The sequence below is a fragment of the Pseudomonas sp. E6002 genome (genome assembly GCF_013385565.1).
GTDB lineage: Bacteria > Pseudomonadota > Gammaproteobacteria > Pseudomonadales > Pseudomonadaceae > Aquipseudomonas.
Window position 1 is genome coordinate 106642 of sequence record NZ_JACAPT010000029.1, and the last position, 55763, is coordinate 162404.

At 61.8% G+C, this 55763-nt stretch carries 56 protein-coding genes (2 of these 56 only partly in view); 32 read left to right on the top strand and 24 right to left on the bottom strand.

All coding sequences use genetic code 11. The features are described from left to right. Positions 1 to 320, bottom strand: the 5' portion of a protein-coding gene (locus tag HX815_RS23955; protein WP_177028984.1) for a MaoC family dehydratase. The gene continues 118 nt to the left of window position 1, outside the view; the window shows 320 of its 438 coding nt (coding positions 1-320); the start codon lies at positions 318 to 320; its stop codon lies beyond the left edge, outside the window. 179 nt (positions 321 to 499) lie between these two features. On the opposite strand from HX815_RS23955, the gene HX815_RS23960 reads away from it, so the two are divergent. The 4 genes from HX815_RS23960 to HX815_RS23975 all read left to right on the top strand — a co-directional run bounded on the left by HX815_RS23960 (position 500) and on the right by HX815_RS23975 (position 2506). Continuing rightward, positions 500 to 862: a CidA/LrgA family protein gene (locus HX815_RS23960; protein WP_008436537.1), complete on the top strand. Its 363-nt coding sequence runs from the start codon at positions 500 to 502 to the stop codon at positions 860 to 862. After that, positions 859 to 1575, top strand: a complete 717-nt coding sequence (locus HX815_RS23965) for an LrgB family protein (protein ID WP_003215425.1) — start codon at positions 859 to 861, stop codon at positions 1573 to 1575. The genes HX815_RS23960 and HX815_RS23965 overlap by 4 nt, the downstream gene beginning before the upstream one ends. A gap of 21 nt (positions 1576 to 1596) precedes the next feature. Continuing rightward, positions 1597 to 2187, top strand: coding sequence for an LON peptidase substrate-binding domain-containing protein (locus HX815_RS23970; RefSeq protein ID WP_003215426.1), 591 nt, complete (start codon positions 1597 to 1599; stop codon positions 2185 to 2187). A 112-nt stretch (positions 2188 to 2299) separates the two neighbouring features. After that, positions 2300 to 2506: a hypothetical protein gene (locus tag HX815_RS23975; protein ID WP_003215427.1), complete on the top strand. Its 207-nt coding sequence runs from the start codon at positions 2300 to 2302 to the stop codon at positions 2504 to 2506. Here HX815_RS23975 and HX815_RS23980 read toward each other — a convergent pair. Continuing rightward, on the bottom strand, positions 2503 to 3819 hold the full coding sequence (locus HX815_RS23980) for a bifunctional DedA family/phosphatase PAP2 family protein (protein WP_003215428.1): 1317 nt from the start codon (positions 3817 to 3819) through the stop codon (positions 2503 to 2505). The genes HX815_RS23975 and HX815_RS23980 overlap by 4 nt on opposite strands. 113 nt (positions 3820 to 3932) lie before the next feature. Next, entirely contained in the window at positions 3933 to 4616 is a 684-nt protein-coding gene (locus tag HX815_RS23985) for a DNA-3-methyladenine glycosylase (RefSeq protein WP_102369965.1), read from the bottom strand. Positions 4617 to 4792: 176 nt separating this feature from the next. Between HX815_RS23985 and HX815_RS23990 the strand changes: the two genes are divergently transcribed. The 13 genes from HX815_RS23990 (at position 4793) to HX815_RS24050 (ending at position 17362) form a co-directional block, all read left to right on the top strand. Further along, positions 4793 to 6058, top strand: a complete 1266-nt coding sequence (locus HX815_RS23990) for a glutamate-5-semialdehyde dehydrogenase (RefSeq protein ID WP_003215430.1) — start codon at positions 4793 to 4795, stop codon at positions 6056 to 6058. Then, positions 6058 to 6702 carry a nicotinate-nucleotide adenylyltransferase gene (nadD, locus tag HX815_RS23995; RefSeq protein ID WP_003215431.1) on the top strand — a complete coding sequence of 215 codons (645 nt, stop codon included), beginning with the start codon at positions 6058 to 6060 and terminating at the stop codon, positions 6700 to 6702. Before HX815_RS23990 ends, nadD begins: the two co-directional genes overlap by 1 nt. A 69-nt stretch (positions 6703 to 6771) precedes the next feature. After that, complete coding sequence (gene rsfS, locus HX815_RS24000; protein ID WP_003215432.1) at positions 6772 to 7266, top strand: ribosome silencing factor; 495 nt, start codon at positions 6772 to 6774, stop codon at positions 7264 to 7266. Positions 7267 to 7275: 9 nt separating this feature from the next. Then, a complete protein-coding gene (gene rlmH, locus HX815_RS24005; protein ID WP_003185785.1) occupies positions 7276 to 7743 on the top strand; it encodes a 23S rRNA (pseudouridine(1915)-N(3))-methyltransferase RlmH in 468 nt (155 codons plus the stop codon). Between the two features lie 15 nt (positions 7744 to 7758). After that, positions 7759 to 9657: a penicillin-binding protein 2 gene (gene mrdA / locus HX815_RS24010; RefSeq protein WP_003215433.1), complete on the top strand. Its 1899-nt coding sequence runs from the start codon at positions 7759 to 7761 to the stop codon at positions 9655 to 9657. Between the two features lie 31 nt (positions 9658 to 9688). Beyond that, positions 9689 to 10792, top strand: coding sequence for a rod shape-determining protein RodA (gene rodA, locus HX815_RS24015; RefSeq protein WP_050442794.1), 1104 nt, complete (start codon positions 9689 to 9691; stop codon positions 10790 to 10792). Positions 10793 to 10809: 17 nt separating this feature from the next. Further along, complete coding sequence (gene mltB, locus HX815_RS24020; protein ID WP_063026905.1) at positions 10810 to 11823, top strand: lytic murein transglycosylase B; 1014 nt, start codon at positions 10810 to 10812, stop codon at positions 11821 to 11823. Further along, positions 11823 to 12821, top strand: coding sequence for a septal ring lytic transglycosylase RlpA family protein (locus tag HX815_RS24025; protein ID WP_003215436.1), 999 nt, complete (start codon positions 11823 to 11825; stop codon positions 12819 to 12821). Before mltB ends, HX815_RS24025 begins: the two co-directional genes overlap by 1 nt. Before the next feature lie 185 nt (positions 12822 to 13006). Next, positions 13007 to 14164 (top strand): D-alanyl-D-alanine carboxypeptidase family protein, encoded by a 1158-nt coding sequence (locus HX815_RS24030; RefSeq protein WP_003215437.1) that lies wholly within the window; start codon positions 13007 to 13009, stop codon positions 14162 to 14164. Positions 14165 to 14248: 84 nt separating this feature from the next. Beyond that, complete coding sequence (locus HX815_RS24035) at positions 14249 to 14524, top strand: DUF493 domain-containing protein (RefSeq protein ID WP_003215438.1); 276 nt, start codon at positions 14249 to 14251, stop codon at positions 14522 to 14524. Next, on the top strand, positions 14524 to 15171 hold the full coding sequence (gene lipB / locus HX815_RS24040) for a lipoyl(octanoyl) transferase LipB (RefSeq protein ID WP_003215439.1): 648 nt from the start codon (positions 14524 to 14526) through the stop codon (positions 15169 to 15171). The genes HX815_RS24035 and lipB overlap by 1 nt, the downstream gene beginning before the upstream one ends. A 2-nt stretch (positions 15172 to 15173) precedes the next feature. Continuing rightward, on the top strand, positions 15174 to 16193 hold the full coding sequence (lipA, locus tag HX815_RS24045; protein ID WP_003215441.1) for a lipoyl synthase: 1020 nt from the start codon (positions 15174 to 15176) through the stop codon (positions 16191 to 16193). 233 nt (positions 16194 to 16426) lie between these two features. Beyond that, positions 16427 to 17362: an LD-carboxypeptidase gene (locus HX815_RS24050; RefSeq protein ID WP_177028985.1), complete on the top strand. Its 936-nt coding sequence runs from the start codon at positions 16427 to 16429 to the stop codon at positions 17360 to 17362. Between the two features lie 133 nt (positions 17363 to 17495). Here HX815_RS24050 and HX815_RS24055 read toward each other — a convergent pair whose 3' ends face one another. From HX815_RS24055 to leuS, 5 genes are all read right to left on the bottom strand, one after another. Next, the gene (locus HX815_RS24055) at positions 17496 to 18821 is read right to left on the bottom strand and encodes a lytic murein transglycosylase (protein WP_003215443.1); all 1326 of its coding nucleotides are present in this window, start codon (positions 18819 to 18821) and stop codon (positions 17496 to 17498) included. 61 nt (positions 18822 to 18882) lie between these two features. Beyond that, positions 18883 to 19047, bottom strand: a complete 165-nt coding sequence (gene arfA, locus HX815_RS24060) for an alternative ribosome rescue factor ArfA (RefSeq protein WP_102369962.1) — start codon at positions 19045 to 19047, stop codon at positions 18883 to 18885. Positions 19048 to 19131: 84 nt separating this feature from the next. Continuing rightward, positions 19132 to 20169: a DNA polymerase III subunit delta gene (gene holA / locus HX815_RS24065; RefSeq protein ID WP_008436560.1), complete on the bottom strand. Its 1038-nt coding sequence runs from the start codon at positions 20167 to 20169 to the stop codon at positions 19132 to 19134. Between the two features lie 39 nt (positions 20170 to 20208). Beyond that, positions 20209 to 20814 carry an LPS assembly lipoprotein LptE gene (lptE, locus tag HX815_RS24070; RefSeq protein WP_008436571.1) on the bottom strand — a complete coding sequence of 202 codons (606 nt, stop codon included), beginning with the start codon at positions 20812 to 20814 and terminating at the stop codon, positions 20209 to 20211. Positions 20815 to 20904: 90 nt separating this feature from the next. Continuing rightward, a complete protein-coding gene (gene leuS / locus HX815_RS24075; protein WP_008436573.1) occupies positions 20905 to 23511 on the bottom strand; it encodes a leucine--tRNA ligase in 2607 nt (868 codons plus the stop codon). Positions 23512 to 23772: 261 nt separating this feature from the next. On the opposite strand from leuS, the gene HX815_RS24080 reads away from it, so the two are divergent. After that, the gene (locus HX815_RS24080) at positions 23773 to 24090 is read left to right on the top strand and encodes a hypothetical protein (protein WP_008436575.1); all 318 of its coding nucleotides are present in this window, start codon (positions 23773 to 23775) and stop codon (positions 24088 to 24090) included. 103 nt (positions 24091 to 24193) lie between these two features. Further along, positions 24194 to 24955 carry a YdcF family protein gene (locus HX815_RS24085; protein WP_008436576.1) on the top strand — a complete coding sequence of 254 codons (762 nt, stop codon included), beginning with the start codon at positions 24194 to 24196 and terminating at the stop codon, positions 24953 to 24955. A 123-nt stretch (positions 24956 to 25078) separates the two neighbouring features. On the opposite strand, the gene lnt is transcribed toward HX815_RS24085, so the two are convergent. The 5 genes from lnt to miaB all read right to left on the bottom strand — a co-directional run bounded on the left by lnt (position 25079) and on the right by miaB (position 30489). After that, positions 25079 to 26602, bottom strand: coding sequence for an apolipoprotein N-acyltransferase (gene lnt / locus HX815_RS24090; protein ID WP_008436579.1), 1524 nt, complete (start codon positions 26600 to 26602; stop codon positions 25079 to 25081). A gap of 8 nt (positions 26603 to 26610) precedes the next feature. Then, positions 26611 to 27450: an HlyC/CorC family transporter gene (locus HX815_RS24095; RefSeq protein WP_003215451.1), complete on the bottom strand. Its 840-nt coding sequence runs from the start codon at positions 27448 to 27450 to the stop codon at positions 26611 to 26613. A gap of 27 nt (positions 27451 to 27477) precedes the next feature. Then, positions 27478 to 27951, bottom strand: coding sequence for an rRNA maturation RNase YbeY (gene ybeY, locus HX815_RS24100; protein ID WP_003215452.1), 474 nt, complete (start codon positions 27949 to 27951; stop codon positions 27478 to 27480). Continuing rightward, positions 27944 to 28945: a PhoH family protein gene (locus HX815_RS24105; protein WP_003215453.1), complete on the bottom strand. Its 1002-nt coding sequence runs from the start codon at positions 28943 to 28945 to the stop codon at positions 27944 to 27946. Before HX815_RS24105 ends, ybeY begins: the two co-directional genes overlap by 8 nt. A gap of 218 nt (positions 28946 to 29163) precedes the next feature. Continuing rightward, positions 29164 to 30489, bottom strand: coding sequence for a tRNA (N6-isopentenyl adenosine(37)-C2)-methylthiotransferase MiaB (miaB, locus tag HX815_RS24110; RefSeq protein ID WP_177028986.1), 1326 nt, complete (start codon positions 30487 to 30489; stop codon positions 29164 to 29166). A gap of 132 nt (positions 30490 to 30621) precedes the next feature. Here miaB and HX815_RS24115 point away from each other — a divergent pair, with 132 nt between their 5' ends. Then, positions 30622 to 30948 (top strand): DUF1820 family protein, encoded by a 327-nt coding sequence (locus HX815_RS24115; RefSeq protein ID WP_003215457.1) that lies wholly within the window; start codon positions 30622 to 30624, stop codon positions 30946 to 30948. A gap of 129 nt (positions 30949 to 31077) precedes the next feature. Here HX815_RS24115 and HX815_RS24120 read toward each other — a convergent pair whose 3' ends face one another. The 4 genes from HX815_RS24120 to HX815_RS24135 all read right to left on the bottom strand — a co-directional run bounded on the left by HX815_RS24120 (position 31078) and on the right by HX815_RS24135 (position 34598). Further along, positions 31078 to 31632: a tetratricopeptide repeat protein gene (locus tag HX815_RS24120; RefSeq protein WP_008436585.1), complete on the bottom strand. Its 555-nt coding sequence runs from the start codon at positions 31630 to 31632 to the stop codon at positions 31078 to 31080. A 225-nt stretch (positions 31633 to 31857) separates the two neighbouring features. Beyond that, positions 31858 to 33141 (bottom strand): glutamate-1-semialdehyde 2,1-aminomutase, encoded by a 1284-nt coding sequence (hemL, locus tag HX815_RS24125; protein WP_177028987.1) that lies wholly within the window; start codon positions 33139 to 33141, stop codon positions 31858 to 31860. 17 nt (positions 33142 to 33158) lie between these two features. Continuing rightward, positions 33159 to 33782: a thiamine phosphate synthase gene (thiE, locus tag HX815_RS24130; RefSeq protein ID WP_008436586.1), complete on the bottom strand. Its 624-nt coding sequence runs from the start codon at positions 33780 to 33782 to the stop codon at positions 33159 to 33161. An 18-nt stretch (positions 33783 to 33800) separates the two neighbouring features. Continuing rightward, positions 33801 to 34598 carry a hydroxymethylpyrimidine/phosphomethylpyrimidine kinase gene (locus HX815_RS24135; protein WP_003215474.1) on the bottom strand — a complete coding sequence of 266 codons (798 nt, stop codon included), beginning with the start codon at positions 34596 to 34598 and terminating at the stop codon, positions 33801 to 33803. 286 nt (positions 34599 to 34884) lie between these two features. Here HX815_RS24135 and HX815_RS24140 point away from each other — a divergent pair, with 286 nt between their 5' ends. The 4 genes from HX815_RS24140 to HX815_RS24155 all read left to right on the top strand — a co-directional run bounded on the left by HX815_RS24140 (position 34885) and on the right by HX815_RS24155 (position 41377). After that, a complete protein-coding gene (locus HX815_RS24140) occupies positions 34885 to 37263 on the top strand; it encodes a hybrid sensor histidine kinase/response regulator (protein WP_177028988.1) in 2379 nt (792 codons plus the stop codon). Positions 37264 to 37351: 88 nt separating this feature from the next. Continuing rightward, positions 37352 to 39004 carry an acyl-CoA dehydrogenase family protein gene (locus tag HX815_RS24145; protein WP_177028989.1) on the top strand — a complete coding sequence of 551 codons (1653 nt, stop codon included), beginning with the start codon at positions 37352 to 37354 and terminating at the stop codon, positions 39002 to 39004. A 160-nt stretch (positions 39005 to 39164) separates the two neighbouring features. Then, on the top strand, positions 39165 to 40664 hold the full coding sequence (amn, locus tag HX815_RS24150; protein ID WP_172834544.1) for an AMP nucleosidase: 1500 nt from the start codon (positions 39165 to 39167) through the stop codon (positions 40662 to 40664). Between the two features lie 71 nt (positions 40665 to 40735). Further along, positions 40736 to 41377, top strand: a complete 642-nt coding sequence (locus tag HX815_RS24155) for a pseudouridine synthase (protein ID WP_029616066.1) — start codon at positions 40736 to 40738, stop codon at positions 41375 to 41377. Here the strand turns inward: HX815_RS24155 and HX815_RS24160 are convergent. Together HX815_RS24160 and HX815_RS24165 are read right to left on the bottom strand one after the other, a co-directional pair. Continuing rightward, complete coding sequence (locus HX815_RS24160) at positions 41372 to 41581, bottom strand: DUF2788 domain-containing protein (protein WP_026077819.1); 210 nt, start codon at positions 41579 to 41581, stop codon at positions 41372 to 41374. The genes HX815_RS24155 and HX815_RS24160 overlap by 6 nt on opposite strands. 228 nt (positions 41582 to 41809) lie before the next feature. Then, on the bottom strand, positions 41810 to 42289 hold the full coding sequence (locus tag HX815_RS24165) for an Lrp/AsnC family transcriptional regulator (RefSeq protein WP_003194418.1): 480 nt from the start codon (positions 42287 to 42289) through the stop codon (positions 41810 to 41812). Positions 42290 to 42703: 414 nt separating this feature from the next. Here HX815_RS24165 and HX815_RS24170 point away from each other — a divergent pair, with 414 nt between their 5' ends. After that, complete coding sequence (locus HX815_RS24170) at positions 42704 to 43831, top strand: DUF6515 family protein (protein WP_177028990.1); 1128 nt, start codon at positions 42704 to 42706, stop codon at positions 43829 to 43831. Here HX815_RS24170 and HX815_RS24175 read toward each other — a convergent pair. Together HX815_RS24175 and HX815_RS24180 are read right to left on the bottom strand one after the other, a co-directional pair. Further along, positions 43828 to 44721: a cation diffusion facilitator family transporter gene (locus HX815_RS24175; RefSeq protein ID WP_087693591.1), complete on the bottom strand. Its 894-nt coding sequence runs from the start codon at positions 44719 to 44721 to the stop codon at positions 43828 to 43830. The two genes, HX815_RS24170 and HX815_RS24175, sit on opposite strands and share 4 nt — an antisense overlap. Positions 44722 to 44736: 15 nt before the next feature. Beyond that, complete coding sequence (locus tag HX815_RS24180) at positions 44737 to 45156, bottom strand: hypothetical protein (RefSeq protein WP_003215492.1); 420 nt, start codon at positions 45154 to 45156, stop codon at positions 44737 to 44739. Positions 45157 to 45324: 168 nt separating this feature from the next. On the opposite strand from HX815_RS24180, the gene hrpB reads away from it, so the two are divergent. Beyond that, on the top strand, positions 45325 to 47832 hold the full coding sequence (hrpB, locus tag HX815_RS24185) for an ATP-dependent helicase HrpB (RefSeq protein ID WP_177028991.1): 2508 nt from the start codon (positions 45325 to 45327) through the stop codon (positions 47830 to 47832). A gap of 133 nt (positions 47833 to 47965) precedes the next feature. On the opposite strand, the gene HX815_RS24190 is transcribed toward hrpB, so the two are convergent. Then, positions 47966 to 49054, bottom strand: a complete 1089-nt coding sequence (locus HX815_RS24190; protein WP_134327357.1) for an endonuclease/exonuclease/phosphatase family protein — start codon at positions 49052 to 49054, stop codon at positions 47966 to 47968. Between the two features lie 40 nt (positions 49055 to 49094). Beyond that, a complete protein-coding gene (locus HX815_RS24195; protein ID WP_177028992.1) occupies positions 49095 to 49754 on the bottom strand; it encodes a YciC family protein in 660 nt (219 codons plus the stop codon). Positions 49755 to 49933: 179 nt separating this feature from the next. Here HX815_RS24195 and HX815_RS24200 point away from each other — a divergent pair, with 179 nt between their 5' ends. The 3 genes from HX815_RS24200 (at position 49934) to HX815_RS24210 (ending at position 51946) form a co-directional block, all read left to right on the top strand. After that, a complete protein-coding gene (locus HX815_RS24200) occupies positions 49934 to 50704 on the top strand; it encodes a DUF2076 domain-containing protein (protein ID WP_177028993.1) in 771 nt (256 codons plus the stop codon). Between the two features lie 129 nt (positions 50705 to 50833). Continuing rightward, a complete protein-coding gene (locus HX815_RS24205; protein ID WP_003215502.1) occupies positions 50834 to 51310 on the top strand; it encodes an NYN domain-containing protein in 477 nt (158 codons plus the stop codon). 24 nt (positions 51311 to 51334) lie between these two features. After that, complete coding sequence (locus HX815_RS24210) at positions 51335 to 51946, top strand: PolC-type DNA polymerase III (protein WP_003215504.1); 612 nt, start codon at positions 51335 to 51337, stop codon at positions 51944 to 51946. Between the two features lie 409 nt (positions 51947 to 52355). Here HX815_RS24210 and HX815_RS24215 read toward each other — a convergent pair whose 3' ends face one another. Next, a complete protein-coding gene (locus HX815_RS24215; protein WP_177028994.1) occupies positions 52356 to 52817 on the bottom strand; it encodes an Lrp/AsnC family transcriptional regulator in 462 nt (153 codons plus the stop codon). 160 nt (positions 52818 to 52977) lie between these two features. Between HX815_RS24215 and yedA the strand changes: the two genes are divergently transcribed. The 3 genes from yedA to HX815_RS24230 all read left to right on the top strand — a co-directional run. Then, positions 52978 to 53874 (top strand): drug/metabolite exporter YedA, encoded by an 897-nt coding sequence (yedA, locus tag HX815_RS24220; RefSeq protein WP_008436601.1) that lies wholly within the window; start codon positions 52978 to 52980, stop codon positions 53872 to 53874. A gap of 48 nt (positions 53875 to 53922) precedes the next feature. After that, complete coding sequence (locus HX815_RS24225) at positions 53923 to 55260, top strand: DEAD/DEAH box helicase (RefSeq protein ID WP_177028995.1); 1338 nt, start codon at positions 53923 to 53925, stop codon at positions 55258 to 55260. Between the two features lie 195 nt (positions 55261 to 55455). Then, positions 55456 to 55763, top strand: the 5' portion of a protein-coding gene (locus HX815_RS24230; protein ID WP_238544249.1) for a hypothetical protein. It continues 220 nt past the right edge of the window; only the first 308 of its 528 coding nucleotides appear in the window; its start codon is at positions 55456 to 55458; the stop codon falls past the right edge of the window.

Genomic DNA, 55763 nt, shown 5'->3' on the forward strand with positions numbered 1-55763 from the left:
CGCACCCTGGAGTCGACCTTCACGGGCTGGATGAAGCGCACGCTGTCCAGGCCATAGTTGACCGCCATCTTCAGGCCTTCGGGCATGATCAGGATGTCTTCGATCAGCTTGGGTATCAGCGACAGCGACAGGAAACCGTGGGCAATGGTGCCGCCAAACGGGGTCTGGGCGGCTTTCACCGGGTCGACGTGGATGAACTGAAAATCGCCGGTGGCTTCCGCGAACAGGTTGATACGTTCCTGGTCGATGGTGAGCCATGCAGAACGTCCCAGTTCCTTGCCGACATATTCTTTGAGTTGCGCTACGGGTACTGAGGGCATTGCGACTCTCCTTCTTTGCTCGGTTGGCTTCATCGTTTTTGTAGTTTTGGACAGGTCCAGAGAACCAATGTAGATCATCACGGGCACTTGGCCCGGTCAACCCACCATGCTTTTGGCGAATGCCGCTCCATAGAGGCAGCGTGCTTATAATGCCGACACGCTTTTGGGGGGAAGAACGGATGCTGTTACGCGGTCTGACATGGCTGGTGCTGTTTCAATTGCTCGGCACGGCGATCAATCATTTGTTTGTCCCGGTGTTACCGGGGCCGATTATCGGGCTGCTGCTGATGCTGGCCTTCCTGGTATGGCGCGGCGAAGTCGGTGAGCCCCTGAACCTGGCGGCCAGCAGCCTGCTGCGTTATTTGCCATTGCTGCTGGTGCCGCCTGCGGTCGGCGTTATGGTGTATGCCAAGGACATCGCCGCCGACTTCTGGGCCATCGTCGGCGCGCTGGTGTTGTCGCTGGTGATCGCCATGGGCTTTGTCGGCGTGCTGATGCAGAAACTGGTCAAGCGCCAGGCGCAGCGGGAGGACGGCCAATGACACTGGACTGGCAGGGCGCCTGGGCCGCCGTGATTCATCACCCGTTGTTCGGCATCGGCATCACCCTCGGCGCCTATCAGCTGGTGCTGGCCGGTTTCGAGAAAACCCGCTGGATTTTCCTGCAACCGGTGCTGGTGTCGATGCTGTTGGTGATCGGCGTGTTGCTCGGCTGTGGCCTGACGTACGTCGAGTACCGCAAGAGCACCGAGATCATGAGCATCCTGCTGGGCCCGGCGACGGTAGCCCTGGCGGTGCCGCTTTACCTGAATCTGCGACGAATTCGCCAATTGTTCTGGCCGATTTTTACTACGCTGGTGGTGGGAGGCGTATTGGCCACCGGCCTGTGCGTGCTGTTGGGCTGGTGGTTTGGCGCCGAACACATGATGCTGATGACCATGGCACCCAAGTCCGTGACCTCACCGATTGCGATGCTGGTGGCCGAGCAGATCGGCGGCGTGGCGGCATTGGCGGCGGTGTTCGTGCTGATCACCGGGGTGATCGGCGCGATGATCGGTCCGGCGTATCTGTCACGGCTGGGCGTGCACAGCCCCGAAGCGCGCGGTATGGCGCTGGGCATGACCGCCCACGCCGTAGGTACGTCGGTGGCCTTGCAGGAAAGCGAAGAGACCGGCGCCTTTGCGGCGCTGGCCATGAGTCTGATGGGCGTGGCCACGGCGGTGTTCCTGCCGTTGGCCGTGTCGCTGGTTATTTAAGTCGGGTTTAAGGAAACCTTTATGAGTCTGGCGCTTTTCCCGCTCAATACCGTGCTGTTTCCCGGGTGCACCCTCGACCTGCAGCTGTTCGAGGCGCGTTACCTGGACATGATCAGCCGCTGCATGAAAAAGGGCGAAAGCTTTGGCGTGGTGTGCATCCTCGACGGCAAGGAAGTGGGGCTGGCGCCGGATGGCTATGCGTTGATTGGCTGCGAGGCGCTGATCCGCGACTTCAAGCAGCAGGACAATGGCCTGCTGGGGATTCGGGTCGAGGGTGGCCGGCGTTTCCGCGTGCGTGATGCCGGTGTGCAGAAGGACCAGTTACTGGTGGCCGAGGTGCAATGGCTGCACGAGCATCCCGAGCAACCGCTGGAAGAGGAAGACGCTGACTTGCTGGCGTTGCTTCATGCCCTGGCCGAGCATCCGATGGTGGCGTCCCTGGATATGGGCACCCACGCCGATGGCCAGCAAGCCCTGGGCAATCAGTTGGCCTATCTGCTGCCCTTTACCGAGGCTGACAAGATCGACCTGTTGCAACTCGATGACCCGCAACAGCGCCTGGACGCGATCCAGTTGCTGCTGGATGAGTTGCAGGGCGAGCTGTTCACCTGACCCGCGAGTGTCACTCGGACTTGTCCTTCCCGGTCTTCAGATTTTCCGTGGTTGTCCTGATCCCGTTGCCTGAAATAGTTGGCAGTCACGTAACGATGATCAGGGGGAAAGGATGATTCGGCTTTCGCAATCGGAGCAAGTCGTGTGGGATGCGTTTTTTATGGCCGTCACCACGCAAATTCTTCATATGAACGACGGTCGCGGCGCGGAGTACATCGCCGAACGCGCCGCGGAGATGGCTGACGAAATGCTTCTGGAGCGGCGCGAGCGCAGCGTCGAACGCCGCGCTGCACCCCTGGATTGGCTGGGGCCTGCCTAGTAGGCATACCTCAGCAGCGCGTGGGAAGTGCCGGTAAACGCAATGAACCCGAGCACCGCGCCACACACCGGCAGGATCAGCCACCAGACTCTCGGCGGCATCGGTGGCAACAGGCTGCGGTGCTGGCTTAACGTCAGGCTGAAGGCGCACACCGTCATTGCCAGCAGGGTGCCGGCCAGGATGTCCGTCGGCCAGTGTGCACCCAGGTACACCCGGGAAATCGCGATGGTGGCGGCGGGAATGCAGCCAAGCACCAGCCAGGTCAGGCGCAGTCGTGTCGGTTGACCGCGACCGGCAAGCACTGCCAAGGCCAGGAAGAATGCAAACGAGCCGGACGCATGGCCGCTGGGCATGCTGAAGCTGGTGAGTGGGTCGGTCAGCACTTCGGGGCGCATCCGCGCAAAAAACAGCTTGGTCCCGGTATTGATCAGCGCCGCGCCCAGCAGGGTGGCGCCGACAAAGATTGCCTGGCGCCATTGCCGCGCCACCACCAGCAGGCCGGTCAGCACCGCGCTGGCGACAAACATCTTCTTGAACTCGCCGAGCTGGGTCACCATCACCATTGCCCGGTCGATCGCCGGGCCGCGGTGTTCCTGCACCAGTGCCATCAAGCCCTGGTCAAAGTCGTTGAGGTAGGGATAGCCGATAAACAACGCGATCAACAGTGTGCCGCCAATGCAGCCAATCCATAGGGTGGCGCGCCGATGGCCGCGCAGGCTGCTGTTGAGGCTTACGCCGATCAACACTGCGAGACAGGCGGCGACAATCCCGGCCTCCGGCCAGAAGCCTTCGGGCAATGGCAGGCGGAAGGCCGCGCCGGTGGCCCAACCCGGCAACAGATACGCCACCGACCAACCTGCGCCGGCCAGCAGGCTCACGGCGGCAAAACGTGGGAAGGGCATGTCGCACATGCCCGCAACCATCGGCAACATTGGCCGCAGCGGGCCAATGAAGCGGCCTACCAACAGGCTGGCGATGCCGTACTTCTGGAAGTAGGCCTCGGCGCCGCTCATCCATTCCGGGTGATGCCGCAGGCCGGGAAGGCGCCGGATGTTCTGGTGGAAATGGCGACCGAGGAAGTAGGAAACAACATCGCCCAGCACGCCGCCGAGGAAGCCCAGCAACAGGGTTTCTCCCAGTGACAGTGCGCCGCTGCCGGCCAGGGCGGCGATGGCAAACAGCAATACCGTGCCAGGTACGATCAGGCCGGCAATGGCCAGGCACTCCACGCACGCCACGATAAACACCGCCACGGCCAGCCATTGCGGGTTCAGGGTCAGCCAGCCGGTAATGCTATCGAGCCATGGGCCCATACAATCAACTCCCTTTTGTAGATCGTCCTTGTGGGAGCCCGGCTTGCCGGCGATGGCGTCCTTGAGTCCGCTATCGCCGGGCAAGCCGGGCTCCTACAGGTTTATGTATGTTTTCAAATCAAAAAATAGTCGCGGCCTTCGACCTGGCCCCGGCGCAGCGGGTTCCGTGTGCAATACGGCGCATAACCGGCATCGACGAAGCGGTACATCAGGTGTTCATCGCGCCCACCGGGAATGCCCAGGCGGGTGGTCTGGATGATCTGCGCTGGCGCCAGCCCTACGTCTTCCACGTAGAGCAGTTCCTGGTCAAAGCGCTTGGCGTCCCACATCGGCACCTTCAAACCCAGCGCCTTGCACAGCAAGGTCTGGCCGGCGCACAGCTTTTGCGAGGGTCGTGGCCTGCCGCTGGCGTCCGGGTTATTCAGCAGCATCTGCGCCAGGCTGGCCGGGCCGGAGACTTCGTCGACCCACGGATAGGCTGATTTGATCAGCACCGCATTGCCCGGACCGTGGGCGCTGAAGTTCAGCGAATCACCGCCGCGGGCGTAGTACATATAGATGTGCCCGCCATCCAGAAACAAAGCCTTACGCTTTTCTGTGTAGCCCAAGGACGCGTGGCTGCCTTTTTCGGCGAGGTAATACGCTTCGGTTTCGATAATTCGTGCCGACAGCCACAAATCACCAACACGATGGCGAATGACTTTTCCGAGCAATTCGCGCGCGAGCAGTTGCGCGTCACGGTCGAAAAAGCCGTCGGGCAGGGCGTTGGCGGGGATCAGCGGCGAGAAACTGGACATGGCGATCAAAGGTAATACGGCTAAATGTGACAGGATGATAACAACTCCAGCCTTAATTCCCGCTGAACGTCGGGTTTTTACAGTTCATTTCGACCATCCGCCCCTCACCGCTGTCCGTAGGACGGCGTCACAGCTATAATCTGCCGCTTTCCTCTTTGCCAAGACCCCACCAGACCATGACTGAGTCCGTTCTTGACTACATGACCCGCCTGGGTCGCGCTGCCCGTCAGGCCTCGCGGTTGATCGCCCGTGCGAGTACTGCGCAGAAGAACCGCGCCTTGCTGGCGGCCGCCGACGCTCTGGATGCTTCGCGCTCCGAGCTGAGCGCCGCCAATGAACAGGATTTGGCCAACGGTCGCGCCAATGGCCTGGAGCCTGCATTGCTGGATCGCCTGGCGCTGACGCCGGCGCGGATCGACGACATGATCGAAGGCTTGCGTCAGGTGGCCAAGCTGCCTGACCCCATCGGTGAAATCCGCGACATGCGCTACCTGCCCTCCGGCATTCAAGTCGGCAAGATGCGCGTACCCCTGGGCGTGATCGGCATCATCTATGAGTCACGCCCGAACGTGACCATCGACGCCGCGAGCCTGTGCCTCAAGTCGGGCAACGCCACCATCCTGCGGGGCGGTTCCGAGGCCATCAATTCCAACCGTGCCATCGCCGCGTGCATTCAGCAGGGCCTGGCCGTGGCTGAACTGCCGGCCGAAGTGGTGCAAGTGGTCGAGACCACTGACCGCGCTGCCGTTGGTGCGCTTATCACCATGCCTGAGTTCGTCGACGTGATCGTGCCACGGGGTGGCAAGAGCCTGATCGAACGCGTGAGCCGTGATGCCAAGGTGCCAGTTATCAAGCACCTGGACGGCGTCTGCCACGTGTTCATCGACATCGCCGCCGACCTCGACAAGGCGATCCGCATTGCCGACAACGCCAAGACTCACCGCTACGCCCCGTGCAACACCATGGAAACCCTGCTGGTGCACGTCGGCATTGCCGATCGCGTGCTGCCGCCGCTGGCTGCCATCTACCGCGACAAGGGCGTTGAACTGCGTGGTTGCGAGCGTACCCGGGCGATCCTCGGCAGCGACGTGATCGAGGCCACCGAGCAGGACTGGTACACCGAATACACGGCGCCGATCCTGTCGATCCGCATCGTCGACGACCTGGACCAGGCCATCGAACACATCAATCAATACGGCTCCAAGCACACCGACGCCATTGTCACCGAGCATTTCAGTGATGCCCGGCGTTTCCTCAACGAAGTGGATTCCGCTTCGGTGATGGTCAACGCCTCGACGCGCTTTGCCGACGGCTTCGAGTACGGCCTGGGGGCGGAGATCGGTATCTCCACCGACAAGCTCCACGCACGCGGCCCGGTTGGCCTGGAAGGGCTGACCAGCGAGAAGTACGTGGTGTTCGGTGACGGTCATGTGCGCACTTGATGGGTAAACGCATCGGGCTGCTCGGCGGCACCTTCGACCCCGTGCACATCGGCCATTTGCGCAGTGCACTGGAAGTCGCGGACGCCCTCGGGCTGGATGAACTGCGCTTGGCACCGAATGCCCGGCCGCCGCATCGCGATACGCCGCAGGTGTCTGCGCAGCAGCGCCTGGAGATGGTCCGCCTTGCGGTGGCCGGCATTGCACCGCTGGTGGTGGACGACCGCGAACTCAAGCGCGACAAACCGTCCTACACTGTCGACACCCTGGAACTGATGCGGGCCGAGTTGGCCGCGGATGACCAGTTATTTCTACTTTTGGGCTGGGACGCGTTTTGCGGCCTGCCCACTTGGCATCGCTGGGAAGAGTTGCTCCAGCATTGCCACATCCTGGTGCTGCAACGCCCGGATGCCGACGCAGAATCGCCGGATGCCTTGCGCAACCTGCTGGCGGCGCGGTCGGTAAGTGACCCTTTGGCCCTGACCGGGCCGAGCGGGAATATTGCATTCGTCTGGCAAACCCCGCTTGCGGTGTCTGCCACCCAGATCCGTCAACTGCTGGCCAGCGGGAAGTCGGTACGTTTCCTGGTGCCTGACGCGGTCCTGGCCTACATCGATGCGCACGGGCTTTACCGTGCGTCGAACTGAAAAGGCGCGCTTGAACGCACGAACAGTCGTGCAGCGAGCGCCCGAACATACGAGCAAAACGAGTTTTATATGACGAACAAAGACGTAAGCAAAGTTAAGCGCAAAGGCACGTTCAAGAGCGCTCCTCTGCCAGTAGAAGCCCACACTGGCCCTGAGCTGGCCGGCGAAGAGCTGGTGAAGGTTGCCGTGGCTGCCCTGGAAGACGTGAAGGCCCAGGACATCCAGGTCCTGGACGTGCGCGACAAGCAGAGCATCACCGACTTCATGATCATCGCCACCGGTACCTCCAACCGCCAGATCGGCGCGATGCTGGACAAGGTTCGCGAAGCGGTCAAAGCCCAGGGCGTCAAGCCATTGGGTGAAGAAGGCAAGGGCGACAGCGACTGGGTACTGCTGGACATGGACGACGTGATCGTTCACATGATGACCAGCAACGCCCGTCAGTTCTACGACCTGGAGCGTCTGTGGAAAGGCGCCGAGCAGAGCCGTGCCGCCGATGGCAAGCACCACAGCCCTGAAGTCGGCCACGCGCACTTCGACAAGCTCAACAAAGACCAGGAATAAGGAACGGCTGTGCGCCTGCGTCTGATCGCTGTCGGTTCACGCATGCCCAAGTGGGTGGAAGAAGGCTGGCATGAATATGCCAAGCGCCTGCCATCCGAATTGGCGCTGGAACTGGTGGAAATACCGCTCAATACCCGGGGCAAGAACGCCGACGTGGCCCGCTTTATCCGTCAGGAAGGCGAAGCCATGCTGGCCAAGGTCGGGCCCAACGAGCGGATCGTGACCCTCGAAGTGCACGGCAAGCCCTGGAGCACCGAGCAGTTGGCGGTGGAACTGGATCGCTGGCGCCTGGATTCGCGCACGGTCAACTTCATGGTCGGCGGCCCCGAGGGGCTGGCGCCGGAAGTGTGCGCGCGGGCGGACCAGCGCTGGTCGCTGTCGCCCCTGACACTGCCGCACCCGCTGGTAAGAATTCTGATCGGTGAACAGCTGTATCGCGCCTGGACAGTTCTGTCCGGGCACCCTTACCACAAATAATCTGCGCCCTGCCTGATGACCCAGCCGATCCGCATCAAGGACCACGAGAAAGACGCACGTCTTGTACGCGCGCGGGTGGTGTTTGGCGCGATTTTGGTGGTGGCATTGCTGGGGGTGCTGATTGCGCGCCTGTATTTCCTGCAGGTGATCCAGTACGACTATCACTCCACATTGTCGGAAAACAACCGGGTGCACGTGCAGCCGATTCCGCCGACCCGTGGGCTGATTTTCGACCGCAATGGCGTGGTGGTCGCGGATAACCGGCCCAGCTTCAGCCTGAGCATGACTCGCGAACGTTCCGGCGACTGGCAGCAGATCCTTGATGTGATCGTCGAGGTGCTGCAACTGACGCCGGAAGACCGGGTGATCTTCGAGAAACGCATGAAGCAGGGGCGCCGGCCGTTTGAGCCGGTGCCGATCCTGTTCGAGCTGACCGAAGAGCAGATCGCCCGGATCGCGGTGAACCAGTTCCGTCTACCGGGTGTGGAAGTGGTGGCGCAGTTGGTGCGGCACTACCCGCAAGGGGCGCACTTTGCGCATTCGGTCGGCTACATGGGCCGGATCAACGAGAAAGAGCTCAAGACCCTCGACCCGGTCAACTACAGCGGCACCCACCATATCGGCAAGACCGGCATCGAGCGTTTCTACGAGCCGGAACTGCACGGCCAGGTGGGTTACGAGGAAGTCGAGACCAACGCCCGTGGCCGCGTGCTGCGGGTGCTCAAGCGTACCGACCCGGTGCCCGGCAAGGACATCGTGCTGAGCCTGGACATCAAGTTGCAGGAAGCGGCGGAGATGGCCCTGGGCGGGCGTCGGGGTGCCGTGGTGGCACTGGATCCGAGCACTGGCGAAGTGCTGGCGATGGTCAGCCAGCCAAGTTTTGACCCGAACCTGTTTGTCACCGGGATCAGCTTCAAGGCCTACGCCGAGCTGCGTGATTCCATCGACCGGCCGCTGTTCAACCGCGTATTGCGCGGCCTGTATCCGCCGGGCTCGACCATCAAGCCGGCGGTAGCGATTGCCGGCCTGGACTCGGGCGTGGTCACGGCATCGAGCCGGGTGTTCGACCCCGGCTACTACATGCTGCCCAACTACGATCACAAATACCGTAACTGGAACCGCACCGGCGACGGTTATGTGGACCTGGATACGGCGATCATGCGTTCCAACGACACCTACTTCTATGACCTGGCCCACAAGCTGGGGATTGATCGGCTGTCGGCCTACATGGGCAAGTTCGGCCTTGGTCAGAAAGTCTCCCTGGACATGTTCGAAGAATCCCCGGGCCTGATGCCGTCCCGCGAGTGGAAGCGTGCGACCCGGCGCCAGGCGTGGTTCCCGGGCGAAACCCTGATCCTGGGGATCGGCCAGGGCTACATGCAGGCCACGCCGCTGCAACTGGCTCAGGCCACCGCGCTGGTGGCCAACAAGGGAGTGTGGAACCGTCCGCACCTGGCCAAGACCATCGAGGGCGAACGCCCGGTGGACGAAAACCCGATTCCCGACATTGTGCTGCGCGACCCGTCCGACTGGACCAAGGTCAACCACGGCATGCAGCAAGTGATGCACGGCGCCCGGGGTACCGCTCGTAAAGCGGCAGCCGGCGCGCAATACCGGATTGCCGGCAAGAGCGGTACGGCCCAGGTAGTCGCGATCAAGCAGGGCGAGAAGTACGACCGCTCCAAGGTTCAGGAACGCCACCGTGACCACGCCTTGTTCGTCGGCTTTGCTCCGGCCGACAACCCGAAGATCGTCGTGGCGGTGATGGTCGAGAACGGTGAATCCGGTTCCGGCGTAGCAGCGCCCGTGGTGCGTCAGATCATGGATGCCTGGCTGTTGACCGAAGACGGCAAGCTCAAGCCCGAATATGGCGGCACCCCATCCAGTGTGGAGGCTACGGCCCTTGAAGAGTAATTTTGACCGCATCCTCTCCAGCGAGGATGTGATGCGCCGCCGCGCCACTTTGCTGCAGCGCATGCACATTGATGGCCCGTTGCTGATCCTGCTGCTGACCCTGGCCGCCGGCAGCCTGTTCGTGTTGTATTCGGCCAGTGGCAAGAACTGGGACTTGCTGATCAAACAGGCGTCGTCGTTTGGCCTGGGTCTGTTGTCGATGGTGGTGATCGCCCAGCTGGAGCCGCGCTTCATGGCGCGCTGGGTACCGCTGGGTTACGTCGCCGGGGTGTTGCTGCTGGTGGTGGTGGATGTCATGGGCCACAACGCCATGGGTGCGACACGCTGGATCAACATCCCGGGGGTGATTCGCTTCCAGCCGTCGGAATTCATGAAGATTTTGATGCCGGCGACCATCGCCTGGTACCTGTCAAAACGCACACTGCCGCCCCAGCTCAAGCACGTGGGCATCAGCCTGATATTGATCGGCGTGCCGTTTATCCTGATCGTGCGCCAGCCCGACCTCGGCACCTCGCTGCTGATCCTGGCGGGCGGCGCGTTCGTGCTGTTCATGGGTGGGCTGCGCTGGCGCTGGATCCTCAGCGTGCTGGCCGCCGCCGTGCCGGTGGCCGTGGCCATGTGGTTCTTCTTTATGCACGACTACCAGAAGCAGCGAATCCTCACGTTCCTCGACCCGGAGAGCGATCCGCTGGGCACCGGCTGGAACATCATCCAGTCCAAGGCGGCCATCGGTTCCGGCGGCGTATTCGGCAAGGGCTGGCTGCTGGGCACCCAGTCGCACCTGGACTTTTTGCCGGAAAGCCACACCGACTTCATTATCGCGGTGATGGGCGAGGAGTTCGGCCTGGTGGGCATCTGCGCACTGTTGCTGATTTACTTGCTGCTGATCGGGCGCGGCCTGGTGATTACTGCCCAGGCGCAAACCCTGTTTGGTAAATTGCTCGCCGGCAGCCTCACCATGACGTTTTTTGTTTACGTTTTCGTCAACATCGGTATGGTCAGTGGCCTGTTGCCGGTGGTTGGGGTGCCGTTGCCGTTCATTAGCTACGGCGGAACTTCGCTGGTGACATTGCTGTCAGCGTTTGGGGTTTTGATGTCGATCCATACCCATCGTAAGTGGATCGCACAGGTTTGAATAAGGTGAAGATGTCAATGCAAGTAATGCGCGGCTGGGCTGCCCGGCACGTGTCCTGGATGGGCCTGTTGGGCCTGCTGGGAGCCGCTGTGCAGGAAGCGCAGGCCGGCGACTACGACGGTTCGCCCCAGGTCGCCGAGTTTGTCGGTGAGATGACCCGTGACTATGGTTTCGCCGGTGAACAGCTGATGGGCGTGTTCCGCGAGGCCCAGCGCAAGCAGGCGATCCTCGACGCCATCTCCCGGCCCGCCGAGCGCGTGAAGCAGTGGAAGGAATATCGCCCGATGTTCCTGACCGACGCCCGCGTGGCGCGGGGCGTGGACTTCTGGCGCCAGCACGAAGCGGTGCTGGCCCGCGCCGAGCAGGAATACGGCGTACCGGCCCAGGTGATCGTGGCAATCATCGGCATCGAAACCTTCTACGGCCGCAACACCGGCAGCTACCGGGTGATCGACGCCTTGTCGACCCTGGGCTTTGACTACCCGCCACGCGCCGAATTCTTCCGCAAAGAGCTGCGCGAGTTCCTGTTGTTGGCCCGTGAAGAACAGGTCGACCCGTTGACCCTAAAGGGCTCCTACGCCGGGGCCATGGGCTTGCCGCAGTTCATGCCGAGCAGCTTTCGCGCCTACGCCGTGGATTTCGACGGTGACGGCCATATCAATATCTGGAGCAACCCCGATGACGCCATCGGCAGCGTCGCCAGCTACTTCAAGCGTCACGGTTGGGTAGCCGGCGAGCCGGTGGTGATTCGCGCCGATGTGACCGGTGACCGCGCCGACGAAGGCCTGACCCAGGGTATCGAGCCCGTCAAGACAGTGGGGGAGTTGCGGGCGCTGGGCTGGTCGAGTCAGAATGCGCCACGCGATGATATGCCGGTGACGGCGTTCCGCCTCGAAGGCGAAAATGGCCCCGAATACTGGATGGGCCTGAAGAATTTCTACGCAATCACGCGTTATAACCGCAGTGTGATGTACGCCATGGCCGTGCATCAACTGTCAGACATGCTGGTCCAAGCACGGGGCGTCAAGTAATGCCGGTATCACCGATGTACAAACCCCTGAAGCTGTTGGCGTACGCCGCATTGTCGTTATTGGTGGTCAGTTGCTCCACCAGTCGTGCACCGGTGCAAAAAACCGCTGGCACGGCGATCCGCTCCCAGCCGGGGCTGGATATCAACCGCGCCCACAAAGACGGCGCGCCGTGGTGGGATGTGGATGTTTCGAAGATCCCGGATGCCACGCCGACCCTGCACACCGGCCCTTACAAGGCCAACCCCTATACCGTGCTGGGCAAAAACTACTTCCCGCTGCAAGACTCCAAGACCTACGTGCAATCAGGTACGGCGTCCTGGTACGGGACCAAGTTCCACGGCCAGAACACCGCCAACGGCGAAGTCTATGACCTGTACGGCATGAGCGCGGCGCACAAGACCCTGCCGCTGCCCAGCTATGTACGCGTGACCAACCTGGACAACAACCGCTCGGTAATCCTGCGGGTCAATGATCGTGGGCCGTTCTATTCGGACCGGATCATCGACTTGTCCTACGCCGCCGCCAAGAAACTCGGGTATGCCGAAATCGGCACCGCCCGGGTGAAGGTCGAAGGTATCGACCCGGCCCAGTACTGGGCCCAGCGCGGCAAGCCGGCGCCGTTGATGCTCAACGAACCGCAAACCCCGCAACCGCAAGTCACGGCCTCGGCCGGCAAGATCGAACAGTGGACCCCGCCGCCGGCGCAGCACGCCCCGGACACGGTCGTCATTCCGCATGCAGCACCGGGAGCCTCTACCGTGGGCGGCCAGTACCTGCAAGTCGGCGCTTTCGCCAACCCGGACGCGGCAGAGCTGCTAAGGTCCAAGCTCAGCGGGATGGTCAGCGCGCCAGTCTTTATCAGCTCTATTGTGCGTAACCAGCAGACCCTGCACCGTGTGCGCATGGGGCCGATCGGCTCGCCGAGTGAAGTTGCGCAAGTGCAGAACAGCGTGCGCCTGGCCAACCTGGGGCAACCCAGCGTGGTCACCGCCGAGTAAGCAGTACAAAGGATTGATGGCTCAGGCTCGCATGCGGGTTTGAGCCCTGGTTGTTGGCTCGTTGAACAATAAAAACCCAGGGGCAAGGGGTGGGCATGCAACCGAACACGCGACAGTCTGGCGACGGGCTGTCTGAATAGTTTTGCCCGCGAGGGCAAGTTTCCATAAGCAATTTCGAGAGACGGATGAACATCACCACCTTAGCCAAACGCACGTGCCTGCTTCTTTCGCTGATCATCACCCCGGCCGCCTGGGCGGTTGAAATGGTGCCAGCTTCCCCGCAACTGGCTGCCAAGGCCTGGGTCCTGATGGACGCCGCCAGCGGCAACGTGCTGGTGGAGAACAACGGTGACCAGCGCCTGCCCCCAGCCAGCCTGACCAAGCTGATGACCGCCTACATCGCGACCCTGGAAATCCGTCGCGGCCAGATCGGCGAAAACGATCCGGTGACCGTCAGCGAAAACGCCTGGCGCACCGGCGGTTCGCGGATGTTCATCAAGGTCGGCTCGCAAGTGACCGTCAGCGACCTGCTGCACGGCATCATCATCCAGTCGGGTAACGACGCCAGCGTAGCCCTGTCCGAGCACATCGCCGGCAGCGAAGATGCGTTCGCCGACATGATGAACAAAACCGTGGCCGACCTGGGCATGACCAACAGCCACTTCATGAACCCGACCGGCCTGCCGAACCCTGAGCACTACTCGTCGGCTCACGACATGGCGATCCTGGCTCGCGCGATCATTCGTGTCGACCCGGTGCACTACGCGATCTACTCCCAGAAAGAGTTCTTCTGGAACAACATCAAGCAGCCTAACCGCAACCTGTTGCTGTGGCGTGACAAGACCGTCGATGGCCTGAAAACCGGCCACACCGAAGAAGCCGGCTACTGCATGGTGTCGTCCGCTGTCCGTGACGGCCAGCGCCTGATTGCCGTGGTATTCGGTACCAACAGCGAGCAGGCCCGTGCGGCCGAGACGCAAAAGCTGCTGACCTATGGCTTCCGTTTCTTCGAAACCCAGACCTTCTACCAGAAAGGCACCGAGCTGGCTCAAGCCCCTGTGTGGAAAGGCGCGACCCATCAAGTCAAGGCTGGCCTGGCTGAAGACCTGACCCTGACCATGCCTAAAGGCCAGCTCAAGAAGCTGGTGGCCAGCATGACCATGAACCCGCAACTGGTCGCACCGATCGCCAAGGGCGACGTGATTGGTAAAGTCGAAGTGAAGCTGGACGACAAGGTGGTGCACAGCGCCGATCTGATCGCTCTGGACGCCGTCGACGAAGGTGGTATCTTCCGACGCGTGTGGGATAGCATCCGTCTATTCTTCTACAGCTTGTTCAACTGATAGTGTGCACCTGCATGACCCCGCGCTGATCCGGCGCGGGGTTATGCCCGTCGCCACGGCTTACGCTTACGAGGCCGTTACGCCATGACCGATACCGAAGTAAAGGCGCCAAAGATCGAATTCCCAAACGTGGACTATCCCGTCAAGGTGATCAGCGATACGGGCGTGGGCAACAAGGATAAGATCATCGAGATCGTCAAGAAACACGCAACGATCAACCATGACCGTGTGGATGAGCGTCAAAGCACCAACGGCAAGTACACCACTATTCAGTTGCACATCGTGGCGACTGATCAGGACCAGCTCTACAACATCAACAGCGAACTGCGGGCTACCGGCTTCGTGCACATGGTGTTGTGATGTCACAGACCCTGGGCTTTCGCGAGCTCGGCCAAATGGCTTACGAACCGGTGTGGCACGCCATGCAGCGGTTCACCAACGAGCGCGGCACTGAAGCCCCGGATGAAATCTGGCTGGTGGAGCACCCGCCGGTTTTCACCCAGGGCCAGGCCGGCAAGGCCGAGCATTTGCTGCTGCCGGGAGAAATCCCGGTGGTGCAGGTCGACCGCGGCGGGCAGGTGACTTACCATGGCCCAGGTCAATTGGTGGCTTATCTGTTGCTGGACGTGCGCAGGCTGGGTTTTGGCGTACGTGAGCTGGTCAGTCGCATGGAGTCATGCCTGATCGAGCTGCTGGCCAGCTACGGTGTGACCGCCGCGGCCAAGCCGGATGCACCGGGGGTTTATGTTGATGGCGCGAAAATCGCCTCCCTGGGCTTGCGGATTCGCCACGGTTGTTCCTTTCATGGCCTGGCCTTGAATGTGGACATGGACCTGGCGCCGTTTCGACGGATCAATCCCTGCGGCTACGCCGGTTTGGCGATGACCCAGTTGAGCGATCACGCAACACCACTAGAATTTGCCGAGGTAAGTGCCCGGCTGCGCGCGCAGCTCGTCAAACACCTCGACTATGCTGAGCAGACGACCCTAACGGGCGGAATCGACTGATTATGACTACTGATGCAGTGCAAACCATGATCCCGACGCTGGATGTTACCGAGCGTCCGGCCCCGCGTGCCAAGGTAGAAGCCGGCGTCAAGCTGCGCGGCGCCGAGAAGGTTGCACGCATCCCGGTGAAGATCATTCCGACCACCGAACTGCCGAAAAAGCCTGACTGGATTCGCGTGCGTATCCCGGTTTCGCCGGAAGTCGACCGCATCAAGGCCCTGCTGCGCAAACACAAGCTGCACAGCGTGTGCGAAGAAGCGTCCTGCCCGAACCTGGGCGAGTGCTTCTCCGGTGGCACCGCGACCTTCATGATCATGGGTGACATCTGCACCCGTCGTTGCCCGTTCTGCGACGTTGGCCACGGCCGGCCGAAGCCACTGGACGTCAACGAGCCGGAAAGCCTGGCCATCGCCATCGCCGACCTGAAACTCAAGTATGTCGTGATTACCTCTGTAGACCGCGACGACCTGCGTGACGGCGGTGCCCAGCACTTTGCCGACTGCATCCGCGAGATCCGCAAGCTGTCGCCGAACGTGATGCTCGAGACCCTGGTGCCGGACTACCGTGGCCGTATGGACGTGGCGCTGGAAATCACCGCCGCCGAGCCGCCTGACGTGTTCAACCACAACCTGGAAACCGTACCGCGCCTGTACAAGGCTGCGCGTCCGGGTTCGGACTACCAGTGGTCGCTGACCCTGCTGCAGAAATTCAAGCAGATGATGCCGCACATTCCGACCAAATCCGGCCTGATGCTGGGCCTGGGCGAAACCGACGAAGAAGTCATCGAAGTCATGAAGCGCATGCGCGAACACGACATCGACATGCTGACCCTCGGCCAGTACCTGCAGCCGTCCCGCAGCCACTTGCCGGTACAGCGCTTCGTGCACCCGGATGTGTTCGCCTGGTTTGCCGAAGAAGGCTATAAGATGGGCTTCAAGAACGTCGCTTCCGGCCCGCTGGTACGTTCCTCGTACCACGCCGACGAGCAGGCGAAACTGGTCAAGGCCAGCCTGGTGTCCTGATACGCGGAACGCCGGACACTGCAGGACCCATGTGGGAGCCGGCTTGAGTGGGAGCGGGCTTGTTCGCGAATGCGTTGGATCAGTTGACCTGTCCGGTGACTGACTGACCGTCTTCGCGAGCAAGCCCGCTCCCACCCAGGCCCGCTCCCACATTTGCTACTGACTCTTCCTCTTCTGTTTGCAACCATTGCTGTTTAGAGTGCCTTGGGCAATCCACACGAGGAGAACCATGGATGACGACTCAATTGACCACTTGTGCGGTACCTGCGCTGCGCGCCGAAGGCGTGATCGGGCTGATTGCCCCTGCCGGGCCGGCCGAGCTGGATATCGACACGGCCACGCAATGGATGCGCGCCCGGGGCTACACACTGCGGATCTTTCCGGGCGTGAGCCAGCGTGATGGCTATCTGGCCGGCAGTGATGAGGTACGCCTTGATGACCTGCACGCGGCGTTCGCCGATTCGACCATCGACGCAATTTTCTGCCTGCGCGGCGGCTACGGCACGCCACGCCTGCTGGACCGCCTGGACTTTGACCTGCTCCGGGCCAACCCCAAGCCATTCGTAGGCTACAGCGATATCACCGCCCTGCACCTGGCGATCAACCGGTATGCCGGTTTCGTCACCTTCCATGGTCCGATGTTCAACGCTGACCTGTTAGGTGAAAAGCAACAGCCTACCGAGTCGTCGCTGTTCAGCATGCTGCGTGGGCAAGTGAAGGCCGGCAGCCAGCTGGTTCACCCTGTGGCCTACCCGCTGACCACCGTCGAGCCAGGCATCGCCTGTGGGCGGCTGCTGGGCGGCAATCTATCGATGATCGCAGCAGTGATGGGCACGGCTTACGAGATTGATGCCGAGGGCATCATTCTGTTTATCGAAGATGTGAACGAGCCGTTGTACCGCATTGACCGGTTGCTCACCCATTTGCGCCTGGCGGGCAAGCTGGCCCAGGTGGCGGGCGTGGTGGTGGGGGATGTGGCTGGGGTTGATAGCCTTGCGCTTGAGCGCTTGCTGAAGCAGACCTTCGAGCCGTTGTGCATTCCTGTGCTGTCCGGCTGGCGCAGCGGGCACTGCAACCCGAACCTGACCTTGCCGTTGGGCGCCAGGGTGCGGTTGGATGCGGGGGAGAGGCGGTTGGTGTTGGAACAGGATGTGGTGTTCAAGGCCTGAACTTTGTAGCGCCGATAAAGGCCTCTTCGCGAGCAAGCCCGCTCCCACATTTCGATCGCGTTCCTTCAGGAAGTGCACGGTCAAAATGTGGGAGCGGGCTTGCTCGCGAATGCGGTAGCAGCCATACGCCGATCTATCGGCTTTGCAGCGACTCCAGCAACTTCACCGTCGGATACCCATCCGCCGGCCAGCCCAGGGACTGCTGCGCGGCACGAATCGCCTTGCGGGTATTCGCACCGATGATCCCGTCCGGGTTGCCTGCGTCGTAACCATTGGCACTGAGCACCGTCTGCAAGTCAATTCGCTGCGAGCGAGTCAACGGCAGCTCATCTTTCGGCCAGCTCCCACGAATCAAGCCACCGCCCCCGAAGCGTTCCGACAACAAGCCAACTGCCAACGCGTAGGACGACGAGTTGTTGTACTTGAGGATCGCGCGGAAGTTATCCAGCACCAGGAACGCCGGGCCACGATAGCCGGCCGGCAGCAACAGGGCGGCGGAAAGCTGGTCGACGTTGGCCGGGACACTGGCGCCCGGCGGCACCTGGATTCCCAGTTTCAGCCACTCGCCAACGGTCTTGCGTACGCTGCCATCGGCCAGGGCGTAATCAAAATTCAACGGCAGTTGCTGCACCTCGAAGCCCCAGGGCTGGCCTTTCTGCCAGCCGGAGCTTTGCAGGTAGTGCGCGGTGGAGGCGAGGGCGTCGGCCGGGCTGTTCCAGATATCGCGGCGGCCGTCACCGTCGAAGTCTACGGCGTGGGTGTTATAGGTGGTCGGGATGAACTGGGTCTGGCCCATGGCCCCGGCCCAGGAGCCTTTCATCTGGTCGGCGGCGATATCGCCATGCTGGATGATTTGCAGCGCCGCCAGCAGCTGCGCCTGGGCGAAGGCCGGGCGACGGCCTTCATAGGCCAGGGTCGCCAGTGAGCGGATCACCGAGTTGTTGCCTTGGAATTGGCCGAAGTTACTCTCCATGCCCCACACCGAGACCAGCGCCTGGCGGTCGACGCCGTAACGGTCCTCAATGCGTTGCAGAATGTCGGCATACTTCACCAGCAGCGACTGGCCATTGCGCACCCGCAGCGGCGACAGCGCGCCATCGAGGTATTCCCATACCGGCCGGGAGAACTCCGGCTGGCTGCGGTCGGCGCGGATCACCGCCATGTCGGGTACGACATTGGCAAAGGCCGTGTCGAAAACCTGCGGCGTGATACCGGCCTTCAAGGCTTCCACGCGAAACCCCGCCTGCCATTCGGCAAAGGTCTGGGTCGGCTGGATATCAAGATTGTCTGCCACCAGTGGCGCAACGACGGCAGGCGCAGCTACCGGTGCAGTCTGGAGCGGGGGCAGGGGTTGGGCATCGGCAGCGGTGGGTTTTTCCGCGCAGGCGACTAACAGAATGAGGCTGGAGGCAGCGATCAGTTGGCGAAGGTGCCAACGACGGGAAAGACTAGAGGGCATGCACAGGTCCAGGGAATACGAATCAGGTACAGACCTTATCATGCCGGAGGGGCGCTTGCCTTCAGGCAGCCAGAAAGTAAGAAGCCTCCCAGCTATTAGACTGGAAGGCTTCGCGGCGGTAGCTGCCTTTGCCTTTGCCGGCTCGTTCCTTGCGACTGCGGAACAACGGCTGGGCGATGATGGATTTGGCCTTGTTGGGGCCATGCTTGGATGGCTTTTTGCTCATGATGGGTACTCTCTGGCAGGTTGATGATGCGGTGCGAATCATCTGCCGAAGTTTGGATTCTGTCCAGCCCAGCGATACGTAGGACTATTCAGCAGGCAACGCCAAGCGCTGTCCTGACATCAAAAGTGACAAACGACTCAGGCTCATCCACGGCGATCCAGCCGCCTGCCCCTTGATCTGCGCGTCAATGCGCTGGGCTTCCAGCAGCAATTGCGCCCAGCGTTGCGCCGAGTGCCGTTGCAGGGCTTTGCTGATCAGTGGTTTGCGCTTGTCCCATACCGGTGGCCGCGCCTGGCTGAAGGCCTTGTCCAGTGGGATGCCCTGGCTGTACTGCAGGGCAATATTGGCCAGCAGCCGTAATTCTCGCGCCAGGGCCCAGAGAATCACCGGCGGCTCGACGCCTTCGCCGCGCAGCCCTTCAAGCATGCGCAGGGCGTGGGCGGGTTCGCCGTTGAGGATCGCATCCACCAGGCCAAATACGTCAAAGCGCGCGCTGTCCGCCACGGCACCTTGTACGGTTTCGACGGTGATCTGTCCACCCTCGGCCATCAGCTTGAGCTTTTCGATTTCCTGGGCGGCGGCCAACAGGTTGCCTTCCACCCGCGCCGCGATCAGCTCCACCGCATCCTGGCTGGCACTCAGCCCTGATTGCGACAGACGCTGACGAATCCACTGCGGCAGTTGGCTGCTGTCCACCGGCCAGATCTGTATGAACTGAGTCTGGCCACCTTCCACCAGCGCCTTGCCCCACTTGGTTTTCTGCGCACTGCCATCAAGCTTGGGCAGGCTGATCAGCAGCAGCGTGTCTTCGGCAGGGCGTGCGCAGTATTCCATCAAAGCCGCCGCGCCTTTGTCGCCGGGCTTGCCCGAAGGCAGGCGCAGTTCCAGCAGGCGTTTTTCGGCGAACAGCGACATGCTCGCCCCGGCTTGCAGCAGCGTACCCCAGTCGAAACTGGCGTCGGCGCTGAATACCTGGCGTTCATCGAAGCCCTGTTGGCGGGCGGCGGTGCGAATTGCGTCCGCAGCCTCCTGGCACAGCAGCGGGTCATCACCGCTGACGATGTAGACGGGCGCAAGGCTGCCTTGCAGGTGCTTGGCGAGTTGGGCGGGGGCGAGTTTCATAGGCAGGGCGAACGGGGCGCCTGGGGCGCCCCGTCTGGCTTACTCGACAGGAACTTCGACAGGCGACTGTTTAGGTTGGCTGTCTTCATACTCTTGCGCCGCTTTCAGCGCATCGGCATCTGCCTTGGCCTTGGCATCCGCGGTTTGCTGCAGCTTATCCAGTTGCTCCGGCGTGATCAGTTGCAGGCGCAGGACCATGCGCTGCACAAGTTCGCGACGCATTTCCTTGCGCACCTGGATGGTTTCGGAGTCCGAACCCACCAGGTTGTTGCCGTCGTGGCTCACGACTTTCTGTATCTGGATCTTGTCGCCCATCAGCGGCAGGTGGTCATGGCCCTGGATTTCGAAGAAGAGCGTGGTGCTCAGCTCAATGTCCGAAGCACGCCCGGCGCTGGCGTAGCTGAGGCTGCGCTGCTCTTCTTTTTCATCCACCAGGTTCAGTTTGTAAGCCGCGCCTGAATAGACTTTGACGCCACTGTTTTCCAGGACCTGGCGCAGCTGTTGCACGGTCTCGCCGTAGGAGTTGCGGGCGGTGACGTCCAGTTCCTTGATCGCCAGTTCGGTGGTGCCGGTGCCGCGCAGCTGGAAGCCGCAAGCGCTCAGCAGCACGGCAAGGCCCATAACCAGCAGATTGCGTTTGATCATTTTGATGCTCCCCTTGAAACCATGTGGGCCTTATCGAGGCCCTGGAGGTTTTGTTCGGCGCCAGGGTTATTCCCTCGGCGCCCGATCCGATTAGCTAGCGACGATATTGACCAGTTTGCCGGGCACCACGATCACTTTGCGGATCGTCAGGCCTTCGGTGAAGCGCAGCACGTTCTCATTGATACGGGCGGCGGCTTCGACGTCTTCACGGCTGGCGCTGGCCGGCATGTCGATCTGGCCACGCAGCTTGCCGTTGACCTGAATCACCAGTTGCAGCGTGTCCTGTACCAGGGCGCTGTCATCCTGTACCGGCCAGCCGGCATCGATGACGGCACCGCTGTGGCCCAACTGGTTCCACAGTTCGTGGCTGATGTGTGGCGTGATCGGCGCCAGCAGCAGGGTGACCGTTTCCAGGCCTTCCTGTACCAGTGCGCGGTCCTGTTCGGTGGCCTGCGGCGCTTTCTCCAGCACGTTCATCAGCGTCATCACCTGGGCGATGGCGGTGTTGAATTTGTGGTGCTGGCCCACGTCCTGGCTGGCGTGCTTGATGGCCAGGTGGGTGCTGCGGCGAATGACTTTTTGCTCATCGCTCAGGGTCGCCACGTCCAGCTTGCCCGGCAAGCCTTGGCTGACATGGGCGTGCGCCAGGCGCCAGACGCGCTTGAGGAAGCGATGCGAACCTTCGACGCCGGAGTCCGACCATTCCGCGCTCATGTCAGGCGGCGAGGCGAACATCATGAACAGGCGGCAGGTGTCCGCGCCGAACTGGTCGATCATCGACTGTGGGTCGACGCCGTTGTTCTTCGACTTGGCCATCTTCTCGGTGCCGCCGATTTCCACCGGCAGGCCGTCGGATTTCAGCTTGGCGCTGATCACCTTGGCCTTGCTGTCACGCTCCAGCTCGACATCTGCCGGGTTGAACCAGGTGTAGGCGCCATTGGCTTCGCGGCGGTAATAAGTCTCGGCAATCACCATGCCCTGGGTCAGCAGGTTCTTGAACGGCTCGTCGGAACTCACCAGGCCTTCATCACGCATCAGCTTGTGGAAGAAGCGCGCGTACAGCAGGTGAAGGATGGCGTGTTCGATACCGCCGATGTACTGGTCTACCGGCAGCCAGTGGTCGGCCGCGGATTTTTCCACCAGGCCGCCTTCATAGTGCGGCGAGGCGTAGCGGGCGTAGTACCACGAAGACTCCACGAAGGTGTCCATGGTGTCGGTTTCGCGTTTGGCCGGGGCACCGCAGTTCGGGCAGGTGCACTCGTAGAATTCGGGCATGCGCGCCAATGGCGAGCCAGCACCGTCCGGCACCACGTCTTCGGGCAATACGACCGGCAGTTGGTCTTCCGGTACCGGCACGTCACCGCAGGTTTCGCAGTGGATGATCGGGATCGGGCAGCCCCAGTAGCGTTGGCGGCTGATGCCCCAGTCACGCAGGCGGAACTGGGTGCGCGAGGCACCGAGGTTTTTCTTGATCAGCGCGACTTCGATGGCGTCGAAGGCGCCTTCGAAATCCAGGCCGTCGAACTCGCCGGAATTGATCAGTGTGCCGTGTTCGTTGTACGCGTCCTGCCACGGAGCCGGGTTGGTGTCGCCCGAACTGGTGCGCACCACGGACTTGATCGGCAGGTTGTACTTGACGGCAAATTCGAAATCGCGCTCGTCGTGGGCCGGCACAGCCATTACTGCGCCATCACCGTAGTGCATCAGCACGTAGTTGGCGACCCACACCGGCAGCTTCTCGCCGGTCAATGGGTGCTCGACGAACAACGAGGTCGGCAGGCCTTTTTTCTCCTGGGTGGCGACGTCGGCTTCGGCGACGCTGCCGCCCTTGCATTCGGCGATGAACGCCTGCAGCTCAGGGTTGTTCTGTGCAGCCTGGGTGGCCAGCGGGTGTTCGGCGGCCACGGCGACGTAGGTCGCGCCCATCAGGGTGTCCGGACGGGTGGTGAAGACTTTCAATACACCTTCTGCGCCGATGGAGTCGACGTTGTAGGGGAACTGCACTTCCATGCCACGGGACTTGCCGATCCAGTTGCGTTGCATGGTCTTGACCTGCTCGGGCCAGCCCGGCAAATCATCGAGGCTCGACAAGAGTTCATCCGCGTAAGCGGTGATCTTGAAGTAGTACATCGGGATTTCGCGCTTTTCGATCAGCGCGCCGGAACGCCAGCCGCGGCCGTCGATCACTTGTTCGTTGGCCAGTACGGTCTGGTCCACCGGGTCCCAGTTCACGGTGCCGCTCTTCTTGTAGATCACGCCTTTTTCGAACAGGCGAGTGAACAGCCATTGTTCCCAGCGGTAGTAATCAGGCTTGCAGGTGGTCACCTCGCGGGACCAGTCCACCGCCAGGCCCAGGCTGCGCAGCTGGGTCTTCATGTAGGCGATGTTTTCGTAGGTCCACTTGGCGGGCGCTACGTTGTTCTTCATCGCGGCGTTTTCCGCCGGCATGCCGAAGGCGTCCCAACCCATGGGTTGCAGGACGTTCTTGCCCAGCATGCGCTGGTAGCGGGAGATGACGTCGCCGATGGTGTAGTTGCGCACATGCCCCATGTGTAGCTTGCCGCTGGGGTAAGGGAACATCGATAGGCAATAGAAAGTCTCCTTGCCTGGCTGTTCACTGACTTCAAAGGACTTTTGCTCATCCCAGAACGACTGGGCGGCATTTTCTATTTCACGGGGCTGATATTGTTCGTGCATGGCTACTTTTGAACTGAATAGGGGTGGCCTAATCCTCTTCGGTGCAACGTTCAGGTTGATCGACACCAAAAAGCGGCGCGTCCGTGCCCAAACCCTGCGGGAAGTGGAGTTACAGGAAGCGCCGTAGCATACATGACCCCACTCTATCGAGGGAAACCCTGATTGCGCCGCCGAGGCCGTTGGTCGCGGCGCCAGGCAGGCAGGGCAAGCAGGACTACGCTGTTTAGTGGGGAGTGAGTCTTATCTTCAATGAGGTGAGGGATGGTTGATTCGCAGCGAACTTTAACGAAACCGCAGGTGTACGAAGGACTGATCGACCGTTTGGGTCGAGCACTGGATGCAGCAAAAACCGCAGGCCGATTGTGTGATGAACGGCCTCTGGAGTTGGAACTGCGTGGCTTGAGCCAGGCAGAGCTGGACGTGATCAGGGTGTATCTGGAATTGAATGAGCATCGCGCGTCCCATGGCATGGCCTCCCCGCCAGCCCAGGAGTTTTCGCGATCGGCCAAGGTGGTATGGCTCAAGGATTTTTCGGCCGGTCGCAGCCCGGAAAAACTCCGGTCCGTGCGTTTCAAGTGAAGTACCGCGTTAGTGATCTGTAGCCTTCTCAGCGTCTGTTCCTGTAAAGATTGTCGCTTAACCCCGTTACACCTTAGGCTTCGGGCATCTTTGGAGATGCCCGATGCCTATTCGCTATTTCATTAAACAATTGTTGTTGCCGCCCGGCATCCTGTTGCTGTTGCTGGCCCTTGCCTGGTGGTTTCGTCGCAGCCGACCGCGGCTGGCGGCCGTGTGCTTTGCCCTGGGATTTGGCGGGATGTGGCTGATGAGCCTGCCGGTGGCGGTTCAATGGGGCGCAAAGGCCCTGGAGACCGAGCCGCCTCTGGCCCGTGATGAATGGGCGACCCTGGCGCAGCGGGCTGATGCCATCGTGGTGTTGGGCTCGGGGCGAGAGCGCGGGGATCCGGCGTGGGGCTCCGATCAGCCGACGGGTATCGGTCTTGAACGCCAGCGCTATGCAGCCCGCCTGGCCAAGGCTTCGGGCTTGCCGGTGCTGACCACCGGCGGCTTGCACTACGGCACACCGCCCAGCGAGGCGGAGTTGATGGCGGTATCGATGCAGGATGACTTTGGCGTGAGCGTGCGCTGGAAGGAAGAGCGCAGCCGTACCACGTGGGAAAACGCGCAGATGAGTGCCGAGATTCTGCTGCCGCAGGGGATCAAGCGTGTGGTGGTCGTGACTCAGGCCTGGCATATGCCGCGCTCGCGCTGGAGCTTCGAAAAGGCCGGGTTCACGGTTGTTCCGGCGCCAGTGGGGTTTCTTGGTTTGGACAATGCCCGGCCATTGGGGGGCTGGATGCCGGAGTTCAAGTCGGTATGGCAGAGCGGGCAGTTGCTGAATGAAGCGGTGGGGCAGGTGGGTTACCGGATGTTTTACAGGTAATACCGCAGGTCAAATGTGGGAGCGGGCTTGCTCGCGAATACAGTGTGTCAGTCACTGGTGCTTTAACTGACAGATCGCATTCGCGAGCAAGCCCGCTCCCACATTGTCGTCCGAGTATTTCTTTTAAACCGTTTTGGACATCCGGCCCGCCAACAGCGCCCAGCCAAACAGGCCAAGGCACAGGATGATCAACGGCCACGAACGCCATTCCAGGTACGGGGTGAGGTTGTGCATCGGCACGACCTCGCCGTAGAGAATCCCGCGTTCAAACTGCGGGATCTGCACGGTGATCTGCCCGTACGGGTTGATCAGGCCAGTGACGCCGTTGTTGGTGGCGCGGATCATCCAGCGCCCGGCTTCCAGGGCGCGCATCTGGGCCATCTGCAAATGTTGCAGCGGGCCGATGGAGCGGCCGAACCAGGTGTCGTTGCTGATGGTCAGCAACAAATCGCTGCGGGCCGACAGGCCGGCGGCGAACTCCGGGTACACCACTTCATAGCAAATGAACGGCGCAATCTGATAGCCCTTGGCTTGCAGCAAAGCCTGGTCGGACGGCCCGCGGGCGAAGTCCGACATCGGCAGGTCAAAGAACGCGATCAAGCCGCGCAACATGTCCTGCAGCGGCACGTACTCGCCAAACGGCACCAGCTTCTGCTTCAGGTAGGTGCCGTCGCCTTCGCCCACCACCGTGATGCCGTTGAAGAAGCGCTTGTGGTGATGCACTTCCTGGCGGATCGGTACACCGGTGATCAGCGCGGTGTGCCGGTCGGCAGCGAACTTGCCCATCATGCCCAGGTAGCCCTCGACGGATTCCTTGAGCACCGGCACGGCGGTTTCCGGCCATACCAGCAGGTCGACAGGCTTGGAGCTGAAGCTCATGTCGCGGTACAGCGCGAGCTGCGCATTGAGCTGCTCGGGGTCCCACTTCATGCTTTGTTCGACGTTGCCCTGGATAGCCGCCACCGTCAGCGGCGCGCCGGCGGGGGTGGTCCATGCATGATGCTTGAGTGCCAGGCCGATGGCCCATGGCGCCACCAACAACAGCAAGCCGGCACCGATGAACAGGTTGCGCTTAGCCGCCAGCAGACGCGGCAGGTTGCAGATCAGTGCGGCGGTCAGCGCCAGGGCAAAGGATATCAGCCACATCCCGCCCAGCGGCGCGAGGCCGGTGAGAGGACCGTCGAGCTGGCTGTAACCGGAATAGAGCCATGGAAAACCGGTGAGGAACCAGCCGCGAAACGCTTCCTGGCCAACCCACAAGGCCGCGAAGGCCAGGGCATCGGCCAGTGGCGCTTCGTTGCGGCGCAGCCAGCGCGCCCACAGCCAGGCGGGCAGGGCAAAGAACCAGGCAATGGCCGCCGTAAACGCCAGCATCAGCATGCCCGCCAGCAGCACCGAAGCGCCGCCGAAGTGGTGAATGCTGTAGTAGATCCAGCTGGTACCGGCGCCAAACAGGCCGAAACCGAAACACCAGCCGCGCCACAAGGCCTGGCGCGGTGTCAGTTCACGCAATCCCGCATAAAAGAACCCGGCCGCCACCAGCGCAAACGGCCAGAGGTCGAACGGCGCCAGCGCCAGGGTGGTGATGGCGCCGGCCACCACGGCCAGCAAGTTACCGGGCCAGCCGGGTGCAATCATACGGCGCATGTCAGTCCTTAGCGGGCAATAGGTGTCAAACGGATCAAGTGAATACGGCGGCTGTCGGCATTCAGGATGCGGAAGCGATAGGCACCGATTTCCGTGGTCTCGTTACGCTTGGGCAGGTGCCCGAACGCACTCATCACCAGGCCGCCAACCGTGTCGAATTCATCGTCGGAGAATTCGCTGTCGAAGAACTCGTTGAAGTTCTCGATCGGCGTCAGGGCCTTGACCAGGAAATCACCGCTGGGCAGCGGCTTGATGTAGCTGTCTTCTTCGACGTCGTGCTCGTCTTCGATGTCGCCGACGATCTGTTCCAGCACGTCTTCGATGGTCACCAAGCCCGCTACACCGCCGTATTCGTCAATCACGATGGCCATGTGATTGTGGTTCGCACGAAATTCGCGCAACAGCACATTCAGGCGCTTGGATTCAGGGACGAAAGTGGCAGGACGCAGCAGGTCCTTGATGTTGAAGCTGTCGCCGTTCTCCTTGAGGATCAGCGGCAGCAGGTCCTTGGCCAGCAGGACGCCCATGACGTCGTCATGGCTTTCTCCGATCACCGGGTAGCGCGAGTGCGCCGAGTCGATCACGGCCGGGAGGAATTCCCGAGGGGTCTGGGTCGCCTTGATGCTGACCATCTGCGAGCGCGGAACCATGATGTCCCGTACTTGCAGGTCAGCTACCTGGATGGCGCCTTCGACGATAGCCAGCGCTTCGCTGTCCAGCAACTTGTTCTGATGCGCCTCGCGCAGCAGCTCCAGCAGCTCCTGGCGGTTTTTCGGCTCGTGGGCAAAGGCCTGGGTGAGTTTCCCCAGCCATGACTTTTGCCCGTTGCTCGATCGGTCTTCGCTCATAGCGATTACTCTAAATCCTTTATTGTTTCAGTTAGGTGTAGTTGCAATTTCGTCGTCTGCATACGGGTCACGATGACCCAGTTCTGCAAGCAACGTTCGTTCCAGTGCTTCCATTTCTTCGGCTTCGTCATCGTCTATATGGTCGTAACCCAAGAGATGCAAGCAGCCGTGGATGACTAGATGGGCCCAATGGGCCTCAAGTTCCTTGCCCTGTTCCTTTGCTTCACGCTCGACCACTTCGACGCAGATCACCAGGTCGCCCAGCAACGGGATATCCAGCAGCTCATCGGGTACGTCGGCGGGAAACGACAGCACGTTGGTCGCGTAGTCTTTTTGTCGCCAGGTGTGATTCAGTTCACGGCCTTCGGGCTCGTCCACCAGGCGAATGGTCAGCTCCGAGTCGGCGGTGCGCTGGCGCAGGGCCAGGGTGCACCACTGGCGGAACTGTTCTTCGCTGGGGGCGGGCGCTTCGGTGGCCAGCTGCAGGTCAAGCTCAAGCATCGCGGCGAGTGTCCTTGGCCGGTTGGTCGTCGCGGTGTTCGAAGCGCTCGTAGGCTTCGACAATGCGCTGCACCAACGGGTGACGTACCACGTCTTTGGGCATGAAGTGCGTGAAGCTGATCCCCGGCACGTCCTTGAGTACGTCGATCACCTGGGCCAGGCCCGACTTGGTGCCTTTGGGCAGGTCGACCTGGGTGACGTCGCCGGTGATCACGGCGGTGGAGCCGAAACCGATCCGGGTCAGGAACATCTTCATCTGCTCAACGGTGGTGTTCTGGCTTTCGTCGAGAATGATGAAGCTGTTGTTCAGCGTACGGCCACGCATGTAGGCCAGCGGGGCGATCTCGATCACCTGGCGCTCGATCAGCTTGGCCACGTATTCGAAGCCGAGCATCTCGTAGAGCGCATCGTAGAGCGGGCGCAGGTACGGGTCGATCTTCTGGGCCAGGTCGCCGGGCAAAAAGCCCAGCTTCTCGCCGGCTTCCACCGCCGGACGCACCAGCAAGATGCGTCGCACCTGCTCGCGCTCCAGGGCATCGACCGCGCAGGCCACGGCCAGGTAGGTCTTGCCGGTACCGGCAGGGCCGATGCCGAAGTTGATGTCGTTGCCCAGGATCTCTTTGACGTAGCGCTGCTGGTTCAAGCCGCGAGGGCGAATCATGCCTTTCTTGGTGCGCAACGCGACGCTGGCTTCGGCTACCGGGTTATTGGCCAGGTCCTCCACGGCGGATTCCTGCAGGTACAGGTGCACCGTTTCCGGCGACAGCTCGCTACCTTTGGTTTCCCGGTAGAGGCGGCGCAGAAGGTTTTCTGCCGAGGTGGTGTGCTGGGGTTCACCAATCAGCTCGAATTGATTGCCGCGGTTGCGGATCTCGATGCTCAGGCGTTGTTCGATCAGGCGCAGGTGCTCGTCGAACTGTCCGCACAGATTGGCGAAACGGCGAGCCTCAAAGGGCTCGAGGAGAAAACGATGTGGTTCTATGGGTGCGTTCAAGGTCGTTTTTAGCCGCCCTGGGGCAATTAAGATGAAATCAAGGATAACGCCAGCAGGCTGCGTGCGAAAGCACTTATATAGCCCGAAGCTGGTACCGTTCTAATGTGGGAGCGGGCTTGCTCGCGAATGCGATGGGGCAGTCAGCCTGTTCGTTGCCTGATACACCGCCTTCGCGAGCAAGCCCGCTCCCACATTGGTTCCCGGTGGCCGAATTATTGTTACACCAGCGAACCGCGCAGCGAGTGCGGTTGTGCCGCGTCGATGTGCACGTCGGCGAACTGCCCGATCAGCGTCGGATTATCACAGCGGAAGTTGACGATCCGGTTGTTCTCGGTCCGGCCCTGCAATTCGCCTGGGTCTTTTTTCGAGTAGTCGGTCACCAGGATGCGCTGGGTCGAGCCCACCATCTGTCGGCTGATCTCGAAACCCTGCTGGTTGAGGCGGTGTTGCAGGGCGTTCAAACGCTCCTTCTTCAACGCTTCCGGGGTTTCGTCGAGCAGGTCAGCCGCCGGAGTGCCCGGGCGCTGGCTGTAGACGAAGGAGTAGGAGAAGTCGAAGCCTACGTCTTCGATCAAATTCATGGTCTGCTGGAAGTCTTTCTCGGTTTCCCCTGGGAAGCCGACGATAAAGTCCGAGCTGATGCAGATCCCCGGCACCGCCGCACGCAATTTGCGCAATTTGGATTTGTATTCCAGGGCGGTGTGGTTGCGCTTCATCGCCGAGAGAATGCGGTCCGAGCCCGATTGCACCGGCAAGTGCAGGTGCTTGACCAGCTCCGGCACTTCGGCGTGGGCCTGGATCAGGCTGTCGGAGAACTCCAGCGGGTGCGAAGTGGTATAGCGAATCCGCTCGATCCCGTCGACGGCGGCTACTACGCGGATCAACTCCGCGAGGTCCGCCAGGCGCCCGTCGTGGGTCTGGCCACGGTAGCCGTTGACGTTTTGTCCCAGCAGGGTCACTTCACGCACGCCGTTCTCGGCCAGGTGAATGATCTCTGCCAGCACGTCGTCGAACGGGCGGCTGACTTCTTCGCCGCGGGTGTATGGCACCACGCAGAAGGTGCAGTACTTGCTGCAGCCTTCCATTACCGACACATAAGCGCTTGGGCCGTCGATGCGCGGCTCGGGCAAATGGTCGAATTTTTCGATTTCCGGGAACGAGACGTCGACTTGCGGCAGCTTGGTGATGCGCGCGGCGTCGATCATTTCCGGCAGGCGGTGCAGGGTCTGCGGGCCGAAGACCACGTCGACGTACGGTGCGCGGTCGCGAATGGCTGCGCCTTCCTGGCTGGCCACGCAACCGCCGACGGCGATCACCATGTCCGGGTTGGCCAGTTTCAGTTCACGCCAGCGGCCCAGCTGCGAGTAGACCCGGTCCTGGGCCCGCTCGCGGATCGAGCACGTATTGAGCAGGATCACATCGGCGTCTTCAGCGCGAGCGGTGACTTCCAGGGCCTGATGTTCACCCAGCAGATCGACCATGCGCGAGCTGTCGTACTCGTTCATCTGGCAACCGTGGGTTTCGATGTAAAGCTTCTTGGCCATGGGGATCGTCAACTGGTGGTAAAGAACCGCGCATTATAGGGGGCATGCCGATAGGTTCCTAGCACTGTGCATCGGACGCCATGCTATAGTTCGCGCCCTCTTTTAAATCCCCCGATGTGTTACCCGCCCACCATGACCAAACGTGAAGCTCCAATCTACAAGGTGATTTTCCTTAACCAGGGCCAGGTGTTCGAAATGTACGCCAAGCAGATCTATCAAAGTGATCTGTGGGGCTTCCTGGAAGTGGAAGAGTTCGTCTTTGGCGAGCGCACGCAGCTGGTCGTCGACCCGGGCGAGGAAAAACTCAAGGCTCAGTTCGAAGGCGTGGTGCGCAGTTTTGTGCCGATGCATTCGATCGTGCGCATCGACGAAGTCGAGCGCCTGGGCACGCCGAAAATCAGCGAGGCCCGGGGCATGAGCAATGTCATGCCGTTTCCGATGCCGATGCCTGAGAAGTAAGGCTTAACACCGCGCCGACCCCTTCGCGAGCAAGCCCGCTCTCACATTCGACCGAGTTCCACCTTTGGAATACAGTCGAATGTGGGAGCGGGCTTGCTCGCGAAGGCGGTAGTAAAGGCGCTACAAAACTCAGGGCAGCGGCGAAAACGGCGAGCTGCCATCTGCGCTCTGCAGTTCCTGCAGGTAGTTGCGGAAAATCTGTCCCAGCACTTGGGTAGCCACTTCCAGTTCGTCGCGCTGCATGTGTTCGGCCACTTCGTCGGCCGTATCCAGTGCATCTTCGGCGCCGTTCACCGCTGCCATTTTCAGCACGATGTACGCCTGGACGTTATTGGCCGGTACGCCTTCGCCGTGGAAAAACATGGTGCCCAGCTGGAATTGCGCCTGCGCGTGGCCCTGCAACGAGGCTTTCTCGAAGTAGCTCAAGGCTTTGTTGAGGTCGCGTGCGGGGTTTTTACTGTCGTAGAAGTACTCGCCCAACTCGTATTGCGCCTGCGCATCCCCGCCATCGGCCTGTTTCTGGCACGCGCTCAGGGCCTCGGCCTGGCTTTCCGGCTGGGTATTGAGGGTGCAACGACCCATCGCTGGGATTAACAACGAGTTGCCGCCTGCCTGGGCATACGCCAGCAGCGGCTGAAGGAGCAACAGGCAGCCCAGAACCAGGGTGCGGCCGGTGCGTTTCATGGGAATCGACTTACCTCTGACGGGGCGCGGGACCCACGGGGGGATCCAATAAGCGCGCATTATGAAATAAGCAGGCACCTGCTTACAAAGTCTTTACTCGTTTTTCTGCTGCGTGGGCAAGTTATCTGCCGGATTGCAGGTGAATTCTCGAAAAAAGACGGAAATGCCTGTAAGCAAAGTAGCAAATCTGACGCCGCCAGGGGCGACGTCGGATTTTTGCGCCGCTTATTTCAAGGCGGCGAAGGCGCGCTCGGCGGCATCGAGGGTCAGTTTCAGCTCGGCATCACCATGGGCGATCGAGGTGAAGCCGGCTTCAAAAGCGCTCGGGGCGAGGTACACGCCACCTTCCAGCATCAGATGGAAGAAGCGCTTGAACAGGTCGGCATCGCTGCCCATCACATCGTCGAAGGTGACGATGTCGTCAGCGCCGCTGAAGTACAGGCCGAACATGCCGCCCGCCTGGGTGGTCACGAACGGAATGCCGGCGGCATCGGCGCGCTGTTGCAGGCCGTCCAGCAGGCGAGTGGTGTAGTCGGTCAGCTCGGCGTGGAAGCCCGGGCGGCTGATCAGGCGCAGGGTGGTCAGGCCGGCGGCCATGGCCAGCGGGTTACCCGACAGGGTGCCTGCCTGGTACACCGGGCCCAGCGGCGCGATGTGCTGCATGATTTCGCGCTTGCCGCCGAAGCAGCCCACCGGCATGCCGCCGCCGATGATCTTGCCGAAGGTGCTCAGGTCCGGCGTGACGCCGTAGTAAGCCTGGGCGCCGCCGAGGGCAACGCGGAAGCCGGTCATCACTTCATCAAAAATCAGCACCACGCCGCGCTTGTCGCACTGTTCCCGCAGGCCTTCCAGGAAGCCCGGCGCCGGCGGCACGCAGTTCATGTTGCCGGCCACCGGCTCGACGATGATGCACGCCACTTCCTGGCCGACTTCGCTGAGCATCTGCTCGACGGCAGCGATGTCGTTGAACGGCAGGGTCAGGGTGTGTTTGGCGAACGCGGCCGGCACCCCGGCGGAGCTCGGTACGCCCTGGGTCAGCGCACCGGAACCGGCCTTGACCAGCAGGCTGTCGGAGTGGCCGTGGTAGCAGCCCTCGAACTTGATGATGCTGTCGCGGCCGGTAAACCCACGGGCCAGGCGAATCGCGCTCATGGTGGCTTCGGTGCCGGAGCTGACCATCCGCACCATCTCCATGGAGGGCACGATGGAGCACACCAGGTCAGCCATCTCGGTTTCCATGGCGGTCGGTGCGCCATAGGAAAGGCCGTGTTGCAGCTGCTGGCGCACCGCGTCCAGTACTTCCGGATGGCTATGGCCGAGGATCATCGGGCCCCACGAACCCACGTAGTCGACGTAGCGCTTGTCATCTTCGTCGGTGACGTAGGCGCCTTCGGCATGCTTGAAGAACAGTGGGGTGCCGCCAACGCTCTTGAACGCTCGCACGGGAGAGTTCACACCGCCGGGGATGTGTTTCTGGGCATTGGCAAACAGGGTTTCGGAACGGGACATGATCGTGTTCTCTGAATTCAAGATTTTAGAAGATCGTTGAAAGCGCGGGCGCGGCGCGTGACTTCCTGGGGGCTGTCGGCACCAAACAGGCCGTGGACCACTGCCAGCAAGTCGGCACCGTGGGCCACCAGCGGTTTGGCATTTTCCAGGGTGATGCCGCCGATCACGCAGATCGGCAGGTGCAACCGCGCGCGGGCCTGGGCCAGCAGTTCAACGGTGGCTGCCGGCGCGCCGGGCTTGGTGTTGGAATTGAAGAAGCGGCCGAAGGCGACATAACTGGCACCTTCGCGGGCAGCCTGCTCGGCCAGTTCGATCTGGCTGTGGCAGGTGGAGCCGATGATCGCCTTGGAGCCCAGCAGCGCGCGGGCCGGCGTCAGCGGGCCGTCGGTCTGGCCCAGGTGCACGCCGACGCCGAGGCGTGCGGCCAGTTCGGCGTCATCGTTGATGATCAGTTGGGTCTTGTAGCGCGAGCACAGCTCTCGCAGTTTTTCGGCTTCCCGCAGGCGGCGCGCTTCGTCGCTGCTTTTATCGCGGTATTGCAGCAGGGTCACGCCACCGTCCAACGCCGCTTCGACGTAGGCCAGGAACTTGCCGGCCAACAGTTGGCTGTCGGTAATGGCATAAAGGCCACGTAGTTTCATCGGGCAGGCCTCTTGGTGTTACGAGCAGAAATCCAACGGCAGACGACGAGGCACGAATTGCCCCTGGCCGAGTTGTTCAGCGTCACGCAGGGTGCGCCAAGTGTAGTTGAGGGCCGATTGCACCGCGCTGACCAACCCTTCGCCTTGTGCCAACCGACCGGCCAGCGCGCTGGCCAGGGTGCAGCCCGAACCGTGATAACTGCCGGGCAGGCGCTGGCAGGTAAAGGTCTGGTGCGTGCCGTCGCGGCTGTAGAGGCGGTTGTGCACTTCGTGCTCGTCGCCATGGCCGCCGGTGATCAGCAGGTGCTTGATGAACGGCAGCAGTTTCGCGGCGCATTCGTCCGCCGTGCCCTCGGGCAATTCGGCGAGGATGCGTGCTTCAGGCAGGTTGGGGGTGGCGATCAACGACAGCGGCAACAGCCGCTCGCGCATGGCGTAGCCGACCTCGTCCTTGCCCAGGCTGCCGCCGCCGCCGGCGCGCAGCACCGGGTCGCAGACCACCGGCAGATGCGGGTGCGCCTTGAGCAGTTCGACCACGGTGTCGACCATCTCCAGGGAACCGAGCATGCCCAGTTTCACCGCGGCCACTTCGGAGTCACCGAGCACGGCGTTGGCCTGGGCCAGCACCCACTCGCGATCCAGCACGCGGAAATCGCTGACGTTGACGGTGTTCTGCACAGTCAGCGCGGTGACGGCCGGGGCCGCATGACAGCCCTGGGCGAGCAGGGCTTCGATATCTGCCTGCAAGCCGGCGCCACCACTGGGATCATGGCCGGAGAGACAGAGGACAACGGGGCGAGAGCTGTAGATATTCATGGTGCGCGAGCTTACCACCAAACGCTTTTTGGGTGGCTGTCGGGCGATGGTTGAATTTTTAGCGGAGGGGACGGCGGAAGTGGCTGTTTGCTATCATCGTGAAATACAGGTCAAATGCCCTGTAATGCCCGCTCTAGAGCCTTTCAAAAAATTATTTCAATGGTGTCTTTTGGCCTGTAATGGCTATGCTAGAGTGGATTCAAACCAATAACTGTATCGCCGGTTTACGTCTGCTCAAAAGGAATGGAGGCTTTTGACATAACCGGACAGGTCACGCTGGGGCTCTATGCGCTATTTGCTGATGTTACTGTTGACCGGGCTGCCGATGCTGGCCGGCGCAGTCGAGTTCAACGAGACCACCACGCGGTTGCCCCTGGGCCAAGTGATGCAAGTCCTTGAGGACCCCAGTGGCGCCCTGACCATTGGCGATATCAGCTCGCCGGTCCTCGCCAGTCGTTTCAAGACCCACGACAAAGCCACATTGAATGCCGGCTATTCGCGCTCGGTGTTCTGGCTCAAGGTCGATTTGCATTACCGTGCACAGCGCCCGGATGCCCCGCGCCGCTGGCTGCTGGAACTGGCTTACCCGCCGCTGAACCAACTGGAGCTGTACGAGCCTGACAGTGTCGGCAACTATCGACTGGTGTCGCGCACCGGCAGCATCCTGCCGTTTTCCAGCCGTGAAATCCGCCAGAGCAACTACCTGTTCAAGCTCGACTTCGTCCCTGGCCAGCAGGAAACCCTGTACCTGCGCCTGCAAAGCCAGGGCTCGATCCAGGCACCGCTGACCCTCTGGTCCACCACCGCGTACCTCGAAGAACAGCCATTGCGCCTGTACGTGCTGGGTGTGATCTACGGCGTGTTGCTCGGCATGCTGATCTACAACCTGTTCATCTACCTGAGCGTGCGCGACACCAGCTACCTCTATTACATCCTCTATATCGCCTCGTTCGGCCTGTATCAGCTGTCGGTGAACGGTGTGGCCGTGCAGTATTTCTGGCCGAATAACCCGTGGTGGGCGAACGCGGCGGTGCCCTTCCTGATCGGTTCGGCGGCGCTGTTCGGCAGCCTGTTTGCCCGCAGTTTCCTGCACACCGCGCTTTACAGTCGCTGGATCAACCGGCTGTTGCTGGCCCTGGCGGTCAGCGGCGGGGTGGTGATGGTGCTGGCATTGTTCACCAGTTATGCGCTGGCGCTGCGCCTGGCCACCGCCCTGGCGCTGGTCTTTACCGTGACCATCTTCGTCGCGGCCATCAAGGCCTGGTATTGCGGCCAGCGCATGGCGCGCTACTTCATCATCGCCTGGACCGCGTTCCTGCTGGGCGGTGTAGTCAATACGATGATGGTGCTGGGCTACCTGCCCAATGTGTTCCTCACGATGTACGCCAGCCAGATCGGCTCGGCACTGGAAGTGGCCTTGCTGTCCCTGGCGCTGGCCGACCGGATCAATTCGATGCGCGAGCAACAGGCGCAAATCCTGTTCGACGCCAGCCAGAAACTCGAAGTGCTCAACACGCAACTGGCCCACAGCAACCAGCTCAAGGATGAATTCCTCGCCACCTTGACCCACGAGCTGCGCACGCCGATGAACGGTGTGATCGGCTCCCTGGAATTGATGCAGACCGAGCCGCTGCCAGGCGACCTCGCGCAGTACCATCAAACCGCCTCCGGTGCGGCCCGCGAGATGATGCGCATGGTCAACGGCATCCTCACCCTCACCGAATTGCAGGCCGGGCGCCTCAGCCCGCAACCCCAAGTGTTCAGCCTGCGTGGGCTGCTCGACACCTTGCGCCAGCAGTTCGCGACCAGCGCCCAGAACAAAGGGTTGGCGTTCTCCATTGATCTGGCAGAAGACCTGCCGGACCGCATCAACGGTGATCCCGGCAAGCTGGCGCAGTGCCTGGATTGCCTGTTGGACAATGCCTTCAAGTTCACCCACGAGGGCTCGGTGCGTGTGCGGGTGGTCGGTGTGCCCCAGGCGGACGGAACGCTGCGCCTGACCTTCATTGTCACTGACACCGGCATCGGCTTCGCCTACCTCGATGAGGCGACCCTGTATCAGCGCTTCTTCCAGCTCGATGGCTCGACCACTCGCCAATACGGCGGCATGGGCATTGGCCTGGCGATCTGCCGGCAATTGATCGAGTTGCTCGGTGGGCGCCTCACCCACAATTCCGAGCCGCGGCGCGGCAGTCGCTTCCAGCTGGAACTTGCAGTCAGCCCCGTCCAGCCAGAACCGGCTGCCGTGCGGCGAGTACCGCAGGCGCAACGCACGCCGCAGGAGTGCACGGTGCTGCTGGTGGACGACAACAGCGTGGCGCAACTGGTGGTGCGCGGCATGTTGCTCAAGCTCGGTTATCGGGTGAAAACCGTCGACAATGGGCCGGCCGCCCTGGCGTTGCTGCAGAGCCAAACCTTCGACGCAGTGTTGCTGGATGTGCCCGAGGGCGGCTTTTCGCTGTGCTGCCAGATCCGTGCGTTGCCCGGCTGTGGTGAGCTGCCGGTGATCGCCTTGAGCACCTCGTTACAAGCCCCGGAACGCGAGCGCTGCCACGGCGTGGGTATCACCGACCGAGTGGCCAAACCGGTACGTTTCGAGGCCCTGCAACGGGTGCTGCAACTGCGGTTGTTGCATATGGTTGAGGGTGAAAGCGCCGCCAATTAGGCGTTTATGCCACTTTTTTAACCCGGGTGACGGTGCTTAACTGAAATTCAGGCCTCAATGAACGTGGCCTTTTTTCAGGAGGCCCGTCATGCACCTGCACCAGTTCGCCGAAACCCACGACGTCACCAACCAGCCACCGTCCCTGGACGGCACCAATCTGTACCGTATCGACTTGCCGCTGCAAGACTGGTCCCGGCGCTTCGGCGCCGGCTGGGCCGAGCAGCGCATCGACACCTATGGTGCGCTGGCGGGCGGGCCGCTGATGGAAGCCGGGTTCCTGGCCAACCAGAACAAACCGGTGTTCAACAGCCATGACCGGTTTGGCCATCGCATTGACCTGGTGGAGTTTCATCCGGCCTACCACGAACTGATGCGCACCGCCGTCGAACACGGCCTGCCGTCGTTGCCGTGGGCCCATCCGCAATCCGGCGCCCATGTGGCCCGTGCGGCGATGACCTACCTGCACAGCCAGGCCGAAGCCGGCACCGGCTGCCCGCTGACCATGACGTTCGCCTGCGTCCCGGCCCTGCGCCTGCAGCCAGACCTGGCTGAAACCTGGCTGCCGAAAATCCTCGCCACCGAATACGACCCGCGCAACGTCGGCATCGCCCACAAGGCCGGCGCCACCATCGGCATGGCCATGACCGAGAAACAGGGTGGCACCGACGTGCGCGCCAACACCACCCGCGCTTACCCGGTGGGCGCTGGCGGCCCGGGCCAGGCGTATGAGCTGGTGGGGCACAAGTGGTTCTGTTCGGCGCCGATGTGCGATGGCTTCCTCACCCTGGCCCAGACCGACAAGGGCCTGACCTGTTTCCTGCTGCCCCGGCACCGCCTGGATGACACCCGCAACGAGTTCTACATCCAGCGCCTGAAAAACAAGCTCGGCAACTGCTCCAACGCTTCCAGCGAAGTGGAGTTTCGTGGCGCGCTGGCCTGGATGATCGGTGAAGAAGGGCGCGGCGTACCGACCATCATCGAGATGGTGGCGATGACCCGCTTCGATTGCATGGTCGGCTCCAGCGCCCTGATGCGCCAGGCGCTGACCCAGGCCAGCCATCATTGCGCTCACCGCCTGGTAGGTGGCCGGGTGCTCAGCGAGCAACCGTTGATGCAGAACGTACTGGCCGACCTGGCCCTGGAAAGCGAGGCGTCCCTGGCCTTGAGCATGCGCATGGGGCGCGCGCTGGACCATCTGGATAACGAACAGGAAGCCAAATTCGCCCGGCTGGTGACGGCGGTGGGCAAGTACTGGATCTGCAAGCGCGCGCCCGCGATGATCAACGAAGCCGCCGAGTGCATGGGCGGTGCGGGGTATGTCGAGGACAGTATCCTGCCGCGCTTGTACCGTGAGGCGCCGGTCAACTCGACGTGGGAAGGTTCCGGCAATGTGCAGTGCCTGGATGTGCTGCGGGCCCTGTCCAAAGAACCGGGCGTGCTGGAAGCGCTGTTTGTCGAGCTGGGGGATGGCCACGGTCACAAGCACCTGGCGCGGCATATCGAGCAGTTGAAGTCGGCGTTCATGGACACCCAGGACATCCAATACCGTGCCCGGCAATTGACCGAGGACATTGCGGTGGCGTTGCAGGCCAAGCTGCTGCTGGAGGCGGGCAATGCCAGTGTGAGTGATGGCTTTATCGCCAGCCGACTGGGTGAGTCGTCGGGCCGGGTCTATGGCACCTTGCCGCGCGGTGTGGATGTGGAGGCCATCGTCGCCCGGTCGACACCTCAAATCCTCTGAATGAATGCGGGCAAAAATGTGGGAGCGGGCTTGCTCGCGAAGGCGGTGGATCAGCCAATACATGTGCTGACTGACCTAGCGCTTTCGCGAGCAACCCCGCTCCCACATTATTGATCGCATTCCAATTCCGGTGTTCCAGTGCGCCAGGGATACAGGCAAGATGAAGGCCTGCAAGTCAGAACACAGGATGCTTACCGTGACCGAAGCTTTTGTTGTCGTTCAAACCGCCGAAGAAGCCGTGGATCGGCTGGCGGCTCTCCATGAGCGTGCCACTGGCGCGCTCAATCAAGCCCTCAAGCGCTACCTCAAAGACCGCGTCGAACCCGACGCTGAACAACGTGCGATGTTTCGCTACCCGGAACTGCGCCTGACCTACCTGGTGCAGGGCGAAGTCCCACAGACCACCCGGGCGTATGCCAAGGTTCAGTTGCCGGGGACCTACAGCGTCACCGTCACCCATCCGTCGGCCTTCCGCAAATACCTGCTGGAGCAACTGGTGCCGTTGATGCACGACTTCACCGTGACGGTGGAAGTGGGCGTCAGCCAGCAGAACATTCCCTACCCGTACGTGGTGGAGCAGGGTGACGAACTGGCCGGCTCCGGTGTGACTGCCGCCACGCTGGCGCGGGTGTTCCCGAGTACCGACCTGTCTGCCGCCACCGATGGCATCGCCGACGGGCTGTACGACTGGGAAAACACCGACCCGCTGCCATTGGCGTTGTTCGATGCCGCCCGCGTCGACTTCTCCCTGCGCCGCCTGGTGCACTACACCGGCAGCGACTGGCGCCATGTGCAGCCGTGGATTTTGCTGACCAACTACCACCGCTACGTTGACCAGTTCATCGTGCATGGCCTGGAACAGTTGCGCAGCGACCCGCGCTTTATCCGCATGGTGCTGCCGGGCAATGTGATCATCGACAAGAGCATGGACCACGGCGAAGCGTCTGCCATTGCTGCCGGCGTGGTCTGGCACCGTTATCAGATGCCGGCCTACCACTTGCAGGCCAGCGACGGCCATGGTGTGACCCTGGTGAACATCGGCGTCGGCCCGTCCAATGCCAAGAACATCACCGACCACCTCGCCGTATTGCGTCCGCATTGCTGGCTGATGATTGGTCACTGCGGCGGGCTGCGCCAATCCCAGACCATCGGTGACTACGTGCTGGCTCACGCCTACATGCGTCGCGACGGGATTCTCGACCGGGTAGTGCCGCCGAACATTCCGATCCCGGCCCTGGCCGAAGTGCAGATGGCCTTGCAGCAAGCCGCGGCCAACGTCACCGGCGAGAAGGGCGAGGAGCTGAAAAAGCGCCTGCGCACCGGCACCGTGCTGACCTACGACGACCGCAACTGGGAGCTGCGCTGGGCCCAGGAGCGTCCGCTGATCAACCTGTCCCGCGCCGTGGCCGTGGACATGGAAAGCGGCACCATCGCCGCCCAGGGCTACCGCCTGCGGGTGCCGTACGGCACGTTGCTGTGTGTGTCGGATAAACCGCTGCACAGCGAGATCAAGCTGCCGGGATCGGCTAACGCGTTCTATGAGCGTGCGGTCAGCCAGCACTTGAAGATCGGCATCGAGGCGGTGGATCTGTTGCGCACCGAACTCAACTCGCTGCACTCGCGCAAACTGCGCAGCTTCGACGAGCCGCCGTTCCGCTAAACGGTTGGGATGGTTATTTAACGGTCAGGCCACTAGCATTGTCGGTCCTGACCGTTAGATGTTCCTTTGCCATGTCCCGTCCTGCCCGTCCTGTTTCCCGCCGCCCCGGTGTGAAAAGTCCGCAAACCTCGTCAGCCCCGCGTCGTGTCGCCAAGGCGCCACCGGCCGAGCCCAAGTTGATCCTGTTCAATAAACCCTTCGATGTGCTGACCCAGTTCAGCGATGAAGGCGGGCGGGCGACCCTCAAGGATTTCATCGACATCCCCGGCATTTACCCGGCCGGGCGCCTGGACCGTGACAGTGAAGGCCTGTTGCTGCTGACCAACGACGGCCAATTGCAGGCGCGTATCGCGGACCCCAAGCACAAGCTGGCGAAAACCTATTGGGTGCAGGTGGAAGGCGAACCGACCGAGGAACAGCTGCAACGCCTGCGCGACGGTGTGGAGCTCAACGACGGCATGACCCTGCCCGCCGAAGCCCGGCAACTGGACGAGCCACAACTATGGCCACGCAACCCGCCGGTGCGGTTTCGCAAAAGCGTGCCGACCCATTGGCTGGAGTTGGTGATTCGTGAAGGGCGTAACCGCCAGGTGCGGCGCATGACGGCGGCAGTGGGGTTGCCGACGCTGCGTCTGGTGCGGGTGCGGATTGGTGACTGGTCAATCGACGGCCTGGACCAAGGCCAATGGAAAGAAGTGCCGGCGCGCTTATAAGGCGCCGGACTCGATCAGGCCGATCACCACGCTCTTGATGATGAACGCGGCAACGCCCAGGCCCAGCACGAAGAACAGGATCATCGAGCCAAAGCGCCCGGCCTTGGATTTCTTCGCCAGGTCCCAGACGATAAAGCCCATGAAAATGATCAGGATGCTGACCAGGCCGGTCATCATCCATTCTTCAAACACGGCGGGATCAATCGAGTTCATCGGGTCGTTTCCGGCTGGGGCAGGGCGCCGATTATACGCCAGGGCAATCGGCGCGACATTGACCTGCGTCGGTCTGCCGCAGACTTACCACCCTGCGGGAACACAGTCAAAATGTGGGAGCGGGCTTGCTCGCGAATGCGGTGGATCAGTCAGCACATTCGGAGCCTGGCACACCGCATTCGCGAGCAAGCCCGCTCCCACATTTGTTCCGCGCTGGTCTTAAGTGCGCAGGTGGGTCAGCGGCAGCTCGGTGCTGTTGAGCACCTGGTTCAGCACAAAGCTTGAACGCACGCTGGTGACGCCTTCGATGCGGGTCAGGTGGCCCAGCAGCAGCTTCTGGTAGTGATCCATGTCTGGCACCACCACTTTCAGCTGATAGTCGGCGTCCATCCCGGTCACCAGGCTGCACTCCAGCACTTGCGGCAAGGTGCGGATGGCCGCTTCGAAGTTCTCGAAACGTTCGGGGGTGTGTCGGTCCATGCCGATCAGCACGTAGGCCGTGAGACTCAGGCCGAGCATCTTGCGGTCGAGCAAGGCGACCTGGCGGGCGATGTAGCCGTCGTCTTCGAGTTGCTTGACCCGGCGTGAGCACGGCGAAGGCGACAGGCCGATGCGCTCGGCCAACTCCTGGTTGGAGATCCTCGCGTCGCGCTGCAATTCCGCCAAAATACTCAGGTCGTATCGGTCAAGTTTGCTCATGGGGCTGGCCTTTGTCGTAACTATTGCGGTGAATTATCTATCCAGGGTTAAAAATTGCGCAAGCACTGTTTATTGACGCAATCTTCGCAATCATCTGCCCGAGGCCGAGGCGTAGAGTTATCAACAGAATCACTGCCCGGACATACAGTCCACTGCAGCCCGCCAATAAGGCCGGCTGCGGCCGCCAACCCCACAGGGTTGCCCCGGCCCCCGGGCTGCACACTGTCCACAAGACGGCGTGAGGTGAGCCAACGTCAAAAGCGTTGAGCCAGGACGAAGTTCTCAAGGGGCGACCGACGGGTCGCCCCTTTTTATTGCCTGCGAAAATACTTCTCGTGACTGATAACCTCTCGCAGAACCGGGCCCCGGTTTTCCAGTCTTACGTGTAGGCCCTAATCCGCAGTGAGGAATAGCATGAAGCGCATCTGGCGTTTGGCAGGTGTTGGTTTGCTGATGATGAGCGTTGGTGCGCAAGTGATGGCCGACGACCCGCCACGCCAGGAAGGCGGTGGTCAGCATGAAAGAGGCCCGGAAGGGCATCCAGGCAATAATCAGCCTCGGCCGCAGAACAACCAACCGCGACCACAAAATAGTCAACCGCGCCCTGTAGCCCCTCGGCCCGAGAACAATCAGCCGCGTCCGCAGAATCAGCATTTCGAAAACAATCAGCCACGGCCGCAGAACCAGAACATTGAGCGCCCGAACGGAGGTGGCCAGTGGCAAGGTCGCCCGCAAGGCAATCAACAGCAACCTCCGCACCCGGCGCCGCAGCCGGCCAATAACCTGCCGATCCAGGGTCGCCCGGACACCGTGCGCCAGACCCAGGAACCGCGTCCCGGCAATTACCAGGACATCCCGCGTCGCAACGACGGCAACCAGCATTGGCAGGCCGGCAATGGCGGCCAGGGTGGCCCGGGCCGGCCCGGCTTCAACGGGGGTAACGGCGGTGGCAATAACCACCCCAACGATCACCGCTGGCCAGGCCGCCCCGACGGGCACGGCAATGGCTGGGGCCCAGGCCCGCAATACCGTCCGGGTTACATCGTCGACCGCTTCCCCGACCGCAATTACCGCGTGCCGTATCGCGGGCAGGACTACTTCTTCTCGGGTGGCTACTGGTATCGCCCACAAGGCCCGCGCTATGTCGTCGTGACGCCGCCTTACGGGATTCGCGTGCAATACCTGCCCGACTACGCGCGGGAAGTGTGGGTGGGCAGTGCGCTGTTCTTCCTCGCCGCCGGTGCCTATTACACCTACGAAGAAAGCAGCCAGCAGTACGTTGTGGTGCAGCCGCCACCCGCCGCGCCAGCGCCGCAGCCCGTGCCCCAGGGCAATGGTTATGACGTGGTGGCTTACCCGGCCAACGGCCAGTCACCGGCGCAGGTCCAGCAGGACGGTTACGGCTGCTATCGCTGGGCGGTGCAACAAAGTGGCTTTGACCCAAGGACCGTCACCTACGCCCCCGACCCGGCCGTGGTGCAAACCTACCGCCAGGCCCAGGGCAACTGCCTGAGCAGTCGCGGCTATCAGGTGCAGTACTAGGCCTTCGCGCCCTTGACCACTTCCTGCGGGTCGGCGTGCACCAGCACTTCGGCTCGCGGGTAGGCGTTGTGGATGGCATCGGCGGCTTGATCGCTGATGCCGTGGGCCACGGACAAACTCAATTCCCCCGGTAACTCCAGGTGCAACTGCACGAACCAGTGGCTGCCGGAAATCCGCGTGCGCAGGTCATGGGCACCCAATACACCGGGCACGCTGCACGCCAGTTCCAGCATGTGCTGGCTGACATCCGGCGGCAGTTCCTCGTCCATCAGCACCGAAAAACTTTCCCGGGCGATCTGGATGGCGCTCCACAAAATGTAGGCCGCGATGCCCAGGCCGAACCAGGCGTCCACTTGATGAAAACCAAACGCCGCCAGCACCAGCGCCACCAGGATGCTGCCGTTGAGCATCATGTCTGAGCGATAGTGCAGCGAGTCGGCGCGGATGGCGTTGGAGCCGGTTTCGCGGATCACCCGGTATTGCAGGATCAGCAGCGCCGCCGTCAACGCCAGGGACAGAACGATCACGCCAATACTCAGCCATGGCGCGCCCACAGGTTCCGGATGCTGCAAACGCTGGAACGCCTGGAAGGCGATCAACACCGCACTGCCGGCGATGAACAACGCCTGGGCCATGCCCGACAGGGATTCCGCCTTGCCGTGGCCATACCGGTGATCGTCATCCGCCGGGCGCAACGCGTAGTGCACGGCCAGCAAGTTGAGCAGCGAGGTAACGCCGTCGAGCAGCGAGTCGGTCAGCCCGGCGAGCATGCTCACCGAGCCGCTGAGCCACCAGGCGATGGCCTTGGTCACAATCAGCACACAGGCCACGCCGACGGAAGCGCGGGTGGCCAGGCGCAACAGCCGGGCGTGTTCGGGACTGGTGGTCATGGGGCGGGTCAGTCCTTAAGCGGCGGGTTGCAGGCCCAGGGTGGCGAGTTGTTGCACGCTGCCCTTGAACTGGATCATGCGCGGGTCGTCCAGCGGCAGATTGCGCCCGGTTTCTTTCTGGATGATGGTTTGCAGCTTGGCGTTATCGACCTTGCCGTCGGCGCCGATGGCTTGCTGGAGTTTTTCCGGAGCTACCTGGGCGGTTTTGCCCGGCTCGAAGTAGATCGCGCCGGTGGCGAAGTCGACACCAAAGGCGATCAGGCCCGGGATCACGTAGAACAGCAGGCCGACCGCATCGAGCACGGCAATTGCCGGGTCGATCTTGCCGTCGATCTGGCCCCGGCGGTCGGGGTAGAAAATCGAGCCGCAGGCCGTCAACTGGCTCAGCAGGGTGACGGCCAGAACACCGCCGATAACACGGGAAGCAACACGCATGGGACTCTCCTTGAACATAATGAAAATGACTATAAGCCAGTCTACAAGGCGACGATGATCAAGTGTGGGAGCTGGCCGCATTCCAGTCAGGACGGGGGCGTGTCGTTGAGACCATCACCGACACCCGGCAGTTCGCCGTTATACTCGCCGCTCTGCTTTGGAGCCAGTATGAATTCGTTGCCAATCGATGATGTTTTACCCGCCCTGCGTGACGCCCTGGCGACGCGCCATGAAGCCGTGCTCGAAGCACCGCCCGGCGCCGGTAAAACCACACGGGTGCCATTGGCGCTGTTGAATGAACCCTGGCTGGCCGGGCAAACCATCCTGATGCTCGAGCCCCGCCGCCTGGCCGCCCGTGCAGCGGCAGAAAGGCTGGCCAGCGAGTTGGGAGAAAAGGTCGGCGAAACCGTCGGCTACCGCATTCGCCTCGACAGTAAGGTCGGCCCCAACACCCGCATCGAAGTGGTCACCGAAGGCATCCTCACTCTGCGCCTGCAGGATGACCCGGCACTCGACGGCGTGGGTTTGTTGATCTTCGACGAATTCCACGAACGCAGCCTGGACGCCGATCTGGCGCTGGCCCTTAGTCTCAATGGTCGAGACCTGTTTCGCGACGAGCAGCCACTGAAGATCCTGCTGATGTCCGCCACCCTGGAAGGCGAACGCCTGGCCGGCTTGCTGGACGACGCGCCGATCCTGCGCAGCGAAGGGCGCATGTACCCGGTGCAGATGCGCTGGGGCCGGCCATTCCAGCCCGGTGAATTTATCGAACCGCGGTTGGTGCAGACCATCCTTGAAGCCCTGCATGATGAAACCGGCAGCGTGCTGGTGTTCCTGCCGGGGCAGGCCGAGATTCGTCGGGTTAATCAGCAATTGGCTGACGCGCTGGGCGATAACCCCGATGTGCTGCTATGCCCGCTGCACGGCGAACTGGACCTGGCCGCCCAGCGCGCCGCCATCGACCCGGCGCCCGCCGGCAAGCGCAAAGTGGTGCTGGCCACCAACATTGCCGAGACCAGCCTGACCATCAACGGCGTGCGCGTGGTGATCGACGCCGGGCTGGCGCGGGTCCCGCGCTTCGACCCGGGCAGCGGCATGACCCGTCTCGACACCCAGCGCATCTCCCGCGCCAGCGCCACCCAGCGTGCCGGCCGGGCAGGGCGACTGGAGCCGGGGGTGTGTTATCGGTTGTGGTCCGAAGACCAACATGAAGGGCTGGCGGCGTATTCCAGTGCGGAAATTCTCTCGGCGGATCTTTCCGGTTTGGCCCTGCAATTGGGCCGCTGGGGTGTGGCGCCTACTCAGTTGGTATGGCTCGACGTTCCGCCCACCGCGGCTTATGCACAGGCCCAGGATTTGCTCGAGCGCCTCGGAGCGTTGAGCGATACCAAGCTGACCGCCCACGGCCAGAAAATGGCCGGGTTGCCGGCGCACCCGCGAATCGCTCATTTGCTGCTGCGTGGTCAGGATCTGGGCCTGGCGAGCATGGCCTGTGACGTGGCGGCACTGTTGGGTGAGCGCGATATCCTGCGTGGTGCCGGTGCGGATTTGCACAGCCGCCTGGCCCTGTTATCCGGTGAAGAAAAGGCCCGTGGCACCCAGGGCGGCGTGCAGCGTGCTCGGCAACTGGCGCGGCAATACCGTGGCTATTTAAGAGGCAAGGCAGAGCAGCCGGTGGCTGATCCCGATCATCCGCGCTGGCTCGGAGCCTTGCTGGCGCTGGCCTACCCGGACCGCGTCGCCCAGCAACGGCGGGCGGGCGGTGCCGAATACCGCCTCGCCAACGGCCGTGCCGCGTTGTTCGCCGAAGCCGACAGCCTGATGAAGCAACCCTGGCTGGTGATCGCCGATCTGGGCAGCCGCCAGGGCCAGCGTGAAGAACGGATTTACCTCGCGGCGGATTTTGATCCGGCGCTGTTCGACTCGGTGTTGGCCGAGCAGGTGCGTAATGTCGACCAGCTTGACTGGGATGAGCGCGAGGGCGTGCTGCGGGCCGAACGCCAGCGCAAGGTCGGCGAACTGGTGCTCAGCCGCGAACCGCTGACCGGCCTCGACGAGTCCGCCCGCAGCCAGGCGCTGGTCAACCTGGTGCGGCGCAAAGGCCTGGAATTGCTGCCCTGGACCCCGGAGCTGCGCCAATGGCAGGCGCGGGTGATGCTGCTGCGTGGTCTGGATAGCGGCAAGGCCAGTGAATGGCCGGATGTCAGCGACAGCGCCTTGCTTGCCAGCCTGGAACACTGGTTGATGCCTTACCTGGGCAAGGTGTCGCGCCTGAGCCATTTCGCCAGTCTGGATATTTCCAGCTTCCTGCATAACCTGCTGCCGTGGCCGTTGCCTGCGCGGTTGGACGAGCTGGCGCCGCACCATCTGAAGGTGCCGTCGGGCTCGTCGGTGCGGCTGGACTACAGCGAGCAGCCGCCGATTCTGGCGGTGCGCTTGCAGGAATTGTTCGGGCTGGCGGACACTCCACGGATTGCCGGCGGGCGGCAGGTGGTCAAGCTGCACCTGTTGTCGCCGGCCAGACGGCCCGTGCAGGTGACGCAGGACCTGGCGAACTTCTGGCGCAGTACTTACGCCGAGGTGAAGAAGGATTTGAAGGGGCGGTATCCGAAGCATTACTGGCCGGATGATCCGTTGATTGCTGAACCGACTGCCCGGATCAAGCCGAGAAAATAAGTACATCGCAGATCTAATGTGGGAGCTGGCTTGCCTGCGATGGCATCACCTCGGTCTGTCGGATAGACCGAGGTGCCTGCATCGCGGGCAAGCCCGGCTCCCACACAAGCCACACACTGTTTTGCCGCGTGGCTTACTGCGCGGCGGGCAACAGGAACCGCGCAATCACCGGCAAATGATTGGAGATGCGCACCGTATCGCTCTGGCGCACCTTGCTCTCAACCTTCTTGATGCGCGAGCTGTGGAACAGGTAATCCAGCGTACGATCCGGCCCCTCTACGGTTGGGTCATTCGGGAAATACGTCAGCCACTGGTCCCGGTCAATCCCGCTGGATTGGCTGTTGCTCGGGATCATCGGGTACTTTTCCCACAGCAGGTGCAGCTCACTGTCCGGCGAGTATTGCCCGCGCTTGCCGGGGTCCAGGCGCAGGAATTGCCCGAGCGGCAACAGGTTGAAATCCCCACCCATCAGCCATGGCGTGCCGCGGCTCTCGAATTTATCCACCAGCTTGACGGTCGCCTGCACCTGTTCCAGCACGGCGTTGTGCCCGGGGGCCGCGCCGTCCAGGCGAGTATTGAGCACGGCCAACTGGCCGCCATCGCTCAACGGCAGGTAGGTCAGCAATAACGCGGGCTTGGGCTGGAACTGACGGCTGATCAGGTTGGCGCGTGCCACCGGCAATTGCAGGCGCTCGGCGTGTTCGATCTGGTAGCGGCTCATGGTCACCAGCTTGCGGCCGACGCTGCCGAAGATATGCAGGTCGGGCACGAAGTCGGCTTTCCAGTCGAAGGCCTGGGCGCTGCACGGATAGAGGTCGGCCAGGCGTTCCTGGAGCAAGGCCAGTTGGTCCTGGTAGCTGGAAGGCTTGGCGCCTTCGTCGACTTCCTGCAACAGCAGGATGTCGGGCTGCTCGTCGCGGATCACCCGCGCCACTTCGTCGAGGCTTGAAGCCATGTCTTCAACGGTCGGGCGGTCGTCCGGGCCGCTGCCGTCCGGGGTGTCGTACCAGAACACGTAGTTCTTGCCCGCCAGGTACTGCACGTTCCAGGTCATGACCTTTAGCGCCTGCCCAGGCAGCAGGGTCGGCGCACGGGGCGCGACGCAGCGGATGGGCAGGGTTTCCTTGTCGGCAGGGCGCCAGGTCAGGCTGTAGATCAAGCCGGTCAGCAGGGCCGCGAGGATCAGCAGGCCCAGCAAGGTAATGCGCAGTAGTCGGGTCATCGGCTCGGCTTATGGCGTTGCAGGACAGGCCCGGAGCATATCACCGCGCGTCGGCGTCGCCACCAATCAACATGAACAGGCGGAACAACATCACGCTGGTGAACAGTTGCAGGAAGCTTTGTGCGCTGTCGATCAGCAGGCCCAGCAGCGGGTTCGGGTCCGGATAGACGGCCACGCTGGCGCCCTTGAGCAACCACAGCGGGGTCATCACGCACAGCAGGCACACCAGGATCCGCCAGAAATGCCCACGGGTCAGGCGCAGGCTTTCCTTCATGGCCGACAGCGCCGACATGCCCCGCAGCACCAGCAGGTATTCGGCGAAAGCCAGCACCACCATCAGCCACAGGCCGGGCAGGAAATACAGCGACAGGCCCAGCAGGATCAGCAGCGTGCTGATTGCCGTCAGCAAGGCAAAGCGCGGCCACAGGGTCAGGGCCATGGCCAGCACATCCAGGGTGCGCGGCGATTCACCCCGGGTGCGGGCGTCGAGGAACAGGATCAGTGCGCCGGTGTACAACGGGTACACCAGCAGCCCGATCACCACGCTGTAACCGGGAAACGCGTCTGGGCCGAGCGTGTGGTCGAGCACCTGTTGCAGCAGGGCTTCGAGGATCACCAGTGGCAGGCACAACTGCACGATGGCGCCCAGGTTGCGCTTGAAAAAGAAGAAGGAGTCGCGCAATACGTCTAACGGATTCATCAGGGTCTTCACAGGCCGAAAAGCAAGGGCGTTACTTTAACCGATCATGAGCAGATGCAAGCAAACGTAAACCTTGCGTAAAGACCATTGAAACAATCAGCAACAGCCCCATAACTGGGTTGTACCTTGCACATCGTGCGCAAGGCGAAGATTTCTACCGGCAATCTAACGAGGTCGCCATGAACAGCGAAGAACAAACCCTGATCGACGGACTGTTTTCACGGTTGCAGCAAGCCGAAACGGACTCAGCCCCCCGCGACGCCCAGGCTGAAGCGCGGATCAAGGAACACGTCACTCGCCAACCGGCCGCTGCGTACTACATGACCCAGTCGATTCTGGTGCAAGAGCACGCGATCAAGAGCCTCGATGCGCAGAACAAGCAGCAGGCCCAGCAGATCCAGGAGTTGCAGGACCAACTGCAACAGGCCAGGTCCCAGGCGGCTCAGCCTGCACCGAGCGGTGGCGGTTTCCTGTCGAGCATTTTCGGCGGCGGTTCCCGTGACCCGCAGCCGACCCAGAGCGCACCTGCGTCGTCGGGCGGTGGCTGGCGTGAACCGGCGCGTCCGTCGTTTGGCGGGCAACCTGCGCCGCAGCAGAACTACGGTGCTCCCCAGCAGAACTATCAGCAGCCACAACAGGCACCCGCAGCGCCGATTGGCAGCGGTTTCCTCGGCGGCGCCCTGAAAACCGCAGCTGGCGTGGCCGGTGGTGTGATGCTGGCAGAAGGCATCAGCAGCCTGTTCAGCCACAACTCGCAACAACCGCAAGTGGTTGAAGAGATCATCCGCGAAGAGCCGGCCCCGGCCAGCGACAACGGCAACTGGGGCAACGACGACCAGAAATATGCCGGCAACGACAGCTGGGGCAGCGATAACGCCTCCGACAGCTTCGCCGACAACGACTATTCCGACGACTCCTCCTCCTTTGGCGACGACGATTCCTTCGTCTGACCCACACTCAACCGGGGTGCTTCGTCGCCCCGGGCTGATTTTTCTCGGAAACTCCCTTGTGGCTGGCATACTGACAACCTTTCCGGGCCCTTGAGTCCGGGGTCCATGCGCGTGTCATGAGGATTTGCGGTGAAAAAGATAGCCGTGTTCGCCGATGTACAAAACCTCTACTACACCGTGCGCCAGGCGTACGGCTGTCACTTCAACTACGCCGCCCTGTGGGCTGATATCAGCCAGCGCGGGCAGATTGTCGAGGCGTATGCCTATGCCATCGACCGTGGCGACAGCAAACAGCAGCAGTTCCAGCAGATCCTGCGCAACCTGGGTTTTACCGTGAAGCTCAAGCCCTACATCCAGCGCAGCGACGGCTCGGCCAAGGGCGACTGGGACGTGGGCATCACCATCGACATCATGGACGCCGCCGCCCATGTCGACGAAGTGGTGCTGGCCTCCGGCGACGGTGATTTCGACATGCTGCTGGACCGCATCATCAGCAAGCACGGCGTCGAAGCCGTGGCCTACGGCGTGCCGGGGCTGACGGCCAACTCATTGATACGCGCCGCCAGCCGCTACGTGCCGATTGAAGGCGCGTTGCTGCTTAAATAGATTTTTGACGGAGTTGGAACAGGTTTGGAACGTATAGCGGTCATCGACTTTGAAACCACCGGCATCCAGCCGAGCAGCAGCTGCCGGGCCACGGAAATCGCCGTGGTCATCCTGGAGCAGGGCCAGATCGTGGACCGCTACCAGAGCCTGATGAACGCTGGTGTGCGTGTGCCGGGGTTTATCGAGCAACTGACCGGCATCAGCAACGCCATGCTGCGCACCGCACCGTCGGCGGAGCGGGTGATGAACGAGGTGAACGAGTTTGTCGGCACCACGCCGCTGCTGGCCCACAACGCCGCGTTTGACCAGAAGTTCTGGGATTTCGAGCTGGGGTTGATCCGGCGTACGCGTTTGCAGAAGTTTGCCTGTTCGCTATTGCTGGCGCGACGCTTGATGCCGGCGGCGCCGAACCACAAGCTGGGTACCCTGACCTCGTTTGCCCAACTGCCCCACACCGGCAAGGCTCACCGGGCGATGGCGGACGCGGAGATGGCGGCGAACCTTACCGCTCACCTGGCCGAGGAACTGCGGCGCACCCACGGGTTGCGGGAGTTGTCACACGAATTGCTGTGCAGCTTGCAGAAGGTTCCGGCGGCGAAGATCAATGATCATCTGAAGAAGCATCGCGGGTTCTAAGTCGCTTGAGCAGAACTCCATCTTCAACATGACGAAGATCCAAATGTGGGAGCGGGCTTGCTCGCGAATACGGAGTATCAGCAAACACATGCGCTGACTGACACACCGCATTCGCGAGCAAGCCCGCTCCCACATTAGTTTTGCGGTGTTATCGAGGCTGTAAGCAGTCCAGCGACCGATCCACCATCACCTTCGAATCAGTGAAGCTACTGACGTCATCGCAGGCAAGCCAGCTCCCACAGTTGAGCGAGGGTGTTTCAGGCAACTCGGTCAACTATGGCGATCGTTCCCACGCTCCGCGTGGGAATGCCGCCCTGGACGCTCTGCGTCCGCTCTTGAAGTCGTGACGCAGAGCGTCACCGGATGCGTTCCCACGCAGAGCGTGGGAACGAGCTGCAGAGCGGCGTGTTCAGTTGTCACTCTTCCCATTCCCCTCCAACTGCCCCAACGGCACCCGCCGCTCTATCGCGCTCGACAAGATGATCGAGGTCTTGCTGAACCCGAATTTCGCCACCCGATTGATCAGGTTCTCCAGCTCCGGCATCGAGCCCACCGCCGCCTGCATGATCACGCACGGATCGCCCGTCACCCGATGGCATTCAGTCAACTCGGGAATTTCCGAAAGCGCGTCGTAAACCTTCTGGCTCCCATGATTGGTCAACCGCAACTCAATCACGCACTGGATCGGCAACCCCACCTTCGACAGGTCGACCTTGGCCTGATACCCGGTAATCACACCACTGGCTTCCAGTTTCGCCACTCGCTCAGCCACGGCGGGTGCGGACAGGTTCACGGTGCGCGCCAGTTGCGCGTAGGACGCGCGGCCGTCTTCCAGCAGGGCGCTGAGAAGCATACGGTCGTATTTGTCCATGATAAGGCTCCGGGAATGCATAGCTTTCGAAAGCACGGTTTATAGCCTTGATAACCATGTTTTGAAAAGTGTACTGGCGCTTTAAACAGGTTTTGTAACTTATGTTTACGGCCGGGGATTTCTAAAATAACGCTCCCTTGTCCTGCCACAGAGCTGCCCAATGCCTGGCCCACGTCGCTTTCCCTTACCGTTGATCGCCGCCTTTTTTGCGTTGTATGTGATCTGGGGGTCTACCTACCTGGTGATTCGCATTGGTGTGGAGTACTGGCCGCCGCTGTTGCTGGCGGGGATTCGCTTTATGACGGCGGGCGCGCTGATGTATGCCTTCCTGCGCTGGCGTGGGGCCCCGGCGCCGACGTGGGTGCAGTGGAAGGCTGCCGCGAAGATCGGCATTTTGCTGCTGACCTTCGGCAACGGTGCGGTCAGTGTGGCCGAACATACGGGCGTGGCTTCCGGCGTGGCCGCGTTGGCGGTGGCGACGGTGCCGTTGTTCACCTTGCTCTGTGGTTATTTCTGGGGCGCGCGCAATACCCGTCTGGAATGGGCCGGGGTGGTGCTGGGAATTATCGGCATCGCCATGCTCAATATGGGCTCCAACCTGCAATCGAGCCCCACCGGTGCGGCCTTGCTGATTTTTGCGGCGGCGGCCTGGGCCTTTGGTTCGGTGTGGAGCAAGCATTTGCCGCTGCCTCAAGGCGCGATGGCCAGTGCGGCGGAGATGCTGATCGCAGGTTTCGTGCTGCTGTTGCTCAGTGCCGTCAGCGGCGAACACCTGCAAGCCATGCCGCCGCTGGAAGGCTGGCTGGCCCTGGCGTACTTGACCGTGTTCGGCTCGATCATCGCCTTCAATGCCTATATGTACCTGCTCAAGCACGTACGCCCGGCGGCGGCCACCAGCTATGCCTACGTCAACCCGGCGGTGGCGGTGTTGCTCGGGATTGTGTTTGTCGGTGAGACCATCGGCACGGAAGAAGCCCTGGCGATGTTGGTGATTATCAGCGCGGTGCTGCTGATCAGCCTGCCACAGTGGCGAAAGCCAAAACCGGAAATAAGGTAAACTGCCGCGCATTGCGACCTTGCGCTGACTTTTTCCTACGGTATTTCCATGACTTTCGCCACACTTGGCCTGATCGAACCCTTGCTGCGCGCCCTTGAGACGCTTGGCTACCAGACCCCGACGCCGGTGCAGGCGCAAGCCATTCCGGCGGTGCTGGCAGGCCGTGACCTGATGGCTGCGGCCCAGACCGGCACCGGCAAGACCGCCGGTTTCGCCGTGCCGCTGCTGCAACTGCTGACCATGGAAGGGCCGAAAGTCAGCGTCAACTCGGTGCGCGCGCTGATCCTGTGCCCGACCCGCGAACTGGCCGAGCAGGTTCATGCGAGCGTCGCCGAGTACGCCCAAAACGTGCCGCTGACCACTTACGCCGTGTACGGCGGCGTGAGCATCAACCCGCAGATGATGAAGCTGCGCAAAGGCGTTGATGTGCTGGTCGCCACCCCTGGCCGCCTGATCGACCTGTTCCGCCAGAACGCGCTGAAACTCAACCAGCTGCAAACCCTGGTGCTGGATGAAGCTGACCGCATGCTCGACCTGGGCTTCTCCGAAGAACTGGCGAACATCTACCGCATGCTGCCGAAAAAACGCCAGACCTTGCTGTTCTCCGCAACCTTCTCCGACGAGATCCGCCAGTTGGCCGGGCAGATGCTCAACGACCCGCTGACCGTCGAAGTCAGCCCGCGCAACGTCGCCGCCAACACCGTCAAGCAATGGGTGGTGCCGGTGGACAAGAAGCGCAAGGCCGAGCTGTTTGTGCACCTGATGCGCAAGGGCCGCTGGAAGCAGGTGCTGGTGTTCGCCAAGACCCGTAACGGTGTGGACGCGCTGGTGGAAAAACTCCAGGGCCTGGGCATCAATGCCGACGGGATTCACGGCGACAAGCCACAAGCCACGCGCCAGCGTGCGCTGGATCGCTTCAAGAGCAGCGACGTGCAGATCCTGGTGGCCACCGACGTGGCGGCCCGTGGCCTGGATATCGAAGACTTGCCGCTGGTGGTCAACTTTGACCTGCCGATCGTGGCCGAGGACTACATCCACCGCATCGGCCGTACCGGTCGTGCGGGCAACACCGGTGAGGCGATTTCCCTGGTGTGCGCCGATGAAGTGAACATGCTGTCGGCCATCGAGATGCTGACCCGTCAGACGTTGACCCGCAAGATGGAGCAGGACTTCGAACCGGAGCACCGTGTGCCGGATACCGATGCCACTGGTCAGGTGGTGAAGAAGCCGAAAAAGCCGAAGAAACCCAAGGCTTCGGGCGGCGGTGGTGGCAAGCGTAACCTGGGCAAGTGGGTGGACAGCGGGGAGGCGACGCCGGTCGAGCCTTCGATCAAGCCAGTGCGTAAGGTGCCCGTGTTTAACACCGGGCCGCGGAAAAAGAAGTAGGGCTTGTTGGTTATCAAGTAAACGCATAGTGACTACCGTGAGCGGAGCAATTCCGCTCGCGTCAAGTTGTGCCTCGTCATCCTTGATGAGTTATTGCTTGTGATTTGGATATTTTTTGTAATTGTCGCCGTGTTTAAGTGCTGGAACTTAAAATGCTTCATTTCCACTGAGGTTGAGTCAGAAACTGATTTCTGAATGACGAACTTAGATGGAGATGTAGATATGGCTGTGTTTTTAGTACCTTTTGTTTTGCCGGTCCTGGCGGCGGCGGGCATTATCGGCGGCGTTGTTGTAGACGGCGAAATCAAGAAAGGCAAGGCCGCTGACGAGAAAGCTTTCAAGCAGGTAGAGTTGCGTGTGGCCGAATTAAGGTCCCGGGTTGAAGACCATGCGGCGCGCGGCGAGTATGGGCAGGCAATCCATTCGTTCAGAGAGTTGATGTCGTTGTATGAGGCTAATTATTCGATCAGTCCTGAGATAAGGGCGCCATTGGATAAGTATCT

Bases quoted from the DNA above. Each gene is read 5' to 3' on its own strand.
- HX815_RS23960 (WP_008436537.1), top strand. From the start codon at position 500: ATGCTGTTACGCGGTCTGACATGGCTGGTGCTGTTTCAATTGCTCGGC.
- HX815_RS23965 (WP_003215425.1), top strand. From the start codon at position 859: ATGACACTGGACTGGCAGGGCGCCTGGGCCGCCGTGATTCATCACCCG.
- HX815_RS23970 (WP_003215426.1), top strand. From the start codon at position 1,597: ATGAGTCTGGCGCTTTTCCCGCTCAATACCGTGCTGTTTCCCGGGTGC.
- HX815_RS23975 (WP_003215427.1), top strand. From the start codon at position 2,300: ATGATTCGGCTTTCGCAATCGGAGCAAGTCGTGTGGGATGCGTTTTTT.
- HX815_RS23980 (WP_003215428.1), bottom strand. From the start codon at position 3,819: ATGGGCCCATGGCTCGATAGCATTACCGGCTGGCTGACCCTGAACCCG.
- HX815_RS23985 (WP_102369965.1), bottom strand. From the start codon at position 4,616: ATGTCCAGTTTCTCGCCGCTGATCCCCGCCAACGCCCTGCCCGACGGC.
- HX815_RS23990 (WP_003215430.1), top strand. From the start codon at position 4,793: ATGACTGAGTCCGTTCTTGACTACATGACCCGCCTGGGTCGCGCTGCC.
- nadD (WP_003215431.1), top strand. From the start codon at position 6,058: ATGGGTAAACGCATCGGGCTGCTCGGCGGCACCTTCGACCCCGTGCAC.
- rsfS (WP_003215432.1), top strand. From the start codon at position 6,772: ATGACGAACAAAGACGTAAGCAAAGTTAAGCGCAAAGGCACGTTCAAG.
- mrdA (WP_003215433.1), top strand. From the start codon at position 7,759: ATGACCCAGCCGATCCGCATCAAGGACCACGAGAAAGACGCACGTCTT.
- rodA (WP_050442794.1), top strand. From the start codon at position 9,689: ATGCGCCGCCGCGCCACTTTGCTGCAGCGCATGCACATTGATGGCCCG.
- mltB (WP_063026905.1), top strand. From the start codon at position 10,810: ATGCAAGTAATGCGCGGCTGGGCTGCCCGGCACGTGTCCTGGATGGGC.
- HX815_RS24025 (WP_003215436.1), top strand. From the start codon at position 11,823: ATGCCGGTATCACCGATGTACAAACCCCTGAAGCTGTTGGCGTACGCC.
- HX815_RS24030 (WP_003215437.1), top strand. From the start codon at position 13,007: ATGAACATCACCACCTTAGCCAAACGCACGTGCCTGCTTCTTTCGCTG.
- HX815_RS24035 (WP_003215438.1), top strand. From the start codon at position 14,249: ATGACCGATACCGAAGTAAAGGCGCCAAAGATCGAATTCCCAAACGTG.
- lipB (WP_003215439.1), top strand. From the start codon at position 14,524: ATGTCACAGACCCTGGGCTTTCGCGAGCTCGGCCAAATGGCTTACGAA.
- lipA (WP_003215441.1), top strand. From the start codon at position 15,174: ATGACTACTGATGCAGTGCAAACCATGATCCCGACGCTGGATGTTACC.
- HX815_RS24050 (WP_177028985.1), top strand. From the start codon at position 16,427: ATGACGACTCAATTGACCACTTGTGCGGTACCTGCGCTGCGCGCCGAA.
- HX815_RS24055 (WP_003215443.1), bottom strand. From the start codon at position 18,821: ATGCCCTCTAGTCTTTCCCGTCGTTGGCACCTTCGCCAACTGATCGCT.
- arfA (WP_102369962.1), bottom strand. From the start codon at position 19,047: ATGAGCAAAAAGCCATCCAAGCATGGCCCCAACAAGGCCAAATCCATC.
- holA (WP_008436560.1), bottom strand. From the start codon at position 20,169: ATGAAACTCGCCCCCGCCCAACTCGCCAAGCACCTGCAAGGCAGCCTT.
- lptE (WP_008436571.1), bottom strand. From the start codon at position 20,814: ATGATCAAACGCAATCTGCTGGTTATGGGCCTTGCCGTGCTGCTGAGC.
- leuS (WP_008436573.1), bottom strand. From the start codon at position 23,511: ATGCACGAACAATATCAGCCCCGTGAAATAGAAAATGCCGCCCAGTCG.
- HX815_RS24080 (WP_008436575.1), top strand. From the start codon at position 23,773: ATGGTTGATTCGCAGCGAACTTTAACGAAACCGCAGGTGTACGAAGGA.
- HX815_RS24085 (WP_008436576.1), top strand. From the start codon at position 24,194: ATGCCTATTCGCTATTTCATTAAACAATTGTTGTTGCCGCCCGGCATC.
- lnt (WP_008436579.1), bottom strand. From the start codon at position 26,602: ATGCGCCGTATGATTGCACCCGGCTGGCCCGGTAACTTGCTGGCCGTG.
- HX815_RS24095 (WP_003215451.1), bottom strand. From the start codon at position 27,450: ATGAGCGAAGACCGATCGAGCAACGGGCAAAAGTCATGGCTGGGGAAA.
- ybeY (WP_003215452.1), bottom strand. From the start codon at position 27,951: ATGCTTGAGCTTGACCTGCAGCTGGCCACCGAAGCGCCCGCCCCCAGC.
- miaB (WP_177028986.1), bottom strand. From the start codon at position 30,489: ATGGCCAAGAAGCTTTACATCGAAACCCACGGTTGCCAGATGAACGAG.
- HX815_RS24115 (WP_003215457.1), top strand. From the start codon at position 30,622: ATGACCAAACGTGAAGCTCCAATCTACAAGGTGATTTTCCTTAACCAG.
- HX815_RS24120 (WP_008436585.1), bottom strand. From the start codon at position 31,632: ATGAAACGCACCGGCCGCACCCTGGTTCTGGGCTGCCTGTTGCTCCTT.
- hemL (WP_177028987.1), bottom strand. From the start codon at position 33,141: ATGTCCCGTTCCGAAACCCTGTTTGCCAATGCCCAGAAACACATCCCC.
- thiE (WP_008436586.1), bottom strand. From the start codon at position 33,782: ATGAAACTACGTGGCCTTTATGCCATTACCGACAGCCAACTGTTGGCC.
- HX815_RS24135 (WP_003215474.1), bottom strand. From the start codon at position 34,598: ATGAATATCTACAGCTCTCGCCCCGTTGTCCTCTGTCTCTCCGGCCAT.
- HX815_RS24140 (WP_177028988.1), top strand. From the start codon at position 34,885: ATGCGCTATTTGCTGATGTTACTGTTGACCGGGCTGCCGATGCTGGCC.
- HX815_RS24145 (WP_177028989.1), top strand. From the start codon at position 37,352: ATGCACCTGCACCAGTTCGCCGAAACCCACGACGTCACCAACCAGCCA.
- amn (WP_172834544.1), top strand. From the start codon at position 39,165: ATGAAGGCCTGCAAGTCAGAACACAGGATGCTTACCGTGACCGAAGCT.
- HX815_RS24155 (WP_029616066.1), top strand. From the start codon at position 40,736: ATGTCCCGTCCTGCCCGTCCTGTTTCCCGCCGCCCCGGTGTGAAAAGT.
- HX815_RS24165 (WP_003194418.1), bottom strand. From the start codon at position 42,289: ATGAGCAAACTTGACCGATACGACCTGAGTATTTTGGCGGAATTGCAG.
- HX815_RS24170 (WP_177028990.1), top strand. From the start codon at position 42,704: ATGAAGCGCATCTGGCGTTTGGCAGGTGTTGGTTTGCTGATGATGAGC.
- HX815_RS24175 (WP_087693591.1), bottom strand. From the start codon at position 44,721: ATGACCACCAGTCCCGAACACGCCCGGCTGTTGCGCCTGGCCACCCGC.
- HX815_RS24180 (WP_003215492.1), bottom strand. From the start codon at position 45,156: ATGCGTGTTGCTTCCCGTGTTATCGGCGGTGTTCTGGCCGTCACCCTG.
- hrpB (WP_177028991.1), top strand. From the start codon at position 45,325: ATGAATTCGTTGCCAATCGATGATGTTTTACCCGCCCTGCGTGACGCC.
- HX815_RS24190 (WP_134327357.1), bottom strand. From the start codon at position 49,054: ATGACCCGACTACTGCGCATTACCTTGCTGGGCCTGCTGATCCTCGCG.
- HX815_RS24195 (WP_177028992.1), bottom strand. From the start codon at position 49,754: ATGAATCCGTTAGACGTATTGCGCGACTCCTTCTTCTTTTTCAAGCGC.
- HX815_RS24200 (WP_177028993.1), top strand. From the start codon at position 49,934: ATGAACAGCGAAGAACAAACCCTGATCGACGGACTGTTTTCACGGTTG.
- HX815_RS24215 (WP_177028994.1), bottom strand. From the start codon at position 52,817: ATGGACAAATACGACCGTATGCTTCTCAGCGCCCTGCTGGAAGACGGC.
- yedA (WP_008436601.1), top strand. From the start codon at position 52,978: ATGCCTGGCCCACGTCGCTTTCCCTTACCGTTGATCGCCGCCTTTTTT.
- HX815_RS24225 (WP_177028995.1), top strand. From the start codon at position 53,923: ATGACTTTCGCCACACTTGGCCTGATCGAACCCTTGCTGCGCGCCCTT.